Here is a 54,412-nt window from a genome sequence, read left to right as displayed (position 1 = left end):
CACGGCGGTCGGCGTCTGCGTCGACATGACGGAGGGGATCGTCAACCGGTTCCGCACGATGGCGATATCGCGGTCCGCCTTCCTCGCCGGGCACGTGGTCGGAAGCGTGATCCAGACTGTGATCGCGCTGGTGCTGGTGACCGGCGCGGCCTTCGCCATGGGGTTCCGGACGAACGCCGGGCCGCTGGAGTGGCTGGCCGCCGCCGGGCTGCTGATGTTCGTCACCCTCGCCCTGACCTGGATATCGGCAGGCATCGGGCTGGTGTCCAAGACGCCGGAGAGCGCCAGCAACACGCCGCTGCCGCTGACCTTCCTGCCCTTCATCGGCAGCGCGATCGTCCCGCCCGACTCCATGCCGACGGTCCTGCGCTGGTTCGCGGAGTACCAGCCCTTCACGCCCGTCATCGAGACGCTGCGCGGTCTGCTGATGGGCACCGAGATCGGCACCAGCGCCTGGAGCGCCCTCGCCTGGTGCACCGGCCTGACGCTGCTCGGCTACTTCTGGTCGCGGAGCGTCTTCCACCGGCGGTGACGGGGGTACGGCCGCAGGGCCCATGAGCGCGCCCGTAGTAAAGTCCGGGCAAAGGTTCACCCAGGGGGAGTACATGGCAGCGGCCGCGCGGCACAGACGAATCGAATGGTGGTTCAGGGGTGCGGCGCTGGTGGCCGCCCTGGTGTATCTGATCGGCCATCAGGCGGCGGGCTCGGGCGGTCTGGTGGAGGTCGAACGCTGGCTGAACCACCCGGTGCTGCTGCTCGGGGCCGCAGCGGTGATGCTCATGGTCTCGATGCTGGTGCAGTTCGAGTTCCGTGAGCGGTGGGCGCAGCTCGGCTGCGCCGCCATCGCGTCGCCGCTGATCGTGGTCGCGGTGGCGATCGGGGCCGTCACGTACTTCCTCGGCAGCGAGGGTCGGCTGATGGAGCGCAAGCCCGACCCGGGCAACCCCGAGCACGTCCTGACCGTCACCGACCTCGCCTGGTCCATCGACCCGATCTGCCGCGTGGAGCTGCTGACCGGCAGCGGCTGGACGGCCCGCCACTGGTACCTGGGCACCTGGGACGAGGGCGACGGATTCCTGAGGGCGGAGTGGTCCGGGGTGAACCGGATCACGGTGATCACGGAGCGCGAGGTCCGGGAGTACACCGTGGAACGGGACGGCAAGCCGGGCGAGCCGGAGGTCACGCCCCGGTAGGCGCCGGACTGCGGGGTGGGCCCCCGCGCGGCGCAGCCGCCACGCGGGGGACGGTGCACGTCAGGTGGTCACCAGCGGTCGATGCCCATGACCTTCGCCGCGTTGTGGATGGCGCTGTAGTGGGGGATCGACATGTCGGACTTCTTCTGGCCTGCGGGCAGGTTCTTGTCCGCCGTTCGGAATTCGTCCCGGGCGGAGGCGAGCAGGCTGGTGCCGTAGGAGACCGGGACGTCGTTCTTGCCGTGGATCGGGTGCGATTTGGCGGCGGTCTGGCTGCCCGCGTTGGCGAGGATGCTGCGGGCCTGGTTGTAGGCGTCGGCCTTGACCGTCTTCGGGTTGCGGACCTGTGCCTGCACCCCGGCCACCGGCTGCGCCTGCTCGGCGGCCATGGCGGCGGGGGCGGCGGCGATACCCAGGGCGCCGGCGGCAGCGGCGGCGACGAGGACGTTCCGGAGGATCCTGTCCATGGTGAATCCCTTCGCTAAGGAAATGTCAAAGATTCGCCACCGCAGCGGACTTGTGGTCGGTGCGGGTGCGAACGCCTTGGCCACTACCCCGGCCTTCCGCAGCGGAAAACCGCCTTCCGGTCGGGGCGGTTCGGAAGCGCTGCGATCCAGCCGTTTCTCGATCCGCGATGGTCGTATCGCCATACTGGCGCGATGGATTCTGAGCTTTACCCCGACGTCGCCGCCGCCGGGAGCCTGGGCGCCGTCCTGGAGCGGACGGCCGGGTGAGCCGGGACGAGGCCGGCCGCTGGGCCGGACTCCGGCTCCTTGACGACGAAGTGCGGTGGGACGACGTGTCCCTGTGGGCACTGGACCTGCTGCACGGCATCGACCTGCGGGCCGCGCCAGACGCCCCGTACCTGCACGACGAGGCGCAGGTGCGGGAATGGCCGGCGGAGTTGAGGCGCCGCCGGGGCCGATGAGCGACGGGTTCAGGCCGTCGCGGCGGCGGCGCCGCGCAGGCGGGCGGCGGAGCGGGACAGCAGCATCGCCGCGGACAGGACCGGGCTGAAGCCCACGGCGCAGGCGACGAGCACGTTGACCGGGGTCAGCCCGGCGGGGGAGGCGGCGAACGCGGCGAGGGCCAGGGGGGTGGTCAGGACGGGGGCGAGGAGGAGCAGGGTCGCCTGCTTCTTCTGCCGACGGGTCCACACCTGCGACTTGGTGACGCGGACGGCGACGGTGACGGCGGAGGCCAGCGCGAGCACGGGCCCGACGACCGGGACCAGGAGCAGCGGGAACGGGAGCACCGCGAGGAGCAGCGTCACGTTCGTCCGGCGGCTGCTCTCCGGCTCGGGGCGGGTCAGGCCGTCCTCGGCGAGTGCGGCATCGGCGATCTGCCGGGGGCTGCCCAGCTGGTCCAGCACCTGGCGGACGGCGGCCTCGTCGGCCACATCGTGGTCGGCCAGGGAGATCTCGATGTGTTCGCGCAGGTCGGCGAGGAGTTCGCGGCGGCGGTCCTCGGGCAGCGGGGCGGTGTAGCGGGTGACCGCGTCGAGGTGGGCGCGGACCAGGGGGTGCTCGATGGGGCTGTTCACGGGTTCTCTCCCGGGTCGAGGACGTGGTCGACGGTTTCGCGGAAGGCGGGCCACAGCGTGGTGAACTCGCGCAGCGCTTCCCGGCCGGTGTCGGTGAGGGTGTAGTAGCGGCGGGACGGCCCGCTGGCCGAGTCCCGCAGGAAGGTGTCGGCGAGCCCGGCGCGGCGCAGCCGGGACAGCAGGGGGTAGATCGTGCCCTGGCTGGTGGCCAGCATCGGGAAGCGGCCGAGTTCCTGCAGCAGCTCGACCCCGTAGCGCGGGCCGTCCTTCAGGAGGGCGAGGACGCAGTACTCCAGCACGCCCTTGCGCAGCTGGGTCGCCACCGGCCCGTCCGGGTTTGTGATGCCAGGTACCATGCATCACAAGGTAGCAGGCGAAGCAAGGTAGCGCAGCGTCTGGGAGCAGACAGAAGCACCGGCCGGACAGGCCGGCCGGTGCAGTAGAGGGGGATCAGGCGTCGTACTCGCCGTTGCGGATGGCGGAGACGAGGCTGCGCCATTCGTCGGGGGTGAGTTGGGCGATGGCGTCGGGCAGGAGACTGCTGCGGACGTAGACGGCGTCGGGGGCCATGGCCACCTCGGGGCAGTTATTGCCATCGCCGCATGCGCTGGGCTTTCGCCAAGCGAGTTCTTCCACAGGGGCCTCACAGGCTATTCATGATGCTGGAGATCGCGTCACGGGAGGCCGAAGGATCGAGCGCGCGATCACGCATCGCCCCGAGGATGCTCCGGTAGTTCTCCAGCTGGTTCATCTCGGTCAGGAACGCTGGCGATCCTACGGAGTCCAGCTGGACTGTATCGAGGCGGGGCACGGGCCCACTCGCGTACAGCACTGCCTGACCTGCGCCCTTGAATCCCCCGGCCTTGAACTCCAGCACGCGCAGGGTCACATTGGGTGCTTCTGAGAGTACGAGCAACTGCTTCAGCTGTTCTCTGGCAACAGCTGCTCCTCCGAACTCCATGCGAAGCGCGGCCTCGTGCACAATCGCTTCGTAGTTGAGTGGATTGCTTCGCGTCAGCAGCTCGGCTCGCCGCATTCGGTTCTCGACTCGCGCTTCGATGTTCAGGGGCCGTAGAGGCGGATAGACCTCGCGGAAGATTGCTCGTGCTGTCTCCTCGGTCTGCATGAGCCCTGGTGCATGACAGATCTGGTACGTCACCAACGCACTGGCGTAGTGCTCGACCTCGGAGATCTCAAGAATTCCGGCAGGGACGAGGCCTCTGTGCTCCTCCCACCACCCCTTGGTCCGGTCGGCGGACATCTCGGCAACTGCGTCGACGTACTCGGAGTCGGCCTCCTCGTACTCGGCGGCGAGTGCGAGGACCCGCTCGGCACTGATCGGGTAGGTGCCCTGCTCGATCAGTGTGACCTTGCTCCGGTCCAGCCCGAGAACGGCAGCAGCATCTCCGGCCGTGCGCCCGGCGGCCTCTCGCATCTTTCGCAGCTCGATGCCGACGCGCTTGCGGCGTGCGGTTGGGGTAGGTGGCATTCCCCCAGCATCCACCGCTCTGGCGTGGCGAGTCCAGCGAGCAGATAGGCACATCTTCTTGAGTGTTCTGGCAAATTTGCCATCACATGCCCTACAGTCTGTGATGCACCGATCACCGAACGGATCGTCAGTAACGCCGCTCGGGCACCGAAGAACACCCATGCCCAGTGGGCTTGTTCACGGCGACGCATCCGCCGGTCTCACCCTTTCCCCTTCGGGAGATCCCTGTGCGCAACCTCGACTCCCCCTCCCTTACCCTCTCCCGCGATGCCCTCCGGGACGGGATGACCCTCGCCGGGTGGCCGCCCTCCTCCATCGCCGACGCCGAGCTCGCCATGGTCGAACTCATCGTCAACGCCTGGCGCCACGGCGGGACGACCTCCCCGGTCGTCCTCATCTTCTTCTCGCCAACACCCTCCGGGTCACCGTCTCGGACCGCAGTCCGAGCCTCCCGGAGCAGCAGCCCCTCTCCGTCCTCGCCGAGTCCGGCCGGGGTCTGCAGCTCGTCGCCGGCCTCACTCACCGTTGGGGCGTCGACCCCCAGAAGCTCGGCAAAAGCGTCTGGTTCGAGCTGCAGCTGGACGGTGCCGCGTGAGCGCCCACCACCCCATCCACCCCGCCGACCCGGCTCTCCTCCACCTCACGCCCCGCCAGCTCACCGACTTGATCATCGAACTCCGCACCGAAGGGCGCGAGTTCGGCCTCCTTTGGCCCTCCGCGATCCCGGGTGAGATCAACCTCCACGGCCGCCGTCTGATCTCCGTCGGCAACATCCCGGCCAGCACCCTCATCAACCTCCTCGCGCTCCTCCGCGAGTACAGGCGCAACCGTGATGCCCACCCCTGATGCTCGGGTCCCTGGCCTTCAGCCTCCTCGCCGCTCTCCCCGGCGCCGTCTGTGAAGCCCGCGCCCGATGCGATCCGCGTCGACCTCCCTGCTGGGTGGCGTCGAGGCTCCAATCACGAGGGCAGGAAGTCGGCTTGGCCGACTTCCTGCGCACCACCGTGTCGACCGTCCGTCAGCCCCCGGCCCCGGGGCCTGGGCTACCGGAAGGCGGGCAGGTTGCGCGCGACCCAGTCGCGGAACGGCGCGGCCGGGCGTCGCAGGACCGCCGCCACGTCGGGGCTGATCGCCAGTTCGGCCGGGAGCGGGACCCCGAGGATGTCCAGGGTGCCGGGGATGACCTGCTCCGGCATGAACCGCGCCAGGTGGGCGTGGGCCTCCTCGCGGGACAGTTCGACGAAGGTCACCTCCTCGCCCAGGGCCTCGGCGAGGGCCGTGGCCTGCCGGTGCGGGCTGATGGGCTCGGGGCCGGTCAGCTCGTACGTGCGGCCTGCGTGCCCGTCCTCGCGCAGCACGGCCGCCGCCACCGCCGCGATGTCCGCCGGGTCGACGACGGGCAGCGCCACGTCGCCGAACGGGGCGAAGACCGTGCGCTTGGTGCGGACCGTCTCGGCCCAGGCGAAGGCGTTGGAGGCGAAACCGCTGGGGCGCAGGATGGTGAAGTCCCGCCCGGAAGCGCTCACGGCGGCCTCGAACTCCCGCAGGCGGGTGTGCGACGGCGCGTCCGGCCGGGTGGCGCTGACCTGCGAGGACACCAGGACGATCCGCTCGACCCCGGCGTCCGCGGCCGCGTCCAGCAGGGCGTTCGGGCTCTCGCCCCGGCTGTTGAGCTCGCCGCCCAGCAGGAGGAACAGCGCCCGGGATCCTTCGAGGGTGGGCCGCAGGCTCGCGGCGTCGCCGACGTCGCCCTGTGCCCAGCGGACACCGGCCGCAGGGTGGCCGGGCTGCGGTTGAGGCTGCGGCTGCCGCGACACGGCCACCACCTCCTCACCCGCCCCGGCCAGCAGCTCCACCAGCGTCCGCCCGATGTTGCCGGTGGCACCCGTCACTGTGATCATCGCGATCCCCTCCTGTTGCGCGTTGCGTGTCATGAGTTGCGTGTCGCCAGTTGTGAGTTAGTTGGCTGACTGAGAACGAACGTAGCATGCGCCCACCGGTGGCTGTCTATAGTGAGTTGGGTGACTGACTCAGTGAATCGGCGCGTACAGGCGTCGCAGAAGCGTCGGCGGCTCGCGGCGGCCGCCGCCCGGGTCCTCCACGAGCAGGGGGTCGAACGCACCACCCTCGCCGACATCGCGCGCGAAGCGGACGTCCCCGTCGGAAACGTCTACTACTACTTCAAGACCAAGGACGAGCTGGTCCGCGCCGCACTGTCCGAACACAGCGCACACCTCGACGAACTCGCCGCCGCGCTCGACAACGTGGGAGACCCGCGCGACCGCCTCAAGGCGCTCGTCCAAGGCTGGGTCGACCGGCGCGACGTCGCCGCCCGGTTCGGTTGCCCGACCGGCACCCTGGCCACCGAACTCGACAAGCGGGCCGACGGAGTCCTCGACACGGAGGCCGGCGCCGTGATCCGGCGCCTGCTGGACTGGACCGCAGGCCAGTTCCGCGAGCTGGGCCTGCCCGACCCGGACGACCTGGCGCTCACCCTGGTCTCCGGCTACCAGGGCATGTCACTGATGGCCAACGCCCTGCGCGACCCGGACGTCATGACCCGCGAGGGCGCCCGCCTGCTGCGCTGGCTCGACTCGCTGGAGGCGCCGGAGGGGGCGCGCTGACCCGGCGCGCGCGCCGGAGCGGCCGGGGAACGGCCGGGGAGCGTGCCGTGGCCCCCGGCCGCAGGGCCGGGTGCTACCGGAAGTCCGCCGCGTGGTCCCGCACCCACGAACGGAAGTCGCGCGGTGGCCGCCCCAGCACCCGCTCCACGGTGTCCGTCACCCGCTCCGGCTCGCGCGTGAACGACTCCCACGCCCGCAGCCGGGACTCCACGAACGCCGCGTTCCCCCAGGCCGCCGTCAGCCGCTCGCGGGCCGTCTCCGGCGGCAGTTCCTCCCACCGCACCGCGATGCCCAGCTCCTCGCCGATGATCGCCGCCAGCTCGGCGTGCGCGAGCGACTCCGGCCCGGTGACCACGTACCTGCCGCCGTCGTGCCCGTCCTCGGTGAGAGCCCGCACCGCGACGTCCGCGATGTCCCGCTCGTGCACCAGCGAACGGCGCGCCTGCCCGTACGGCCAGCGGACCACGCCCTCCCGTACCTGGTCGGCCCAGGCGAGCAGGTTGCCCGCGAAGTCGATCGCCCGCACGAAGGTCCAGCCGAGGCCGGACCGTCGGATCAACCGCTCGATCTCCTGGTGGAAGATCACGGCCGGCTCGTCGTCCGCGAGGTCGGCCACGTCCGCCGACAGGTACACGACGCGCTTGGCGTGCCGGGCGATCAGCTCCACGGCCCGGGGCTCCACGGGCAGCCCGGGCCACATCAGGTAGACCGCCTCCACCCCGCCCGCCAGCGCGGGCTCCAGACTCTCCGGCACGGCCAGATCGCCCTGTACGGCCTCAGCCCCCCTGGGCAGCACGGCCTTCGCCGTATCCCGCACCAACGCCCGCACCTCGTGGCGGTCTTCGGCCAGCGTGGCCACAACGTGCCTGCCCACACTGCCGTTTGCACCGATCACCAGAATCTTGGTCATGCCCGGCCCAACGCCGCCAGGGTGGGGGCTATGCCCGGGCGACGACCAGCCGCACTCCTGCCGACCTGCTCACCGCGTACTACGGCGCCCTCTACGCGGACATCCGGCTCGCCGAGCCGGTCCTGCTCTACGGCCCGCCCGGCACCGCCGACGCGGACCCGGGCGCGACCTTCACGGTCTGGCGGGCGGCCGGTGGTCAACCGCGCGGCTGCGTCGCGTACGTGATCGCCGCGTACGTGATCGTCGCGTACGTGATCGGCTGCCCGGGAAGGCCCTCCGCCTGCCCGGGCGTCCCTCTTTGGGTCGGTCGGGCTCAACCGCCCACGCGCACCACGTACTTCCCCGTCGCCCGCCGCTCCTCCATCGCGTCGTGGGCGGCCGGGACGGCGGCGAGGTCGGGCAGTTCGGTGACGGGCAGCTTCAGGCCGCCGTCGGCGAGGAGCTCGACGACCCGGCGGATGGCGCGGGCCAGGCGGTCGGGGGCGGTGGCGGCCAGGCCGCGGTGGCTGAAGCCGGTGATGGTCAGGTTGCCCGCCATCAGGCGGCCGAGCGGGGGCAGGTCGGCGACGGTGCCGCCGCCCGCGTTGCCGAACAGGACGATCCGGGCGCCGGGTGCCGCGACGGCGAGGTCGAGTTCCAGGGCCTCGGTGCCCAGCGCGTCGAGGACGAGGTCGACGCCCCGGCCGTCGGTGGCGGCCCGGATCGCCTCGGGCAGTGCCTCGTCGCGGGCGAAGGCGTGGTCGTAGCCGGAGGCGATGGCGGCGGCGGCCTTCTCCGGGCGGCCGACGGTGCCGATCAGCCGGCCGCCGCCGAGCAGCGGGACGAGCTGGGCGATGGCCTGGCCGATGCCGCCGCCCGCCGAGTGCACCAGGACGGTGTCGCCGGCGTCGAAGCGGCCGGCGTCGGTCAGCAGCAGCATCGAGGTGGCCAGGCCCAGCGGCACGGCGGCGGCCTCGCTCAGCGCCACGCCGTCCGGGAGGGGCACGGTGAGCGCGGCCTCCGCGACCACCACCTCCGCGAGGCCCGCGCCGACCGGTGCGGCCACGACCCGGTCGCCCACGGTCAGGCCGGTGACTCCCTCGCCGATCTCCCGGACCGTTCCGGCGACCTCCTTGCCGGGCCGGTACGGCCACTCGGCGGCGTACGCGGCGTCGCCGCGGCGGGTCATCACGTCCACGAAGTTCAGTCCGGCGTAGGCGACGTCGATCGCCACCTGGCCGGGCCCGGGGCGCGGCGCCTCGACCTCCCGGATCTGCGAGTTCTCGGCTCCACCGGGTGCGGTCATCACCAGTGCGCGCATGTCGATTCCCCCTCGACTACGATGTTCGACGAACTACGAAATTGACGCGGACAGTGGTACCACGTCGTTTCCATGGATGTCGAACATCGCAGATCAGGGAGGTCTGACCGTGCCCCGCAGCACCCGCCGCCGACCGGCGCTCGCGCACCCCGCGACCGAGGAGATCGACCTCCTCGACGTCCTGCACGCACTCTCCGACCCCACCCGGATGACCATCGTCCGGGTTCTGCGCGCCGAACCCGAACGGGCCTGCGGCACCTTTCCGGTGGACGTCGCGCCCTCCACCCTCAGCCACCACTTCAAGGTGCTGCGCGAGTCCGGCCTGATCAGCCAGCGCGAGGAGGCCAACCGCCGCTTCTCCGCGCTGCGCACGGTCGACCTGGAGCAGCGCTTCCCCGGCCTCCTCGACACCGTCCTCGCCGCCTACCTCCGTACGGTGCCCGAGCTCGCGGGCGGACCCGGGGGTGGACCCGGGGGCGGCGAGGCGGCCGAGGTGGCCGGGGGAGCCTAGCCGGGCTCAACGCCGCCGCCAGACCGCCCAGTTCTGCCGCGCGTCGGCCCGCTCGACGTACCAGTCGGTGGGGTGGCCGGGCCAATAGGCCTCCGGCTGCTGCCCCGCCGCCGGCAGTGGGGTGACCAGGACGTTCGCCTCCGCCGGGACGGGCTGCCAGCGCGGGTCCCGGTACCAGACCCGGCCGCGGTAGACCTCGAAGGCCTGGGCGCCGCGCAGCGACCCGTCGATGTCCCAGGCGAAGACCACGTTGTCGTCCGCCCGGATCCCGGAGTCGCGGGTGAAGCCGGTGGCCAGGCCCTTGCGCCACTTCGCGTGCGGCTCGGAGACCTGCGCGGTGATCGTCGCGGTCGCGAAGGCGGCGAACAGTGCCAGGGAGAGGCCTATCGCGGGGAGCACCCGCCTGCCCCCGGAGGTGCGCACCAGGACCACCGCGACGAGGACGACCAGTGCGGCGGCGGTGGCCCGGAGCATGTTGAGCCGGCCCCAGTCGGAGGCCAGGAACGAGACGTCCGGCATGCCCCAGAGTACGAAGACCTCGTGGCGCAGCTTCGGACCGGCCGACTGGATCACCGTCTCGGCGAGCAGCAGCGTGAGCCCCGCCGTCGCCGCCGCCGTCCGGACCAGGGTGCGGCGTCCGCACCTGGCGAGCACCGCGGCGCCCACGAGGAAGGCCGCCGGGACGAGGTAGGAGGTGTAGCGGGCGTACACCCAGTCGTCGATCCGGCCGTCGGCCGGCAGTGCGGCGGCGGAGGCCAGGGCGGTCCCGAACAGCAGCGCCACCAGAAGGCCGCCGGTGATCCGGAGCGCCTGGGGTCGGCGGCGGTCGACCACCGCGCACAGGCAGGCGACGACGGCCAGTCCGCCGACACCCCAGGTGGAGACGGTGAAGCACCAGATCTGCCCGGCGGTCCGGGTGAGCGTGCGCTGGGCGGCCTCCGGGTCGGTCAGGCCCCGCCAGAGGAACCCGCCGACATCGCTGTTCTGGACGGCGAACTGCGCGTGCAGCCAGGCCGACAACAGCTGCGCGCCGAGCACACCGAGGCCGAGCGTCGCGAACCCGGCGGCCGTGGCGCGCCACGGCGCGCGGCGCAGCAGCAGGACACCGAGGAACACCGCGGCGGTCAACGCCACCACCACGCCGCCGCGATCGTGCACGGCCATGGCGTAACCGGCGGACGCGCCCGCCCCGACGGCGTGCCAGGTGCGGCGCCGCAGCGGGCCGTCGGCGAGCCAGCCGTGCAGGCAGAGCAGCCAGGCGAGCACCAGGACGGGCAGCACGGCGTCGGTCAGCACGAACTGCGAGTAGAAGACCACCGGCGGCAGCAGGCCGGTCACGCCGCCGAAGGCGAACGCGAGTCGGCGGCCCAGGCCGAGCCGGCGCAGGGCGACGTAGGCGAGCGGCAGGATCAGCGCGTTGACCACGGCGTTGATGACCATGATCGCCTGGTAGGCGGTCACCGGGTCGTCGGCCAGGCGCAGCACGGGGGAGATCAGCAGGGGGTAGCCGCCGGGTATGACCACGCCGACCGGGATCTCGGTCGTCGGGCGGCCCGCGAGGACGCGCGCCAGGACGAGGTAGGAGTCCTCGTCGGGGTGGACGGACGGGAAGCTCATGTGCCGGACGAGGACGAGCCGGAAGAGCAGCTCGGCGGCGTACCCGACGAGCAGGGCGACGCCGGGCCGGGCGGCGGTCCACCGGACGGTGGCGAGCAGGGCGGCGGTCGCGGCGGCGGTGAGCCGGGTGGTCGTGGGTCGGGTGGTGGTGGGCCCGGCGGTTGTGGACTGGGCGGTCGCGGGCTGGGCGCTGGTGCGTCGGGTGGTGGTGAGTGGCGGCATGGGCCACACCCCTTCTGTCGGACAACTGTATATGTCGTTGGACAGAATATGTAGTCCGATTGGTTCCGAAGAAGGGGTGCGGCGTTTCGGGATCAGGCCCGGATCACGGGGCCGCCGGTGGCGGAGTGGTCGGGAGCAGGCTGGCCAGCGGATTGACGAAGACCCGGGACTCCAGGCACGAGGGGCCCGGGGACTGCATCAGCCCGGCCTCCAACTCGCGGAAGCTGTTGGCCGGATCGGTCTTGGCCAGCGGCAGGTAGATGAAGATCTCCGTGCCTTTCGGGAGCTGACGGGGGTGGACGGTCAGCACCATCGGGGCGTTGGCGGCCGGAAATCGATGTCCCACCCGGCGTTGAGGTCCACGTTCTTCGGCTGCTTCGGCCGCTTGGTCCTGCAGCCCGGCTCGCCCGCGTAGACCCGGGCGCGGATCCCGAACCGGTCCAGGTCGTGCTGCAGCTGGACCGTGTCCACCGGCTTGTTCTGCTCCAGGATGCTGAGCCGGACGACGTCCTCGGCGCTCTCCAGGGTGTACGCGACCGTGCTGGCGTTGCCCAGGGACCGGCCGGTGTCGTCGTTCGTGGCCCCCGGGTCGCCGGTCGCGAAGGTGAGGAGGGCCCCGGCCGCCGCGGCGGCCAGCCCCAGCGGGAGGGCCGCACGCAAGAGCAGGGTGCGCCGGCGGGAGGCGCGCCGGGGGGCGGGGGTCTCGGTGATGCTGTCCATCAGGTGGTCCTTCATCAGGAGGAAGCGGCCCTGGTCGAGTTCCGGGGCGGCCGCGGCCGGCAGCAGCCGGGCCATCTCCTCCCGACCGGCCCGGTCGGACCGGTCCCGGGGGGCGGCGCTCATCGGATCGTCTCCTTGGGCGGCCGAACCGCGGACGTGCGGTCACCTGGTACCTGTCCGGTGCTGCCCGGGCATTGCGCCGCTCGCGCGGAACGCGTTGCGGCCGCCGAGGCCGGCTCCCGCGCCGTCAGCTCCCGCAACCGGGCCGGGGCGCGCGACAGCCGGGAACGGATCGTCCCCATCGGCCTGCCGAGCGCCTCCGCGACCGCCGCGTGATCCAGCTCCTCCCACACGCAGAGCGCGAAGACCTCCCGCTCGGCCGGCCGCAACTGCTCCAGCGTGGCCTTCGCGGCGGCGCCCTGCGCCGGACCCCGCGGCGGGCACGTGCGGGTCGTGCCTCAGGCCGTGCGGGGGAGTGTCGCTGTCGTCGCCGTCCGGTGGCGGCGGTGGTACGACACGGCCACGGCGACCAGCAGCGGCGCCCAGGCGACGGTGGGCAGGTAGAGGAAGCCCACCAGGAAGTGGCCCAGCGGGGTCATGCCCGTGCCCGGCACGGCCCACCACCCGGCGAAGGGCGTCCAGAGCACGGCCAGCCCGGCGGCGCCGAGCAGGGCCGCGCGGACCACCGCGCGGGGACTGACCGGGCGCCCGCCGACGAACGGGACCCAGCGCGGCGGCACCGTGCCCCAGGGGCGGACCAGCCCGAGGGTGAGCAGGGCCAGGGCCTCGGTGAACAGGCTCAGGAAGACCGGCCACACCGCGCCCCACCCGGTGAAGCCCATCGCCTGGTAGCCCGCGTCGGTGTACCCGCCGTGCCAGCCAGCGACCAGCCCGAGCCGCCACAGCCCGGACGGCAGCGCGGCGACGGCCGCGACGTGCGCGGCCCGCACGGCCCACCGGGGCGGGGCCGGCACGGCGGCGGTGCCGGTAGCGGGGGTGCCGGTACCGGGGGTGACGTGGGTGGTGGCGGCGGGCTGGGTCATCGTCATGCCCCTACCGTCCCGCCCGGCACCGGCCCCCCGCGTCCACCCGGGGACGGGCTTCGCCGGCGTTCCTCCCCCGGGCGGGGGAGGAACGCCTCACCCGCCCCGCCCGGGAGGCCGGCTCCACTCGGGGCTTGGCGCGCTCAGCGCAGGCGCGAGGACGACAGGATCGACGCCAGGTGCGCGACCACCATGCCCCAGGTGATCACCGTGATCCCCGCGAGCGTCGCCCGCGTCGCGTCCAGGTTGCCGAGCCCGGCGTCCACCGCGGCCGCCGCCAGCAGCACCAGCGAGGCCTCGATGCCGTTGGTCACCCGGTGGATCTTGAACAGCGAGGCCAGCCGACGGGCCGTCGCGATGCCCTGGGAGCGCGGCTGAGTCGACTCCTCGTCCGCCGGGGCCTGCCCGCTGCGGGCGCGGGCCACGTCCACCAGGTCCGTCGAGGCCTTGAGCAGCACCACGCCCAACGCGGCCGCCAGGCCCGCCGACACCCACAGCTCCGAGCCGCCGCGCGCCGCCCGGACGCCCGCGCCGATCATCAGCGCGGCGTCCGCCAGGTACGCGCCCAGCCGGTCCACGTACACCCCGGCCATGCTGAACTGGCGCTTCCAGCGAGCCACTTCGCCGTCCACGCAGTCGAACAGCAGGAACAGCTGGAACAGCACGGCCGCCAGCACCGCGCCGGTCAGGCCCGGGATCAGCAGGGCCGCGCCGCCGCCGACCCCGCACACCACCATCACCCAGGTGAGGGTGTTCGGCGACACCGAGGTGCGGACCAGCTGCCGGGTGGTCCGCAACGAGATCCGCCGCATGTACAGCCGGCCCGCCCAGTGCTCACCGTTGCGGCTCTGCAGCTTGGCCTGCGGCTGGCACACCTCGCGCAGCTCGGCGAGCGCCGGAGCAGCCACCATGACGACATCCCTCCACCTGTCCCGAAACGATCACCACAGGCTACGGCCTCCGGGGAACGCCCCGACCAGCCGGTACGGCCCCGGCGGCCCGGCCGGACCGGCCACCACGGCGCGGCCGGCACGTCGTCCACGTCCCGGTCGACACTCCCGCCCCGGCGCGGCCGGCACTCCCGCCCCGGCGCCGGCCGTACCGACGGTGCAGCCGGGCGAAAACCGGTGGGCCGCCCGACGGCCCCCGGGCTAGGCTGCGCGGGTTCGCCGGAACCGGAAGGCCCGGGCCCGACCGCCCTTTCCCCGCAAGCCCGTTGACACCGCCGAAGCGGTCCGCGGCAGCCCGGGGGAACGTCCCGGATCGGTCCCGGAGCGGAACGAGGAGTACAGATCCATGGTGACCACAGACGGCCCGTCGCACAGCCCCGACCTGGCCCGACTGCTGGACGACCACCGCCCGCAGGGTCCGGTGGAGACCGCCGACCACGAGCGGGCCCGCCACCTCCTCGGCGCCGCCGACCCCTGGAACCGCGGCACCTTCCCGCTCCACTTCACCGCCTCCGCGCTGATCGTCCACCCGCCGACCCGCCGCGTCCTGCTGCGCTGGCACGTCCGCCAGCAGGCCTGGCTGCAGGTCGGCGGCCACGGCGACCCGGGCGAGACCCGGCCGCTGGACATCGCCCTGCGCGAGGGCCTGGAGGAGACCGGCCTCGCCGACCTCACCCCGTGGCCCGACGCCGCGCTGGTCCACCTCGCCGTCGTCCCCGTCCCCGCCTCGCCCGTCGAACCCGCTCACGAGCACGCCGACCTGCGCTTCCTCCTGGCCACCGACAGCCCGGACCTGGCCCGACCGGAGAACCCGGCCTCCCCACTGGAGTGGCTCACCGTCGAGGAGGCCCAGCAGCGCACCACCGAGGACAACCTCCGCGAGACCCTCACCCGCGCCGCCCGCCTGCTCCCGCCCGCCTGACGCACCTTCCCCCTGGAGACCACCGGATGCACACCGACCAGATCCTCATATTCGACGCCGACGACACCCTCTGGGAGAACAACGTCCTCTTCGAGCGGGCCATCGACGGCTTCCTGGACTGGGTCGCCACCCCGGCCGAGCGGGACCGCACCCGCTCCCTCCTGGACGACATCGAAGCCGCCAACTCCGCCGCCCTCGGCTACGGCGCCGCCGTCTTCCGGCAGAGCCTCGTCGACTGCCTCCAGCAGCTCAACGACGGCCGCACCGCCACCCCGGCCGACCAGGCCCGGATCGACGAACTCCTCGCCCCGCTGGGCAACCGGCAGGTCGAACTGATCCCCGGCGTCGCCGACACCCTCACCGCCCTCGCCGACCGCCACCACCTGCTGCTGCTCACCAAGGGCGACCAGGACGAGCAGCAGCGCAAGGTGACCGCGTCCACCGTCGACCACCACTTCCGGGGCATCCACATCGTGGCCGAGAAGTCGGTCGACACCTACCGGCAGCTGACCGCCGACCTCGGCCTCGACCCGGACCGGACCTGGATGATCGGCAACTCGCCCAAGTCCGACATCGCCCCCGCCCACCGGGCCGGCCTGCGCACCGTCTACATCCCGCACCAGCACACCTGGGTGCTGGAGCACGAGGACCTCGGCCCGGACGAGGCGACGCTGCAGCTCGGGGCCTTCCCCGAACTGCTGCGCCACTTCTGAGCAGGGGCTCAGCCGACGAGCGCGGCCGCCGGCACCGGTGACCCGCCCCGGTACAGCCAGGCCCGCTCGGCCGCCGACCACGCGCTCGTCGTCAGCAGGTACAGCGCGGCGGCCACCGGCACCAGCAGCGCGAACAGCACCGACCCGAACGACAGGAACGGCAGCAGCCCCGCCCCCGGCTGAGGGGTGGGCTGCGCTGCCGCCGCCCGCCGCGCCCGGCGGAAGTTGACGTACCCCACCGCCGCCATCCCCGCGTACAGCACCCCGAACACCACGACCTGCCCGGCCCCGTGCGCCCCCGTCACGTGCAGGCCCAGCGGCACACCGAACAGCGTGTGGTCGAGCAGGTCGTTCGGCGTGGTGAACAGCCGGTACATCACCGAGAAGAACGGGATCTGCACCAACAGCGGCAGACACCCCGCGAACGGCGACACCTGCTCCTTCCGGTACATCTCGGCCAGCGCCTCCCGCAGCTTCTCCGGCCGGTCCTTGAACTTCTTGTTCAACGCGGCGACCTTCGGCGCGAGCACGGACCGCGCCTTCTCCCCACGCGCCGCCGCCCGCGCCAGCGGATGCAGCGCGAGCCGCACGGCGACGGTGAACAGCACGATCGCCAACGCGGTCGGCAGGACGTGGGCGAAAGCGGCGACGACGGCGTGCGCAACGGCGACGGCCGGATCGAGAACGGCGAGAACGGACATGGTGAAGCGAGCCCTCCGGGGTCTCAGAACATGAGTGGTCGGCGGAGGACGGCCGCGAAGAAGTACGGAACTACAAGGGCTTACGCGGCCGCCAGGGCCGCCCCCGGCGCCCTGGGGCGTCGCCGGCCCCGGGCATCCGGATCACGCTGCGGAAGGAACGCCGTACGGAACGCCCGACGCCGCAGCACCCCGCTGCGCACCACCGCCGGCGCCCGCGCCCCCAGGAGCCGAGCCCCGGCCAACGCCCCGGCGACCGCCCCGGCCACCAACACCACGGCCGCAACGGCGGCAACGGACGCCAATGTCCCGTTGCTGCTCACCAGGTCCCCGGTCAACACCCGGAGCAGCCCGAGCAACATCGCGACAACAGCCATGGCCCCGCTCCTCCCTCGGTGTCTCGACGGCTCCGGACGTACAAGCAGGACGATCCTACGGCCAATCGGGTTCCCGCCCGCCTCCGGATTCCGTCACGGCGAATCCCCGGCGTACACCCACACCCGCGTCCCCCCGTCCCCCTCCGCGGCCAACCAGACGGTAGCCGCGAGCCGCTTGCTGTGCCCGGGCAGCGGCTCGGCGATGAAGGAGCCGTGCCGCAGGGGTCCTGCGGTCAACGGATCCGGCGCCCCGGCCTGACGGAATCCCTCCAGCGAATAGGTGCCGAAGGCGTGGCCGGTGTCCGGTTCCGTCGCCATCCCCAGGCCAGCCAGGAACCCCTGCGCCTCACCTGGCGGCAGCCGGAACGAGAGGAACGCCAGATCGTCCTGGAAGCCCCTCAGGTATGCCCACCGCACCTCGCTCGCCGACGCGGGCGGCCGTACCCGAGAGAACTCCGCGACCTGTTCCGAGGTGACTGTCATCCACGAGCCCGGCCGCCCGCTGTTCGCGGGTGGGTTCCGCTCCAGCTCCAGCACCCAGTGCCTGGCTCCCACCACACAGACGATCAGCACCAGCGGCAGCAAAACCGCCAGTAGTACCCGTCGATACTTCATCGGGTTTCTCTCCCAGGGTCCGTGACGGTGCCCTCGCGGTCGGCGTTCCGCTCACCGGAACCGGCCGGCTGCATCGGGGCGCCACCATTTCCGCTCCAGGTCATCGGTGTGCTTCGCCCGCTGATGTCGTACTCCTGCGCCAGACCGGCCTGGTGCAGCTTCGCCATGTCTGCATCCGTGATGTTCGTACCCGCGATGGTGGTCGACTTGCCCTTGTCCCAGTTGTAGCGGTCCCACACATTGACCTGGTATTGCGTGGACACCACGGGCTTTCCGTCGAGTCCGGGATTCACCGTGACGACACCGGAGACGACGCATCCTTGGCTGCCGATGGCGTGGAACCAGTTCGGCTGCTGATTCTCGTCGAACGTGAAGTCGTTAGGCCTATTGCGCACTGTTTCCACAGGTATGGCGACCGGGGCGCCGCCTGCCTTCTGGTAGGCGTCGAGGGCGGTTTGTCGCCATTCCGTCTCCCGATCGGCCAACAGGCCTTCGACGTGTGCGCGAAACGCCGGATCATCGCGCAGCATCCGGTCCACGTCCACCGTGAGCGGCTCCCCGGTGTTGTCCAGGTAGTGCAGCATGTGGCGTGCCGCGTCCTCGTTCTGGAAGAGGGTGCCGCCCGCGACCAAGCCGTACGTCTCCGTTTGGATCGCATACTCTTCTGCGCCGGGCTCACGGACGTGGTAGGGCCCGGCGCCATCGTTTGGTGCTTTCCACTCGTAGTCGGTCGGCCCCAGGACCCCGGCCTTGATCAGCTTGTCCGCATCAGCCGTGAGCAGCCCGGCCCGCACCGCGGGGTCGAGCCCGGCCCACCAGTCCTTCAGGGCCTTGGGGTCGGTCGGCATGCCGGTGGCCGCCTCCAGGTCGCTCGCGGCGTTCCGCACGGCGTCGGGATGCGTCGCCGGGTCGGCCTCCGTCGGGTCGAGCGCGCGCAGGGCTGCTGCCAGCGCGTTGTCGGCTTCGGTGGCCGCAGTCAGGGCTGCGGTCATGACCTGGACGTGCTGCTGCAGTTCGTCCCACTTCCGTTTCTGGTACGCGATCGCCTCGGGGTCGTTGCGTTCCTCGGGTGGCAGGTCGGGGAGGGTGACCGTGCCGTCCTCGGCCACGGTGGCGCCGAGGGCCTCGGCGTCGCCGATGGCCCGGAGCAGCTTCTGCTGGGCCTCGGTGAAGCCCTTCTTGGCGCGGTGCAGAGCGGCGGAGACGGCCAGTGCCTCGTAGTGGAACGCGTGCAGTTCGTCGGTGAGGAGCCCGATCTCGCGGACTGCCTCGTCGGCGGCCGCGCCGCTCCAGGGCCGGTTCCCGGTGCCCGGGGGTGCGTAAGGGACGCCGCCGCCCGTCAGGGGCTGGAGGACGCCGGAGCGCATCTGGCCGGCGACGTGTTCCAGGTGGCCGGAGAGGCCGGTCCAGGTGTCGCCCGCGTGGTCGAGCGGATCGAGGGATGCGTGGCGGAGCAGGGCAAAGGTCACCATGGTTCACGGCCCCTTGAAGCCGGCGGCGGCGGAGTTGTCGGTCGCGTGGTAGCTACGGGCGGTGGCGTCCAGGCGGTCGGCGGTGAGGCCGAGCCGGTTGTCGAGGCTGGTCCAGCGGCCTTTCCACCAGGTGAGTGCCTGCGACAGCGCGGGGCCGCCGGCCCACCCGCCCGCCAGCGCTTGGACGGCTGCGGCGGTGTCGGGTTCGACGCGGCTGACGGAGGACTGCACCTCGCCGCGCAGCCGTCGCGCTTCGCCGGCGGCCTGGTGGAGCACGGCGGGCTGCACGAGTACGGGGGCGCCTGAGGCGGTGGCGCTCGCCCACGGGCCGGTCGTGCGGGGTGGGGTGAGCGGTCCCGTTGTCGGTGGACCGTCCTGGCCGTAGAGCCACGGATTCTGGTCCTTCTCGCTGGTGTCGGCCATGACAGAAGCCCCCCTCTGTGTGAACGATCAGTGGTCGAACCTAGCGGACGGGGCGCGGGGAGGAGGGGTTTTCGCAGGGATGCGCGAGGTGTAGCCATCGGTGCTACGCGGGGCTACCTTGGAAGGCATGAAGACGATTACCCAGCGGGAGTTCCGGAACAACTCCGCCGCGGTGATGGATGCGGTGGAGGCGGGGGAGATCTTCCACATCACCAGGAACGGGGTCGAGGTCGCCGAGTTGCGGCCGGTGTCCGGGCGGCGGCGGCTCACGGCGGAGGAACTGGTGGCGCGGCACGTGAAGCTGCCGCGGGTGGACTACCAGCAGATGCGCAAGGAGGCCGAGGAGGACTTCGGGCCCGAGGAGCTGGTGGGGGACGAGGGCGACGACCCGTTCGAGCGGCGGCGTGGCTGAGCGCCGGAGGGCGTCCCGGCGGCGGCCCGCCGGGGTGCTGGACACCTGTGTCTACATCGACCTGGCGCTGCTCAGTCCGGCGGACCTGCCGGTTGTGCCGGAGCTGACCGCTATCACGTTCGCGGAGTTGCAGCAGGGCGTGTCGATGGCCCGGGATCCGGCCAGCCGGGCGGCCCGGCTGGAGGTGCTGGGCGCGGCGATGGCCGATTTCGACCCGCTGCCCTTCGACGCGGCCGCCGCCGCCCGCTACGGGACGCTGGTCACCCTGACCATCGCCGCCGGGCGGCAGCCGCGGCCGCGGCGGATCGACCTGATGATCGCCGCCGTGGCCTCCGCCCACGGGCTGCCGCTGTACACCCGCAATGTGGCGGACTTCCGGGGGCTGGGTTCGGCGGTGGAGGTCATCGGGGTGTGAGGGCGGCGGGTGTGAGGGCGGCGGTTCCGTCCTGTTCGACCCGGTCGGCGAGGGCGCGGCCGCGGACCGCAGGGCCCTGCGCCGGCTGCGGCTGCGCAGCAGGACGACGTTGTTCGGGCCGCCCTTGCCCCGGTCGGGGCCCGTGGCGGCGGCGACGGCCCAGCGCGGGCGGTCGGCCAGTCGGAGGACCAGCCGGCGCAGGCCGGAGTTCAGGCCGATGAGGACGGTGTGGAGGACGAGCAGGATGAGCCCGTCACCGCCGCCGCCGGTGCCGTCGACGTGTCGGAACGGGTCGTAGTCGTTCAGCGGTTGCGGGTGTTCGACGAGCCAGGCCTGTTCGCGCTCGTGGCGTTCCTCGACGCTGATCTGCCGCCCCCGCTGACTGCTCGTCCGCTCATCGTAGGAGTCGCGTTCGGGCGCCGGAGGGTTCCGACGGGGCGTTCGCCGGCCCAGGCGGGAGCGTTCGTCAGCCCCGGCGGAAGCGTTCGCCGGGGCTGACGGGAGCGCTCGTCAGCCCAGCCGGACCGTCGTCCCGGTCGCGGCGGAGGCGCGGGCGGCCTCCAGGACGGTGAGGGTGGCCACCGCGTCGCGGGGGTCGACCGGGGGCGGGGTGCCCGGGTCGGCCAGGGCGGCGGCGATGCCCGCGTAGTAGGCGGGGTAGTCGCCCGGGTCGGTCGGGAGGGAGATCGTGGACTCGTCGGTGCCGAGGGTGCCGTAGTGCGAGGGCTCGTCCGCTCCCCACGGGTGCGTGCCGTCGGGGCGCAGGCCCGCCCGCAGGTCGGCCTCCTGCGGATCCATGCCGGACTTGACGTACCCGGCGGTGTCGCCGAGCACCCGCAGCCGGGGACCGATCAGCGGGGTGATGGCGCTGGTCCACAGGTGCGAGCGGGTGCCGGAGGCGTGGGTGAGGGCGAGGAAGGCGTCGTCGTCCACGACCGCGCCGTCGCGCCGCACGTCGATCTCCGCGTACACCGTCTCGACCGGCCCGAACAGCGTGAGCGCCTGGTCGACCAGGTGGCTGCCCAGGTCGTACAGCGTGCCGCCGACCTCGGCCGGGTCGGCCAGCTCGCGCCAGCCCGGCTTGGGCTTCGGGCGGAAGCGCTCGAAGCGGGACTCGAAGCGGTGCACCCGGCCGAGCGCGCCGCCGCGCACCAGGCGGTCGACGGTGAGGAAGTCGCCGTCCCAGCGCCGGTTCTGGAAGACAGACAGCAGGACGCCACGCTCCTCGGCGAGCAGGCACAGCTCCTGCGCCTCGGCGGCGGTGCCGGCCAGCGGCTTGTCCACCACGGTGGCCAGCCCGGCCCGCAGGGCGGCGCGGGCGAGCGGGGCGTGGGTGCGGTTGGGCGAGGCGATGACGACCAGGTCGAGCGCGTCCGGGTCGGCGAGCAGCTGCTCGGGGGTGTCCACGGCGCGGGCGTCGGGGTGTTCGCGCGCCAGCTGCTCGCGGCGCTCGGGGTTGGCGGTGACCACGGCGTCCAGCCGCAGCCCCGGTGTGGTGGCGATCAGCGGCGCGTGGAAGGCGGAGCCGGCCAGGCCGTAGCCGATCAGGCCGACGCGCAACGGCCGGTCGGGCAGGGGCCGGTCGGGCGACGGCCGGTCGGACAGGGGGCGGGAGGTCTGCGGGCTCATGCGGCCCACTCAATCACGAGGCGCCCGGTTGCTCCCGGTTTGGTGTACGGCCACGGGGGAGCGCTCCCGACTCCCGACCGACTCCCGACCGACTCCTGGCCGGCACGGTCCGGTGGGCGGGACGTGGTGCCGTCGGCCAGGTGTGCGGATTAGGCTGTGCCGCGTCAGGGCCCTCGCACGACCCAAGACGTTGCAACACTTCGGGAGACACGCACGTGGCAGACCGCAAGCCCATTGAGTCCTGGCTGACCGACATGGACGGGGTCCTCATCCACGAGGGCACACCGATCCCCGGGGCGGAGGAGTTCCTGCGCCGGCTGCGGGAGTCCGGCAAGCCCTTCCTGGTCCTCACCAACAACTCGATCTACACCCCGCGCGACCTCAGCGCCCGCCTGGCCGGGATGGGCCTCGAGGTGCCGGAGGAGTGCATCTGGACCTCGGCCCTGGCCACCGCGAAGTTCCTCAAGAGCCAGCGCCCGAACGGCACCGCCTACGTGATCGGCGAGGCCGGGCTCACCACCGCGCTGTACCAGGCCGGCTACGTCCTGACGGACAACAACCCCGACTACGTGGTCCTCGGCGAGACCCGCACCTACTCCTTCGAGGCGCTCACCAAGGCGATCCGCCTGATCAACCAGGGCGCCCGGTTCATCTGCACCAACCCGGACGAGACCGGCCCCTCCCCCGAGGGCGTGCTGCCGGCCACCGGCTCGGTCGCCGCGCTGATCACCAAGGCGACCGGCGTCGACCCGTACTTCGTCGGCAAGCCCAACCCGCTGATGATGCGGGAGGCCCTGAACACCGCCGGCGCCCACTCCGAGACCGCCGTGATGATCGGCGACCGGATGGACACCGACATCGTCGCGGGCATGGAGGCCGGCATGGAGACCATCCTGGTGCTCACCGGCCTGACCTCCGCCACCGACGTGGAGCGCTTCCCGTACCGGCCGACCCGCGTGGTCAACTCGATCGCGGACCTGGTCGAGCTGGTCTAGCCTCTGCGGTGCTGTCGTGGGCCCCGTTCCGGCCGTTCGCCGGGGCGGGGCCCGCTTCGTACGTTTCGGCTCGCGGGGAGGCAGGGCGCGGATGAGTGCGACGGGGGAATCACCGGACCCGAAGCTACGGGACCCGGAGCTACGGGACCTGGAGCTGCAGGACCCGGAGCTAGGGGGCCCCGAACCGGCGGGCCCGGAAGCGGTGGGCCCGGAGTCGGCGGGGCCGGAGGAGAAGCGGGTCACCTGGGCGGAGCTCTACTTCGACCTGGTCTTCGTCTTCGCGATCACCCAGGTCTCCGGCCTGCTGCACCACCACCACGACGCGGCCGGCCTGGTCCGGGCGCTGGTGGTGTTCGTGCCGGTGTACTGGTGCTGGGTGGGCACCACCGTGCAGGCCAACATCCGGGACGTGGACAACGTGCGGGACCGCCTGGGCATCCTGCTGGTCGGTCTGGCAGGCCTGTTCATGGCGCTCGCGATCCCGGGCGCGTACGGCCGGCGGGGCGCGCTGCTCGGCGCCGCGTACTGGCTGGCCCGGGTGGTGCTGCTGCTCCTGCTGGCCCGCATCCCGGGCGTCTGGCGCGGCCCGTACGGGGTGGGTGTGCTGGTCAGCGGGCCGCTGCTGGTGGCGGGCGGACTGCTGCCGGACGGGCCGCGCCTGGTGCTGTGGGCGACGGCCGCGCTCTGTGACCTGGGCGCGCCGGTGCTGTTCCGGCGGCGGCTCGCGAGGGTCGCCTACCACCCGGCGCACATGCCGGAGCGGTTCGCGCTGTTCCTGCTGGTGGCACTCGGCGAGTCGATCGTCGGGATCGGTGGCACGGCGGCCTCCGCCCGGCTGGACGGGGCCGAACTCGCGGCCGTCGCGGTCGCGTTCACCATCTCGGCGGGCCTGTGGTGGCAGTACTTCGTGTACGCGGCCGACGCCATGCGGCACGCGGTGGTGATCGCCGACTCGCGCCGGGACGTGGTCCGGCGGATCTTCCAGTACGGGCACTTGGCGCTGGTCGCCGGGGTGATCGGGGTGGCGGTCGGCTTCGGGGAGACGGTCGCGGACCCGTGGCGGGCGCTCGGCCCGGGGTCGGTGACGCTGCTGTACGGCGGATGCGGACTGTACCTGCTGACCTTCGGGTACACGCGCTGGATGATGTTCCGTCAGGTCGCGACGACCCGGATCATCGCGGCGGTGGTGGTGCTGGTGCTGCTGCCCGCGATGGTGCGGCTGCCGGCCCTGGTGGTGCTGGCGACGCTGGCGGTGCTGCTGGTGACGCTCAACGTGCTGGAGCACCTCCGGGTGGAGCGCGCCTCGCGTTCCGCCGCCCGGGTTCCCGCAGCCGCCCCTGCTCCTGCGGCCACTGTTGCCCCTGCTCCCGTACCCACTCCCACTCCCGCCGCTGCTCCGGCGCCCGCGTCCGCTCCTGTGGAGTGAGTTGTCGGTGGGCCTGTGTAGCGTTCGGGGTGAAAGAGGGCGTGCGGCGCAGCAGCCGCGGTGTGGGAGGTAGATGTCGTGACGGACACGGTCGAGGCGGGCGTGGTCGAGGCCGGCGGGGGCGGCGGGCTGGAGCTGCCCGAGTCCTGGCGCGGGGTGCTGGGTGCCGAGGCGGAGAAGCCGTACTTCGCCGAGCTGGCGGCCTTCGTGGCCGCCCAGCGCGCGGAGCACGAGGTGTTCCCGCCGAGCGGCCAGGAGTTCGCCGCGCTGGAGGCCACTCCGTACGACAAGGTCCGGGTGCTGGTGCTCGGCCAGGACCCGTACCACGACAACGGCCAGGCGCACGGCATGAGCTTCTCGGTGCTGCCCGGCACCAAGACGCCGCCGTCGCTGCGCAACATCTTCAAGGAGCTGGACGCAGACCTGGGCGTCCCGGCCCCGGACAACGGCTACCTGATGCACTGGGCCGAGCAGGGTGTGCTGCTGCTCAACGCGGTGCTCACGGTCCGCGCGCACGAGGCGAACTCGCACAAGGCGAAGGGCTGGGAGAAGTTCACCGACGCGGTGATCAAGGCGGTGAGCGAGCGCGAGGAGCCGGTGGTCTTCGTGCTGTGGGGCAACTACGCGAAGAAGAAGCTCCCGCTGATCGACACCGAGCGGCACGTGGTGGTGCAGGGCGCGCACCCGTCGCCGCTGTCCGCCAAGCTGTTCTTCGGCAGCCGTCCGTTCTCGCAGATCAATGCCGCGCTGGACAGCCTCGGCGGCGAGCCGATCGACTGGCAGGTGCCCAACCTGAAGCAGGCCTGAGTTCGGGGCCGGGGCCCGTCGGGGGCGGGTCCTGATGTCGGGTGGCCGTGGGCCGGGCGGGTCCGATCTCCCGTTCACCCACGGCCACTTGGCGTTCACCGCTGGTGGCCGTTGGCCGGTCCCCGGTGTGCTTAGCTGGTGCCGTCCGGTCGTCGGACCGGTCCTGGGAGGGGCGGTACGTGCACGGGCTGAGGCGGGCGACGACGTTTCGGTGGGCGAGGGCGGGGGCCTCGCGGTGGGCCGTGGGGGCGGCGCTGGCCGGGGTGCTGGTGGCGGTGTCCGGCTGTAGCGGTACGGGCGGCGGCAGCGGTACGGGCGCCGGGCCCTCCTCCTCCAGCGTTTCAGCCTCCGGCGGAGCCGGCTCTGCCGACGGGCCCGGGAGCCTCGCCCAGCTGCCCGGACAGGCCTTCTACGTCTCCGACCGGACCAACGCCGCCCGGCAGGTGGCCGCGCTGCGCGGTCAGGGCCGGACGGCGGAGGCGGACACGCTGCTGCGGATCGCCTCCCAGCCCTCCTCGCAGTGGCTCGGTGAGCAGGGCGCCAAGGAGATCGCCGAGCAGGTGAGCCGCCGGGCCGCCGAGGCAGGCCGGACGGCGGTCTTCGTCGCGTACGACATCCCGCACCGGGACTGCGGCCAGTACTCGGCCGGCGGCGCCCCCGACGCCGCCGCCTACCGGGCCTGGATCACCGATGTCGGGCAGGCCCTCGGCGACCGCGGGGCCTGGGTGGTGCTGGAGCCGGACGCCGTCGCGCACACCCTGGACAACTGCAGCATCAAGGGCGACCTGGCCGCCGAACGGTACGGCCTGCTGGCCTTCGCCGTGCAGGAGTTGAAGAAGCGCCCGAACGTCCGGGTCTACCTGGACGCGGGCAACCCCGGCTGGGCGCAGGACCCGGACGAGCTGGCCGCCGCCCTGCGCAAGGCGGGCATCGCCGCCGCGGACGGCTTCGCCGTGAACGTCGCCAACTTCTACGACACCGACCGGAACGCGGCGTACGGCGCCCGGCTCTCGGCCGCGCTGGGCGGCAAGCACTTCGTCATCGACACCAGCCGCAGCGGCAACGGCGCGCTGGGCGGCGATTCCTGGTGCAACCCGCCGGGGCGCGCCCTCGGCGAGCGGCCGACCGCCGACACCGGCCGGGCCGGGGTGGACGCCTACCTGTGGATCAAGAACCCGGGGGAGTCGGACGGCGACTGCGGCCGCGGCGAGCCCCGGGCGGGCGAGTTCTGGCTGCCGTACGCGCTCGGGCTGGCGCAGGCGGCGCGCTGAGGCCGGGGATCCCGGCGCGCCGGGACACGGTCACCGGCTCACCGGCTCGGCGATGCACCGGACAGGGTCGCCGGCTCGGCGACGCAGCCGGCTCACCGACACGCCGGCTCGCCGACTCACGCGGTGACCTGGATCCAGCGGGCGACCGACGGGGTGCCGGCGGTGTCCGTCAGGAACAGCATGTACCAGCCCGGCGGCAGCAGGTTGGGGTTGCCGGGGAGGGTGAGCGAGACGCCGTCCGCCGTCCGTGCGGTGATGTCCAGGGCGACCGAGCGCTGCTCGACGTCCGTTACGTGGGTGACCGAACTCGGCCGGATCAGCTTGGCCGTGGCGACGGCGTCCGGCCGGGAGGTGCCGACGCTGACGGTGCCGCCGAGTTTCGCCGCCTGCGGCGCGGTGCCCACCTGCGGGCGGTCGCCGCCGCGGTACAGGTAGGGCGGGGTGTAGATCTCGATGCGCTGCTCGAAGCCGCCGGGCTGGGTCTCGGCCTTGTCGGCGAAGAGCGGGTTGGAGCCGAGCACGGCGACCCGACCGTCGGGCAGCAGCAGTGCCTCCGAGTGGTAGTCGCGGCCGACGGCCGGCTCGGCGGCGGTGGTGAAGCTGCCGGAATCCGGGTGGTACACCTGCGCCTTGAGCAGGTCGCTGTCGCCCCGGCCGCGGTAGCCGCTGGAGCCGCCGGTGGTGAAGACGGTGTCGTCCGGGAGGATCACGCTGTTGAGGTAGCGGGTGCCGCCGGCCGGCAGGTCCGGGCCCGGGGTGAAGGAGGGCCTGGCGGCGGAGAGGTCGGCGATGTCGGTGCGCGCCGTGGACAGCGGGGACTCGCCGACGCCACCGCCGCCGAGGACCATCACCTTCTGGGCCTGCGCGGGCGGCAGCAGCACCGAGGAGGAGGTCTCGGTCAGGCTCGGGTCGCGCAGGCCGGGGACGGGCTGGAAGCTGTTGTCCGACAGGTCCCACACGCCGGGCTCGCGGCCCTTGTCGGCGGGGCCGTAGCCGCCGTTGGAGCCGGAGTAGAAGAGCTTGCCGGAGGCGGTGAGGAAGATCGCCGGGTAGGTCGGGAAGTAGTGGTCGGGTGCCTTGGCCCAGGTCTTGTTCTTCGGGTCGTAGACCTCGTTGGTGTTGCCGTTGAGGATCTCGCCGGTGTCGTCCAGCCCGGAGACGGTGACCACCCGGCCGTCGCCGAGCCCGGTCAGCGTCGGGTACCAGCGGGCGTAGGCCATGTCGGTGACCGGCTCGTACAGCTCGGTGTCCGGGTTGAACTCGAAGGCGGAGCGGATGCCCTGGTACTCCTGCTTGTCCAGGGTCAGCTTGTCGCTCTGCCCGTAGAGGTTGTGGGCGTCGGCGCCGCTCAGGCCCTTGACCCGGTACTGGGCGGGGGAGCCGGCGACGTAGTCGGGTCCGGTGCCGACCGCTTCCACGAACACGTGCTGCTCGCCGGCGGTGACGACGGTCTGCGGGCCGGAGCCGCTCTTGGTCGCGGCCGGGACGGTCACCGGGACGGTGCTGGCGTACTCGCGGCCGTTCGGGGCGACGAACACGGTGCCCTTCGGGAGGGCCCGGTCGCGCTCCGGGCTCTCGTTGCGCACCCGCATGACGCCGGCCGCCTTCTTCACCACGCCCGTCAGCTTCTCGTACCGCTGGGTGCCGCCGGCCACCAGGACCCGGCCGTCCGGCAGCGAGGTGTGCCCGCCGCAGAACATGTCGGCCGGGGTGGGTATCAGCTTGTAGGTGTTCTTGGCCGGGTCCCAGAGCAGGCTCTTGAAGGTGCCCGCGTTGAACTGCTTCTCGTCGTTGCCGGAGCCGGCCACGATCAGGACCTTGCCGGTGCGCAGCAGGGTGGCGTGGACGGCGTTGACCCGGAACTCGGCGGGCAGCGTCAGGGTCTGCCAGTGGCCGTACTGCGCCTTGTACTCGGGGCGGTTGATCACGTAGTGGTGGTACTGCTGGTTCGCGAAGCCGAGGACGGCCGGCGCGTTCATCCCGGCCACCGCCAGCGCGACGGTGCTGCCGAGGGCGAGGCGCTTGGTGCGGCCGGTCTGGTGGATCCTCACGGTGGTTGCTCCCTCAGTGGATGGGGGTGCCGCTCCCGGCCCGGTCGGGTGCGGGGAGGGTGAACGGCGGCTGCTCCGGTGCCGTCCGTGCGTGCGGTCCGGTTCCGGCGGCCGGCACCGCCCGGGGGTCGCGGGCGTGGCGCGGACGGCGCTTCTCCAGGAGGACGTTCGGGGTCGCCGCGGGGCCGCCGGTGACGGTGAGGGTGGCGGACGGCCGGGTGCGGCGGCGGCGTACGGCGTCACCGGCCAGGATCAGGATCGGCAGGAGGGTCAGCGCCAGGGCGATCCAGGCCCAGGTGCGCATCGCGACGTGGTCGTAGCCGGTGAAGTGGGAGGCGGTGAGCGCGCCGCCGAACACCAGCGTCCAGAACAGGTGGAAGCGGAAGGTGCCGAGACGGTCGGTGCTGGCCGAGCGGCCCTTCGGTGTCACCTCGAAACGGCTGCGGCGGCGCACCAGCGCCTGCAGCAACGAGGCCGCGTAGATCGGGCCGCAGAGTGCCGACATCACCATTCCGGCGACCCCGGAGGAGCCGGCCGGCTCGTGCGGGCTCACGTTGTGCTTGCGGTTCCAGGTGTAGAGCAGGAGTTGGAGCGCGGCGGCGTCGCTGTAGAGCATCATCCAGATCTCGGAGGAGACGTGGACGCCCGAGGCGCCGAAGCCCAGGTAGAGCACGCTGGACAGACCGCCGAGCAGCCAGGTGAGCGCGGCCATCGGGTAGAAGCCCACCATCAGCGAGTAGTTGAGCAGCCGGCCCGGCGAGAGCCGCCAGAACACCCGCCAGTACTGGGTGAGCAGGGTCTCGTAGGTGCCCCGGCTCCAGCGCAGTTGCTGGGAGAAGAAGTCGGTCCAGGAGGACGGGCCTTCGCCGACCGCGAGCACGTCCGGGGTGTACACGGACTTCCAGCGTTCTCCGCTCTCCGGGTTCCGGCTCCGGTGGAACTCCAGGCCGGTCGCCATGTCCTCCGTGATGGAGTCGTACAACCCGCCGATCGACTGGAGCGCGCGGATTCTGACGGCGTTGTTGGTGCCGACGAACATGGGCGCGCCGTAACGGTTTCCGGCGCGCTGGATGAGCGCGTGGAAGAGGTACTGCTGGCTCTCGGAGAATGTGGTGACGGCCGAGCCGGAGCTGCGGTAGTTCCCGTACACCTGGGGCCCGACCACGAATGCCACGTCGGGGTCGCGGAAGTAGCCGAGCATGCGCTCGCAGAAGTCCGGCAGCGGAACGTGGTCGGTGTCGACGGACACCCAGAAGTCGTAGTCGTCGCCGTGCGCCTGGAGCCAGGCGTTGTAGTTGCCGTGCTTGCTCCTGGCCCGGAACCGGCCCTTGGGGCGGTTCCAGTGCGGCCGCCCGGCGCGGGTGAAGTGGCGGACGCCGAGCTCGGCGCAGAGCGCCCGCATTGCAGGATCGTTTCCCTCGTCCAACAGCCAGATCTCGTACGGTCCGTCGTGCCGCACGGCGCGGGCCGCGGCCAGCGTGGTCCGGACCATCTCCGGCGGCTCCTTGCCCGGCACACAGGTGGTGAGGAACGCGACCCGGGTGCCCGGCTCCGGCGTCACGGGGATCGGATCGCGGGCGACCAGGGTCGCGTGGGTGTTGGAGACCACGTTGACCAGCCGGAACACCTCGACCACGGCGATGATCCCGATCATCACCTTGTCGCCGAGCAGCACCAGGGGGTTCGTCTCGTCCAGCCGCTCCGGCCAGTGCTCCGGCAGCAGCAGCCAGATCAGCAGCACCGCCTCCACCACGGGGGCGGCCGTCAGCAGCAGGACGGCCCGGATCCGGTGCGGCTCGCGGCGCAGCAGGCTGCGGTACCGGACGCGGTAGGGGGCGGCGGGGGGTTCGGGTTCGGTGAGGGGCTCGGGCTGGGCCCCGGGCCCGTGGTGGTGGCCGGAAGGCTCGGGGTAGTAGACCCCGCCGCCGAGGTCGTCGTCGTCCTCGTCCGGGTCGTGCGCCGGGCCGGCGAGACGGCTGAAGTGGCCGTAGTCGTACGGGGCTTCGGGTATCGGTAACTCGCTCAGGGCGGCGGCCTCGTCGAGCCTCCCGGTACCTCGCCCGCGGGCCGTTCCGGCGTTCTTTCGCCGTGTGAACGGCGTGGTCATGGCTGCTCCCCCCGGAGTTCCGCGCCTTGCTTCGCTGCTCGGCTCTGCTGGGCATTGCTCGGCTTTGCGTTGTCCCGACCTGGGCGCCGTCCGGGTGGAAAACCCCTGTTGAACTGCGGTTTCCAGGCAGTTTCCGGGGCTGTCGTCCTACGCATCCAGTGTGTGCGACCTGTGCGCCCGGTTCGGTCGCGCGCCCGTACGGCGGTCTCGAATGCCGGATCCCGATGCGCTTTCCGGTTTCCCCTCCGGGCGCGTGGGACCTTGACTTCCTCAACTCTCCCCGAGCGTCACGGTGATCGCAACCAATCCGAGCGATGCTCACCGCACAAGCATGAAGATGCCACGGTTCCCGGCCAATGTGGCGGGCATTGATGCTATTGCGGCGAATTCGGCATGAGAACGGCCGGACCAACCCCGAAGGGCGATCCGGCCGTTGGCCCGGGTGCGAGGGTCCTGGCACCAACCACTACTCGATCCTCTCGGGCGAGGCCGGTGCCGACCGCATCGTCCGCAGCCTGCTCGCGGACGCCCCCGCCGCGGGGTAGCCGGCCAGGCCCGTCCGGCCCGGCCCGGCCCGGGAACGGCGAAGGCCGGCGGGGGTTCGAACACCCGCCGGCCGTACCGCCTCTGGCTCTACCGCCCCCGGCCCTACCGCTCCCGGCCGTACCCTTCCCGGCCGGGAGCGGGCCTCCGCCCCTCGGTGCGTCAGCCGGCCGTGCCGAGGAAGCTCTCCCAGCCGCCCGCCGGCGCCTGCCCGACGTTGAGCGAGCGCAGCTTGCGCAGCGTGGACTGGTCCTGCACCTCCAGCCACTCGACGAGCTGCTTGAAGGAGACCAGCCGGACGTCCGGCTTGCCCGCGATCTCCTTGAGCGCCTGCTCGACGGCGTCCATGTAGATGCCGCCGTTCCACTGCTCGAAGTGGTTGCCGACGAAGAACGGCGCGCGGTTGCTGTTGTACGCGCGCTCGAAGCCCGCGAGGTAGGAGTTCGCGGCCTGGGTGCGCCAGTCGTTGTACTTGGCCGGGTCGCCCTTGGTGCTGCCGCTGGACTGGTTTGCCAGGATGTTGTAGTCCATCGACAGGACCTGGAAGGTGTGCCCGGGGAACGGGATGGACTGCAGCGGGAAGTCCCACACCTTGCCGTCCTGCACCTTCTGCGGCCATATCTGAAGACCGCCCGAGGAGCTGGCGTCGTACTTCCAGCCGAGCTTGGCGATGGTCGGCAGCAGCGCCTTCTGCCCCTCCAGGCACGGGGTGCGGCCGCCGATGAGCTCCTTCTTGTAGTCGAAGGGGAGCGGGTCGACGTCGGTGAACCCGGTGTTGGTCCGCCACTGGGTGACGAAGCCGATGGCCTGGTCGATCTCGCTCTGCCAGTCCTCCGGGGTCCACATGTTGACCCCGTTCTTGTCCGGGCGGCTGGAGCAGAAGTGCCCGTTGAAGTGGGTGCCGATCTCGTGTCCGGCGAGCCAGGCCTGGCTGATGAGCTTGAGCGTGCTCTTGACCGCGCCGTCCGACAGGTACGGGATGTCGGAGGCTCCGACCGAGTGCTTCGGCGGGTGGTACAGCTCGGCCTTGCCCTTGGGCAGGGCGTAGATCCCGGAGAGGAAGAAGGTCATCGTGGCCTTGTACTGCTCCGCCAGCTTCAGGAAGCGGGGGAACTGGCCGTCGTCGGTGCCGCCCGCGCCGTCCCAGGAGAACACCACGAACTGCGGCGGCCGCTCGCCCGGCTTGAGCTTCTCGGGCTTGGGTTGGTTCGGCTGGGGGCCGGTGTCGGCGTTGGAGCCGTCGCCGATCGGGGTGCCCTTGGGCACCACGGGGGCCGGGCCGCCGGTGCTGCCGCCCTGGGTGGCACCCGTGCCGCCGGAGCCGGGAGAGGTGGAGCCTTGGCCCGAACCGGATCCGCTGCTGGAGCAGGCCGAGACCGCGCCGAGGGCTGCGGTCGCAGCGGTTGCACTGAGCACCGTCCTGCGCGAGATGCTGGTCATGGTCTCCCCTGGGTGCCGATGCCGGTGGTGAGGGCGGTCCGCGGCCGCACCGGTCAAATCGGGCAATTTGATGAGTATTCCGCCGTTAGCATGCCATGTTGCTGCGACGGCCTCCAAGGTCGCCGAGCTCCGACGACTCTCAACACGTCGGGCGCGTGCGGCTGGGCTGCACGGATTCGGCGTCTGTTGCCGTCCTGTGACGCTTCGCACTCCTCGCGGCCCGCGCAGTACGCTACCGCCGGTCTGCCCGGGTTCAGTGGGGGTTCGTCAGCGTTCGGCCCGGTTGATCGCCCTTTTGGGAAAACTTTTGCCCCTTGATGGGCGGAGTGGCCCGAAGGCAGGGGTCCGGCGAAGGCGGCCGTCCGGGGTGCGCCGGTCAGAGCGCGGCAAGCCGCCGGTTGCGGCGCACCATCCGCGCGATCGCGGTGCTGATCGCGGTGGCCGCCGCGCAGGAGACCACGAGGCTCAGCCAGGCGGTGTTGAACCAGTGGCTGTTCAGCCAGCCCAGCGTCACGATGTAGGCGGCCCAGATCAGTGCCGCCAGCGCCGACCAGTGCAGGAAGCGGTGCGGATGGGCGGGGGAGTGGCCGATGGCCACGTCGAGGACGGTCCGTCCGGCCGGGACGAACCGCGCGATCACCACCATCGCGGCGGCGGCGCCGTGCGGACGTTCGATCAGGGCCTCCTGGACCCGGGTCACGCTGGCCGCGAGTTTGGGGCGCCGGGCCAGCCGGCGGTGCAGCATGGGGGCGCCGCGCCGCGCCAGGTGGAGCAGGAGGACGTCGCCCAGGAAGGAGGCCACTGCCACGCCCAGGCCGAGCAGCAGCGGGGCCCCGTTGATCTGCGCCGTCTTGAGTACGGCCAGGATGACCAGCGTCCCGCTGGGAATGAAGGGGAGGAGGGCGTCGCCGAGCACGGCGAACAGAGCCAGGGCGCAGATCCACGAGGATCCGATCGCCGCCACGAAGTTCAAGGCCCTTACTCCCTCCACGCCGCCCGAGCGAGCAGGTGGCTGTAGGGGTCAACGCTAGCGCCTCGATTTTTCATGCCATGAAGCACCCCGGTATGCCGCAGATCACGACCGCGGGTTCCGGCCGCCGGTCGCGCTGCCGGGCCGCACGCGCGGGCCAGTGGCACAGGGGGGCGTCCCCTGTGGAGGAAGGCTGCCGCACATCGAACGAGCCCCCGGGGCGGGGTGCCGCGCCGGGGGCTCGCAGTGATCGTTCGGAGCTGGTCCAGCCCGACGATCTTGCTGGTGGAGTGCGGACCCCGCTCGGCGATCCGCTCCTGATCACCAGACTGCCGGACGCCGGCCGCCGTCGCGAGCCCCGGCGCTGGCGACTTCCGGCGCTGGCGTGAAGTCGCCAGCCGTGTCCGTCCGATGGCTTTCCGTCAGCCGAACGGTCGGTCGGTAGCCCCGAACGGAATGGCCGAAACGCGCCCGGACCGGAACCGAACGACACCCGGCCCCCGGGAACAGCGAGCCCCCGGCCGTGGTTGACCCGGGTCGGCAGCAGCGACCGCCGGGCCCACCCGGACCCGTGCGATCGCCACACGAAGGCCGGCTCAAGGACAGCCAGGAGGGCGGACGGCATGACCACCGAGGACCAGCAGGAGCACGGGACCGAGCCGGCGGCCGGCGCGGCGATCCGGGGCACCGCCCGCGGCGCGGCGCCCGCTCCGCTCTCGATCCTCGACCTGGCCACCGTCGGCGTCGGCTACACGCCGGCCGAGGCCCTGACGGCCACCACCGCTCTGGCCCGTAAGGCCGAGCAGTGGGGCTACCACCGCTTCTGGGTGGCCGAGCACCACGGCATGCCCGGGGTGGCCAGCTCGACCCCGGCCGTCCTGATCGCCCACCTCGGGGCCAACACCACGACGCTCCGGCTCGGTTCGGGCGGCGTGATGCTCCCCAACCACGCCCCGCTGGCCATCGCCGAGCAGTTCGGCCTGCTGGAAGCCCTGCACCCCGGACGCATCGACCTCGGGCTCGGCCGCGCCCCCGGCACCGACCCGGCCACCGCCCGCGCGCTGCGCCGCGGCAACGCCGAAGGCGCGGACGACTTTCCGCAGCAGCTCGCCGAGCTGACCCACTTCCTCGACGGCGACTTCCCCGCCGGGCACCCGTACGCCCGGCTGACCGCGGTGCCCAAGGGCGAGGGCCGCCCGCCGGTCTGGCTGCTCGGCTCCTCCGGCTTCAGCGCCCAACTCGCGGGCCGCCTCGGCCTCCCGTTCGCCTTCGCCCACCACTTCAGCAGCGCCAACACCCTCCCGGCCCTGGACCTCTACCGCTCGTCCTTCCGCCCCTCCGCCGTGCTCGCCGAGCCGTACTCGCTGATCGGTGTGAGCGCCGTCGCCGCCGACGACGAGCCCTCGGCCCGCCGCCTCGCCCGCTCCGCCGCGCTCGGCATGCTCCGGCTGCGGCGCGGCAATCCGGGCCCGATCCCCACCCCGGAGGAGGCCGAGCAGTACCCGTACAGCCCGGCCGAGGCGGACTTCATCGACAGCTGGCTCGACAACGTCGTGCTCGGCGACCCGGGCCGGGTCGCCGACGGACTGGAGGCCCTGCGCAAGCGGACCGGGGTGGACGAGCTGATGGTCACCTCGCACATCCACGGCCACGAGGCCCGCCTCCGCTCCTACGGCCTGATCGCCGAGGCGTACGGCCTGACGGCCACTGCCTGACAGCCACTGCCACGGCCACGGCCTGATCGCGGAGGCGTACGGCCCGACCGAGGCCCGGCGCCCGACGGCGGCCGCTACCGCCCGTCCAGGGCGGGGCGGCCCTCGCGGAGTATGGCCGCGACCAGCGCGGCCTCGCCCGGTCGGGCGAAGTACCAGCCCTGGGCGGTGTCGCAGCCGGTCAGCCGCAGCCGCTCGGCCTGGGCGGCGCTCTCGATGCCCTCGGCGGTGACGGTCAGGCCGAGGGCGTGGGCCAGCTGCACCATCGCGCCGACGATCTGCTCGTCGGCGTCGCTGCGGCGGGTACCGAGCTCGGGGAGGCCGGGGCGGTCCGCGGGGGCGGGGTCGCGGAAGCCCTCGATGAAGGTGCCGTCCAGTTTCAGCACGTGCACCGGCAGTCGGGAGAGGTAGGCCAGGTTGGAGTAGCCCGTGCCGAAGTCGTCGATCGCGATCCGCACCCCCATGTCCGCGAGCGCCTGCAGGGCCTGCAGCGGGCGCCCGCCGGGGCCGAGCAGGGCGCTCTCGGTGATCTCCAGCTGGAGCAGCCGGGCCGGCAGGCCGGTGTGTTCGAGGGCCCGGGCGACGTCGGCGACGACGTCGGAGTCCCAGATCTGACGGGCGGCCAGGTTGACGCTCACGAAGGTCTCGGTGTCCGGGAATTCGGTGAGCCACTGCCGGGCCTGGCGGCAGGACTCCTCCAGCACCCACTTCCCGAGCGGCACGATCGCGCCGGACTCCTCGGCGAGCGGGATGAACCGGTCGGGCGAGAGCGTCCCGTAGCGGGGGTGGCGCCAGCGGACCAGGGCCTCGGCCCCGTGCACGGCGCCGTCGGCCAGGCCGACCAGCGGCTGGTACTCGATGGTGAACTCGCCGCGCTCCAGGGCCGGCCGCAGCGCGGTGGCGAGCAGCTGGCGGGTGAGCTGGTGGGCGCCGCGGTCCGGGTCGTAGAGGGTCCAGCGGGCGCGGCCGTCGGCCTTGGACCAGTAGAGGGTGGCGTCGGCGTCCTTGACCAGGTCGGTCGGGGTGGTCTCGTGCACGGAGCGCTCGACCACGCCGACGCTGGCGGTGATCACCAGCCGGTGCCCGGCGATGTCGAAGGGACGTTCCAGCACCTCCAGGATCCGGGCGGCCAGCTCGGTCAGCTGCTCGCTGCCCAGGCTGTCGGTGACCAGGACGGCGAACTCGTCGCCGCCCATCCGGGCCACCAGGTGGGTGTCGTGCCCGTCGAGCCCGCGCCGCAGCCGGGCGGCGACGGCGATCAGCAGCTGGTCTCCGATGTGGTGGCCGAGGGCCTCGTTGATCGCCGCGAAGCCGTCGAGGTCCAGGTAGCAGACACCGACCCGGCGGCTCCCGTCGGCGGCTGCGCCACGCGTGGGCTCCTCGGTCACCGTGAGGCAGGCGGCGTCGAGCCGTTCGAAGAAGTAGGCCCGGTTGGGCAGCCGGGTCAGCGGGTCGTGCTGGGCCTGGTACTCCAGACGGTCGCCGAGCCGGCGCTGCTCGGTGATGTCCTCCACCAGTGCGAGGGTGTAGAGCGGCTGCCCGGCGCCGTCCCGGATCAGCGAGACGGTGACCTTGCTCCAGACCTCGTGGCCCTCACGGTGCTTGAGCTGCTTCTCCACGCGGAACCGTTCCCGCTCACCGTGGACGAGCTCGGGGAACAGCCGGGCCGGCATGCCCTCCGGGTCGATGATCTCGTGCAGGTGGGTGCGGACCAGTTCGCCGACGCTCCGTCCGATCAGGGCGGCGAAGGCGGGGTTGACCTCGATGATCCGGTCTTCGGGATCGATCAGGGCCATCCCGATGACCGCGTCGCAGAAGGCGGCCCGGAACCGGGACTCGCTGGCCCGTAGCGCGGCCAGCAGCCGGTCGGGGCCGCCGTCCGCCCGGTCGGTCCCGTCGGTGGCGCCCCGGTGCGTGCCGTCGGTGAGTGGCGCCGAGCAGGTGGGGCAGAGCAGCACCTCGGGCTCCTCCAGCGTCCCGCAGGCGCCGCGGGCGGTAGTGGAACCGGCGACCAGCCCAGCGGCGGAACCGGAGACCGGTCCGGCGGCCGGGTCGAGGACCGGCGCGGCGAGGTGGTGGTGTGGTGATCCCTCGTGCCGCACGCCCGGGTGGTGCGCGTCGGCCCCCTCGTTCTGGCCCGGCACGGCATGCTCCCGTCCGCTGCTGACGCTTGACGATGGTTCGGCCGGTCAGTCGGGACTCCGGCGGCCGGCTCCGCGCTCTGTCGTGGTCCTCGGAGTCGGTCCGCTGCGGTGCGCCCGCCGTGGGGCGCTGTCGCGTGGGGACCCGCGTGAAGGACAGGGCGCTTCGGCCGATCATAGGCCGCGACGGCAACGCGCCGTGACCGCCGCCAGGGTGATTCGCCCGCTTTGTGATCATGGGTGTCGGTACGTGCGGACGCCCCCGGTGCACATCATGAGATGTGCGCCAGGGGCGCGTGCGCCGAAGCCGCGCCCCTGGGCGCCGGTTGCGCGCCGGGGTGGGACAGGCGCAGACGAAGCGGAGGCGGTGGAGGAAGATGCCGGGGCGTCAGGCCAGCTTCGCCGTGAGGGTGATGGTGGTGCCGGTCAGGGCCTGGCTGACCGGGCAGTTGGCCTTGGCGTCCTCGGCGGCCTTGACGAAGCCCGCCTCGTCCAGGCCGGGCACGTCGCCGGTGACGGTCAGGTGGATGCCGGTGATGCCCTCGCCCGGCTGGAAGGTGACATCGGCCTGGGTGTCCAGCGTGGTGGGCGGGGTGCCGGCGCCGGACAGGCCGGCCGAGAGGGCCATCGAGAAGCAGGCCGAGTGGGCGGCGGCGATGAGCTCCTCAGGGCTGGTCTTCCCGTTGGCCTGCTCGGCGCGGGCCGGCCAGGACACCGGATACGTGCCGATCCCGGACGAGACGAAGGTCGTCTGGCCCTTTCCCTGGAGGAGGTTGCCCTCCCAGGCCGTACGAGCGGTGCGGGTGGTTGCCACGATCGGTACCTCCATTACTGGGGGACTGCTCAACGGTCACTTCCGGTCATGCACGCACCAGCCTACGGGCAACCCGCTGCCCGGTCCGGCGTGTCACGCCGCGCCGGACGACGCCCGACGGCCCTGGTGGCGCCGGGTGCCGGCGGGGTGCCCGAGGGCACCGCCGGCTGTCCGGATCGTGGACGGATCAGCTCAACGGTGCGGGGCCCGAGCGGGGCCCTGTTAGATTTGCCCGGGCCCGAGCCCGGCCGGCGTACGGTCGGGCGCCCACCCAGCAGACACCGGGAGCCGCCCCGATGACGGACCACTCCACGACCCCCGACGCCGGCCTGTCCGAGGGGATCGACGACGCCGTACGGGCTGAGCTGACCAGCCTGCGCGAGAGCATCGACAACATCGACGCCGCGGTGGTCCACATGCTGGCCGAGCGGTTCAAGGCGACCCAGCGGGTCGGCCGGCTCAAGGCCGAGCACAAGCTGCCGCCGGCCGACCCGGCGCGCGAGCGGGACCAGATCAAGCGGCTCCGCGAACTGGCCGCCGGGGCGAAGCTCGACCCGGTCTTCGCTGAGAAGTTCCTGAATTTCATCATCGCCGAGGTCATCCGGCACCACGAGGCCATCGCCCGCGCCTGAAGGGGGAGCCGCGGCGCCCGAGGGGAGCCGGAGGGAAGGGGAGCCCAGTCCGGAGGGCCCCTGGATACGGTTCCGGAGCGATCTCGGAGCCTTCCCGGTCGCACTCCTGGGGCACTTTCGGAGCGCGGCGCAGGCACCCGCCGATGTCGGTGACGGCTAAATGCCCGATTTCGCCAGGCTCCACGGTTGGCGTAGCGTGCAGGTTTCCCCAGCCGGAGAGGTGGAGCAGCGACGATGGCGGTGAACCTGCCCGCAACGCCCAGCGGAGCTCCCGACGATTCCGCCACCCAGGACGCCCCGCATGCCCAGGACTCCCCGTACGCCCCGCACGCTCACCAGGCACCCGGCGGTCGCGCCGAGGCCCGCCGTCGGGCCCGCGGTTCGGGCGGGCGCCGGGCCACCCGCCCGAACGGGACGGGCCGTACAGGCCGTACAGGCCGGTCGGGTCGCCGTCCCCGGCCGTGGTGGATCGAGCTGCCGGCGATGGTCGTGGTCGGCCTGGCGGTCGCGCTGCTGATCAAGACCTGCCTGTTCCAGGTGTTCTCCATCCCGTCCGGCTCGATGGAGAACACCCTGCGGATCGGTGACCGGGTCGGCGTGAACAAGCTGGCGCCGCTGACCGGCTGGGAGCCGGAGCCGGGGCAGCCGGTGGTCTTCAAGGACCCGGGTGGCTGGCTGCCGCCGCAGCCCACCGACCCGAACCCGTTCACCAAGACCGTGAGCTCGGCGCTCAGCTTCGTCGGGCTGGTGCCGCCGAAGGACGACAACTACCTGGTCAAGCGGGTCATCGCGACCGGCGGCCAGACCGTGCAGTGCGAGGGCACCACCCTGAGCGTCGACGGGCGGAAGGTGGACGAGCCGTACCTGCACGCGGGCGACGACTCCTGCGCGGGCCTGGACTTCGGTCCGGTGAAGGTGCCCGCGGGCTACGTCTGGGTCGAGGGCGACCACCGCAGCGACTCGGCCGACTCCCGCTACCACCAGCGCGGCACCGGTGGCGGCGCCGTGCCGGTGAGCAACGTGGTCGGCCCGGTGGCGGGCGTCGTGTGGCCGATCAATCACCTCGACTGGTTCGGCTGGACCGGCCGCTGACCGCGCGCTCGGCGGCCACCCGCTCCCGGGCGCCGTGGCCGTCGCGGGCCCCGTCGGACCCGTCGCGAAGCCCGTCGGAGCCGTCGCGGGCCCCGTCGGAGGCGGCACGGACGGGATCCGCGTCCACCGCGACCCCGGCCTTCTCCTCCGCTCCCGACGTGCTCGCCTGAGCCGCGAAAGCCCCGGCCAGCACCAGCAGACCGCCCGCGATCTGCGGCAGCCCCAGGTGTTCGCCGAGCAGCACCCAGGCCAGCACGGTGGCGACCACGGCCTCCAGGTTGGCCACCACTCCGGCGACCGGCGGCGAGAGGTACCCGACGGAGATCACGCCGGTCAGGTAGGCGAGCACGGTCGCGATCAGGACCATCCACACGGCGGGGACGAACGCGGGCAGGGTGTGCCCGTTCATCACCACGTCGCCGCCGAGCGGGCCCCAGTCGGCCTGCCAGGGCCGGGTGACGGCGGTGAGCAGGACGGCGCCGATGAGCAGCCCGTACGCGCTGACGGCCAGCGGGTCGACCGGGCGCTCGCCGTGGCGGCCGGCGTCGGCGAGCACGAAGTAGCCGACCTGGCAGCAGGCCGCGCCGAGGGCGAACAGCACGCCCAGGGCGTCGAAGCTCAGGCCGTTCCAGACCTCGACCACGCAGGCCAGGCCGGCCACCGCGACGCCGGCGCCGATGGCCGCGCCCCGGCTGATCGGCTTGCGCTGGACGAACTTGACGTAGCCGATCAGCAGCGGCGGCCCGAGGTACTCGATGAGCAGGGCGACGCCGACCGGGATGCGGGAGATCGCCGCGAAGTAGCAGGCCTGGACGCCCGCCACGGCGAGCAGGCCGAAGCCGAGCAGCAGGCCGGGGCGGCGCAGTACGGCGTCCCGGTGCCGGTAGGCGATCGGGAGGAGGGCCACGGCGGCGCCGGTGACCCGCAGCCACACCACGTGCAGCGGGGAGAGACCGGCCTCGATCAGCGGCTTGGCCGCCGTACCGGAGCCGCCGAAGGCGAAGGCGGAGACCAGCGCGAGGCTGAGGCCGAGGGTTCTGCCCGAGGGGAGGGTGGACGGGGCCGTTGATCTGTGCACCGCCGCATTGTGACAGTCATACCGATACTTCGGTAAGGCGCCATTTCGGCATTTGGTCCTGCACTGAACTGTGCGCAGTGGCGCAATCACCGGGCCGACCAACCGGGCCGACCAACCGGGCCGACCAACCCGGCCGACCAACCCGGCCGATCAACCGCGCCGATCAACCGCGCCGATCGGCCGGTCAACGGCCTCCCCGCAGGTCAGCCCCCGGACTGCGACGAGGTCCCCGCCCCGGCCCCCGTGAGAGCGCCCGCCGCGCCCGTGGGCTGGGTGGTCGGCTGCGAGGTCGGGTCCGTGGTCGGCTGGGTGGTCGGAGTCGGCCGCGTGGTGGGTCGCCCGGTCGGCCGGGAGGTGGGTTGGGTGGTCGGCTGGGTGGTCGCGGGAGCCGTCGGTGCCGTGGTGGCCCCGCCGCCGGTGCCGTCCGACGGCGACGTCGGGCCGGAGCCCGACCCGTCGCCGGGCGGGGTGGTGGCGCCGCTGCTCGGACCGCCGGTGGGGGCGCCCGTCGACGGGGTGCCGCTCGGCGTGCTCGGGCTGGTCGGCAGGTCGGTGGCGCCCGAGGAGTCGCCGCCGTCGGCGGGGGTCGGGAAGTCGCTGACCGGCTGGCCCTTGAGCGCGGCCTTCATGTAGCCGGTCCAGATCTGCGCCGGGTACTGGCCGCCCGCCGCGCCGTCGATCCCGCCGACGCCGCTCAGACTGACCTGGGCGCCGGTGCCCGGGTCCTGGCCGAACAGCGCGACCGAGGTGACCAGCTCGGGGGTGTAGCCGACGAACCAGACGGACTTCTGGTCGTCGGTGGTGCCGGTCTTGCCCGCCACCGGGCGGCCGAGCGACTTGGCCCGCCAGCCGGTGCCGCCCGGGTCGTTCACCACGCCCTGGAGCATCGAGGTGACCTGGTTGGCGGTGTCCGCGCTGACCGCCTGGGTGGTCTTGTGCGCGGGCAGCGACACGGCCTCGCCGTCGCGGTCCACCGACTGCACCAGCCACGGGGTGATCTGCTTGCCGCCGTTGTCCAGCGTGGCGTACACGCCGGCCATGTCGAGCACGCTCGGGGTGGCCGCGCCCAGCGGGATGGAGGGGACCGGGTCGAGGCCCGGGGTGGTGCCGGGCAGGCCCAGCGCGATGCCGGTGTCCCGGACCTTCTGCAGCCCGGTGTCCTGCGCGAGCTGCGCGAACGCCGAGTTGACCGACCAGTCGGTGGCCTGCTGCAGGGTGATCTGGCCGTAGCTCTTGTCACCCTCGTTCGGCGGCGCGTACGGGGTGCCCTTGCCGCCGCGGACCTTCCGGCCGCTGGTGCCGTCGTAGACCGTGCGCGGGGTGACGGTGCGGCCGTCCTGGGTCTTGGCGTCGTTCTCGAAGGCGGCGGCCAGGGCGATCGCCTTGAAGGTCGAACCGGCCTGGTAGTCGCGCCGGGTCGCGTTGTCCACGTAGTGCTTCACGTAGTCGACGCCGCCGTACAGGGCGACGATGGCACCGGTCTTCGGGTCCACCGAGACGGCGCCGGCCTGGGCGGCCGCGTCCTTCTTCCGCTTGTCCGGGTTCAGGGTGTCGCGCAGCTGCGCCTGGACGGAGTCCTGCATGGCCTGCTGGCGGCCGGGGTCGATGCTCAGCTTGATCGTGTAGCCGCCCTTGGCCAGCTCGGTCTCGCTGATGGCCCCGTTCGAGGTCAGGTACTGGGTGGCCGCGTTCACCAGGTAGCCGGCCTGGCCGGACAGGCCCGGGTTCGGCTGCGGGTCCCGGACGTCCGGGAAGGTGGTCTTGGCCCGCTCCTCGCCGGGGAGCCAGCCCTCCTTGACCATGCCGTCCAGCACGTAGTTCCAGCGGTTGACGGCGTTCTGCTTGCCCGCCTCGGTGGCGGTGGCCACGTCGTAGGCGCTCGGCGCGTTCAGCAGGGTGGCCAGGTAGGCGCCCTGCGCAGGGGAGAGCGCGGAGGCGTCGACGCCGAAGTAGGCCTGGGCGGCGGCCTGGATGCCGTAGGCGCCGCGGCCGTAGTAGGAGGTGTTCAGGTAACCGGAGAGGATGTCGTCCTTGCTCTCGGTGGCGTCCACCTTGATGGCGATGAAGAGTTCCTTCACCTTGCGGGTGACCGACTGCTTCTGGCTCAGGTACGTGTTCTTCACGTACTGCTGGGTGATGGTGGAACCGCCCTGGGTGCCCTGGCCCTGGGCGGTGTTGACCGCGGCCCGGACCAGGCCCTGGATGTTGACCGCGCCCTCGTTGTAGAAGTTGCGGTCCTCGGCGGCCAGCGCGGCGTGCTGGGCGGCGGGGGAGACCTTGTCCAGGGTGACGTTCTGCCGGTTGGTCTGGCCGGTGCGGGTGATCACCGAACCGTCCGAGTAGAGCCAGGTGTTGCTCTGCGCGGTCGCGGCGGCGTGCGCGTCCGGGACCTTCACCAGCGTGATCCCCAGCACGAACAGGCCGATGCCGAGCAGCAGCGCCGAGGCGAAGCCGAGCAGGGTCATCCGCCAGGTCGGTATCAGCCGACGCCAGCCGGTGCGCTTCGGACGGCGCGGCTTCCTGCCGCCGGACCCGCCGGAGCCGCCGGACCCGCCGGCGACACCGGACACACCGGCGAGACCGGCCGCGCCGGTGGGGCGCTTGAACCGCTTGACCGGCCGGAGACTGATCGACGGCGTGCGACGGCCGCTCTGGGCGTTTCGGGACAAAGCGCGGCCTTTCCTGCGGGCGGACCGAAGCAGCCTGCACGGGCGTGGGGCATCGGCGGGTGGGGGCATCGGCGGTGGGGACCTTTGTCCCGATTCCGGTTCTACTGCCCTGGACGAGCGGGACGGGCCCGATGGCTCCGTCGGATCGGCGATCGAGACCGACATCACACGCAAATCGGACGTCGAAGGCCAAAAAATCGGGGAGCCCCTCGCAGTGCGAGAGGCTCCCCAATGTCTGTGCGCCGCCAGGGACTCGAACCCCGGACCCGCTGATTAAGAGTCAGCTGCTCTAACCAACTGAGCTAGCGGCGCCTGCTGACCTGGAAAACAATACACGGTCCCGAGGGGTGCCTCGAACCGCCCCGGTCGACCGGCGCCCGATCCGTCCCTTTCCTTCCGGTTGGGCTGCAGTTCGCCGCTGGTTAGGGTGGAACCGTGCCCAGCCCCCAGCCAGGACAGCGCACCGCGCGGACCACGGTCGCCGCCCTGCTGCTGCTCAGCGCCGTGGCGTACACCGCCTGGGTGCTGGAGGTCGTGCTGAGCACCGGCCTCGACCCGGTGCAGGCGTACGTCAGCGAACTCGCCGCCGAGGACCAGCCGCTGGGCGGCCTGTTCCGGGCCACCGACCTGGCCGCCGGGCTCTGCCTGCTCGCCGCCGCCGGCACCGCCCTCGCGAGCGGCCTCACCGGCGGCCCCGCCACCGGACGCGCCGGGGATTCCCGGCGCGGCCGCTGGGCGCTCGCCGGCTGGTCCGCCCTGGCCCTGTTCGGCGCCGCGACCGCCGCCGACTCCCGGCTGCCGCTCAGCTGCACCCCCACCAGCGACGAGATGTGCGCGGCCCGCGAGACCGCCGGGCTCGTCCCCGCGACCCACACCACGCACGCCGTCACCAGCAGCCTCGCGATGCTCGGGGCGCTCACCGCGCTGGTCGCGCTCACCGTCGCCGCCCGCCGTTACGGCTGGTGGCCGCCGGTGCGCCGGGTCGGGCCCTGGCTGCTGGGCGCCGAACTGCTCGCCACCGCCTGGAGCCTCGCCGCGATCGCCGCCTTCCAGGCCGGGCGCGGCACCTGGGCGCTCGGGGCCGGCCAGCGGCTGCAGGTGTTGCTGGTCGCGCTCTGGCTGGCCGTCCTGGCGGTGGGCGTCGCCCGGTCCACCACGTCCGCCCGGTCCACCAGGTCCGCCCGGCCGGACGGGCCGGAGCAGCGCCACCAGGCCGGGCCGCTCCCGGAACGGAGGCCGACATGACCGCACCCGGCGACCCCGGCACCCCCGGAGGCCCGCACACCCCCGGCGACCCCCGCCGGCCCGACGACCCCGGCACCCGGGCGTGCTTCCTGCGCATCGACGGCGTCCCGCTGCACGTCCGCATTGAGGGCAGCGGCCCGGTCTGCCTGCTCAGCGGCGGCCTCGGCAGCAGCTGGTTCGACTGGGACCTCGTCGTCCCTTTCCTCACCCCGTACCGCACCGTGGTCCGCTTCGACCGGCCCGGTTACGGGCTGAGCGCCGCCGAGCCCGCCACCGGGCGGCCCGCCCCGACGGCGGCCGGCGAGGCCGGGCGGATCCGGGTGGTGCTGGACGGCCTCGGGCTGCGCGAGCCCTGCACCGTCGTCGGCCACTCGCTCGCCGGTTTCCACGTCGAGGCCTTCGCCCGGCTGCACCCGGAGCGGACCGCCGGGCTGGTCCTGGTCGACGGCAGCGTCGAGCCGGCGGCCCGGCCGTACCCGGCGCCCGGCGCGCGCGACCTGGCGGCCCGGGCGGCGGCCGGCGCCGCCACCGCCCTCGCCGTGCCGTACCTGCTGGGCCCGACAGCCCGCCGGATGGCGGCCCGGCTGTCCACCGTCCGCCGCGAGGACCTCGCCCCGGCACCGCTGGTCCGGCACTGCTACCGCACCGGCCGGGCCCTGCGCGCGCTGCTGCGGGAGAACGCGCGCTACCTCGACGTGGCGGCCGAGCTGGACGGGCTGCGGCGCACCCGGCCGCTGCCCGAGGAGCTGCCGGTCACCGTGCTGGCCGCCGACGACGGCTGCCGGACCCGCCGCACCGAGGCCTGGCTGGCCGAGCAGCGGGAACTCGCGGCGCTGCTCGGCGCCGACTTCCGCACCACGGCTCCGGCCGGGCATCTGGTGATGTTCGACCGCCCGGACGCCGTGGCCTCGGCCGTACTCGACACGAGCTGAGGTCCTGGGCGGATCGGCTCGCCCTCCGTTCCCTGCTGCAGTCGGCGTTCCAACCGGGCCGTCCCGGTCACGGTGGGAAGGTCCACCCGCTCCGGAAACGCCTCAGGCCGCCCACCGGAGTGGACGGCCTGAGACCTTGCCATGTGCGCCGCCAGGGACTCGAACCCCGGACCCGCTGATTAAGAGTCAGCTGCTCTAACCAACTGAGCTAGCGGCGCCTGCTGACGTCGAAGACATTACACGGCGCCGGGCCGATCCGCCGAATCGTATTCGGGTGATCACTCTTTGTGATGATCCGCAGGTGGCGGCTCCGGGTGGTGGCAGGCCGCCTGGTGGTCCGCCCCCGGCGCGCTGCCGGTCAGCGCCGGCCGTTCCTGCTCGCAGCGGGCCCGGTCCGCCGGGGCCGTGAGCCCGGCGTAGCGCGGGCAGCGGGTGCGGAAGGGGCAGCCGGTGCGGCGCTCGGTGGGGGAGGGCGGGTCGCCGGCGAGCAGGATGCGGTCGCGGGCGCGCTCGGCGGCGGGGTCGGGGAGCGGGACGGCGGAGAGCAGGGCGCGGGTGTACGGGTGACGGGGGCGGTCGAAGACGGCGGAGACCTCGCCCTGCTCGACCGTCCGGCCGAGGTACATCACGCTGACCCGGTCGGCGAGGTGCCGGATCACCGAGAGGTCGTGCGAGACGAACAGGTAGGAGAGCCCGAGCTCCGCCTTGAGCGCCTGCAGCAGGTTGAGCACCCCGGCCTGGATGGAGACGTCCAGTGCGGAGACCGGTTCGTCCAACACCAGCAGTTTGGGGCGGACGGCGAGCGCCCGGGCGATCGAGACGCGCTGGCGCTGCCCGCCGGAGAACTGGTGCGGGTAGCGGACGGCGTGGTCGGGGTCGAGGCCGACCTGGCGGAGCAGCTCGGGCACCCGGCGGGCGATCTCCGCGCGGGGGGTGCGCTGGGCGAGCAGGGGTTCCGCGACGATGTCGCCGATCGGCATCCGGGGGTCGAGGCTGGCCATCGGGTCCTGGAAGACGATCTGCAGTTCGGCGCGGAGCCGGTGGACTTCGGCCCGGGTCAGCTTCGCGGTGTCGTGGCCGAGCAGTTCGATCCGGCCGGTCTCCGGGGCGCCGAGCCGCAGCAGTTCGAACAGGGTGGTGGACTTGCCGGAGCCGGACTCCCCGACCAGGCCGAGGGTCTCGCCCTCGCGCAGGTCGAGGTCGACGCCGTCCACCGCGTACACCTCGCCGACCTTGCGCTTGAACACCGTGCCCTTGCGTAGCGGAAACGTTTTGCCGAGGCCGCTCACCGCCAGCACCGGCGCCAGGTCGGCGCGGTCGCCGGGAGCGGAGGCGGCGGGCAGCTCCGGCACGGGGTAGACCTCGGACGGCGCGGGCCGCCGCTCGGCGAGCTCCGCCGACCGCACGCACGCCGACAGGTGTTCGTCCGCACCCTCCGAAGCCGGCCCGGGGACGGCCTCCAGGACGGGCTCCGCTGTCGAGCAGCGCTCCTCCGCCAGCGGGCAGCGCGCCGTGAACGGGCAGCCCGGCGGCAGCTCGGCCATCGGCGCCGGGGCGCCGGGGATCGGCACCAGCGGACCGCCGCGCCCGTCCAGCCGGGGCAGCGCGCCGATCAGCCCGAGCGAGTACGGGTGGTGCGGGGCCGCGAACAGCTCGTCCACGGCGGCCGTCTCGACCACCCGCCCCGCGTACATCACCGCGACCCGGTCGGCCGTTCCGGCGATCACCCCGAGGTCGTGGCTGACCAGGACGAGCGCGGCGCCGGTCTCCCGGCGGGCGGTGCGCAGCACGTCCAGCACCTGGGCCTGGATGGTGACGTCGAGTGCGGTGGTGGGCTCGTCGGCGAGCAGGATGTCGGGCTTGTTGGCGACGGCCATGGCGATCATCGCGCGCTGGCGCATGCCGCCGGAGAACTCGTGCGGGAAGCTGTCCAGGGCCCGGTCGGGTGCCGGGATGCCGACCAGGTCGAGGAGTTCGGCGGCCCGGCGCCGCGCGGTGGCCTTGTCCACCCGCTGGTGGATGCGGACCGCCTCGGCGATCTGGTCGCCGATCCGGTAGACCGGGGTGAAGGCGGAGAGCGGGTCCTGGAAGACCATGGCGACCCGGCGGCCGCGGATCGCCGCGAGCTCCCTGCCCGGCAGCCCGACCAGCTCCCGTCCGTCCAGCCGCACCGATCCGCTGACCTGGGCCGTCCCGGGCAGCAGCCCGAGCACGGAGAGGGCGGTGACGGACTTGCCCGAGCCGGACTCGCCGACGATGCCGAGGGTCTCGCCGCGCCGCAGGGTGAGGTCCACCCCGCGGACGGCGGGGACCGGGCCGTGCGGCCCGGCGAAGTCGACCCGCAGGTCCCGGACGGCGAGCAGCGGGGTTTCGACGGTGGTGGTCACGGGTGCTTCCTACGGGAACGAAGGCTGCTGACGGAACGACGGCTGTCGGCGGAACGGCCGGAACGGGCGGAACGGCGGGAACGGGGAGAGCGGCGGGGCGCGGTGCCGGAGGTGGGGTCGAGGGCGTCACGCAGCCCGTCCCCGATCAGGTTGACGGCGAGGACGAACAGCACCAGCAGCCCGGCGGCGAAGTAGAACAGCCAGGGGAACACCGGGGCCTCGCTGGTCCCGGCGGCGAGCAGGGTGCCGAGCGAGACGTCCGGCGCCTTGACCCCGAAGCCGAAGTAGGAGAGCGCAGTCTCGCTCATCACGGCGCCGCCGACCGCGATGGTGGCGTCGATGATGAGGAAGGAGGCGACGTTCGGCAGGATGTGCCGGCTGATGATCCGCAGCGGTCGTACGCCCATGAACCGTGCGGCGCGGACGAATTCGCGCTCGCGCAGGGAGATGGTCATCGAGCGGACCACCCGGGCGGTGATCATCCAGTTGAACAGTGCGAGCAGCAGGACGAAGGCGATCCAGCCGGCGCTCTTCAGCCGGGACGAGACGACGGTGATGACCAGGAAGGCGGGGAAGACCAGCAGCAGGTCCACCACGAACATCAGCGCCCGGTCCGCCCAGCCGCCGAAGTAGCCGGCGCAGGCGCCGACCACGGACGCCAGCACGGTGGAGAAGAGCGCCACCAGCAGGCCGATGATCAGCGACTTCTGCAACCCGCGGACGGTCTGCGCGAACACGTCCTGACCGACCCCGTTGGTGCCGAACCAGTGGTCGGCGGAGGGGGGTTGGTGCAGCGCGGAGAAGTCGGGGGTGGCGTAGTGCCAGGGCGTGAGGTACGGCCCGCCGAAGGCGAGCGCGAACAGCAGCAGCACGATGACGGCCCCGGCGAGGGCCCCGCGGGCGGCGAGCAGCCGGGCCAGGACGAGCCGTCCGCGGCCGCTCGCCCGGGGCGCGCCGACCGAAGCCGGGGGTGCCGTGAGTGCCGTGGGCCCTGTGGGTTCGGTGGGCTCGGCCGGTTCGACGGAGAGGGTGGTCATCTCGGGTCTCCTCCGGTCAGGACCGCACGCGCGGATCGAGGGCGGCGTGCAGGGTGTCGGCGAGGAAGCCGGAGGCGAGGACGACGACCGCGGTGAACAGGTTGATCGCCACCACCGAGTTGACGTCCTGTTCGTTGATCGACTGGATCAGCCACTCGCCCATGCCGTGCCAGCCGAAGATCGTCTCGGTGAAGATCGCGCCGGTGAAGATGCCCAGGAAGCTGTAGGCGAACATGGTCGACATCGGGATCACGGCGGTGCGCAGCCCGTGCTTCAGCAGCGCCCGGCCGCGGGTGAGGCCCTTGGCCTCGGCGGTGCGCAGGTAGTCGGAGCCGAGCACGTCGAGCATGGTGCCGCGCTGGTAGCGGCTGTAGGTGGCGAGGCCGCCGAGGGCCAGCGAGATGGTGGGCAGCAGCAGGTGCAGCGCCCAGTCGGCGAGGTGGGTGCCGAGGCCGCCGGCCAGTCCGGGGGTCTCGTAGCCGGTGAACGGGATCACCTCGTGGCCGGCCGCGTCCTTGGCGGCGATGGCGCCGTTCTTGAGGAACAGCGCGACCAGGAAGACCGGCGTGGAGAGCAGCACGAAGGACAGCACGGTCAGCAGCCGGTCGGAGATCCGGTACTGGCGGACGGCGCTCCACGCCCCGACGGCGATGCCGAGGACGATGCCGAGCAGGCTGCCGATCAGCAGTAGCCGCAGGGAGACCCACACCCGCCGGCCGAAGTCGTCGGTGACCGGGGTGTCGTGGATGGTCCGGCCGAGATCGCCGTGGAGCAGCCCGCCGGCCCAGTGGCCGAAGCGCTCGACCACCGGGGTGTGGTCGTTCAGGTTGAGCGCGGTGAGCTGGCGTTCGACCGATTCGGCGGACGGGCGGGGCAGCTTGGCGTCGAAGTAGGTGCGGGGCTGCAGGGCTGTCGCGGAGATCGCGTACGCCAGGAAGACGGCGGCGATCAGCAGCACCGCGTAGTAGCTCAGCCGCTTCGCCAGGTAGCTGAGCATCAACGGCCGCCCGGGGTGGGGGCGGGGCCGACGCGTCTGGTGGGCATCGGGTGGTGGCCTTCGGTCGGGGCCCGGTCCGGGCGTCAGGTGGCAGGGGTGGCAGGTGAGTTGGGAACGTGCAGGTCAGAGTGAAACACCTGGGGACGGCGGTGGTGTTGCGGCGGTATTGCCGCCTGTGACGTTTGGATCAGGCGTTCGCTCCTCCCCCTGGTGGCGGATCTGATCCGCTGTTACGTTCCTCTGGCTCGGTGCCGGTTTGAGTGCCCATGCTCAAGCCTTGTCACACCTCGCGCGGCACAACTCCCGCATCGCAGAACTCACCCAGGGGGACCTCATGGACGCTTCCACTACGGCCCGCCGTCTCGGCAGGACGGCCGCGCTTGCCGTCGCCGTCGCGCTGGCGGTCACCGCGTGCACCTCGGGCGGGAGCGGTTCGGGCGACGGCGTGGCCAAGAGCGAGCCGCCGAGACAGGACTCCCAGGACATCAACGCCAAGCCGCTGGACCAGGTCAAGGACGGCGGCGAGGTGCGGCTCCCGCTCTACCAGTGGATCACCCAGTGGAACCCGTTCCAGGTGGACGGCACCTACGGCGACGCGATCTCGATCATGCGCACGCTGGAGCCGTCGCTCTTCAACACGGACGCCTCGGGCACCTTCCAGCCCAACCTCGACTACCTGGTGGAGGCGAAGGTCACCTCGACCTCGCCGCAGGTGATCACCTACAAGCTCAACCCCAAGGCCAAGTGGTCCGACGGCAAGCCGCTCGGTTACCAGGACTTCAAGGCGGACTGGCAGGCCAGCAACGGGAAGGACGCCGCGTACAACATCTCCGACCCGTCCGGGTACGAGCGGATCTCGGCCGTCGAGCAGGGCGCCGACCCGAGCGAGGTGAAGGTGACCTTCTCCGAGCCGTACGCGGACTGGCAGAACCTGTTCCGCCCGCTGATCCCGGCCGCCGGGATCTCCACCCCGGACGACTTCAACAAGGGCTGGGTGGAGAAGATCCCGATCACCGCGGGCTCCTTCAAGGTCGGCGTCGCGGACAAGACCGCGCAGACCCTCACCCTCGTCCCGGACCCGGCCTGGTGGGGCACCAAGCCCAAGCTGGACCGGCTCACCTTCCGGGTGATGTCCCAGTCCGCGACCACCCAGGCCTACCTCAACAACGAGATCGACCTGGCCACCGCCGGCACCGCCACCGCGTACGGGCAGCTCAAGGACGCCAAGGACACCGTGATCCGCGCGGCCAGCCCGTGGGACGAGGTGCACATCTCCTTCGGCGGGGGCGGCGCGCTGGCGGACCAGCGGGTCCGCCAGGCGCTCGGCAAGGCGCTCGACCGTTCGGCGCTGATCAAGATCGCCAACAACGGGGTGCCGGTCGAGTTCAAGCCGCTCGGCAACCACGTCTTCATGCCCAACCAGAGCGGCTACCAGGACAACTCCGGCGAGTGGGCCAAGTTCGACCAGGCCGCCGCCAAGAAGCTGCTGGACGACGCCGGTTGGAAGGAGGCCGGCAGCGGCCAGCCGCGCACCAAGGACGGGCAGCCGCTGGAGCTGCACTGGGTGATCAACGACGCCACCCCGCAGGCCCAGCTCGACCTGGCCACCGCGGCGGCCGCGATGTGGCAGGCGGCCGGGGTCAAGGTCGCCCTGGACAAGGTGCCGTCCAACGACTTCTTCACCAAGTACGTGAACCCGGGCAAGTTCGAGATCGCGAGCTGGCGCAACACCGACTCGTTCCCGCTGTCCAAGAGCCTGACGAACTTCCGCCTGCCGGTGGGCGACAACAGCTTCGAGAACCCCTCACGCCTGGGCACCCCGGAGATCGACGACCTACTGAAGAAGGCGGCCGGGACGGTCGACCCGACGGAGGCCGCGAAGCTCTACAACCAGGCGGACGCGAAGATCTGGGAGCTCGGCCACACCGTCGAGCTCTACCAGCGGCCGGTCGTGCTGGCGGTGCGCAAGGGCCTCGCCAACTACGGTGCCTTCGGGCTGGCGGGGGAGGACTACAGCAAGGTCGGCTGGGAGAAGTAGCCGTCGCGGACACGGCGAGGCGGGCCGCACGGCAGGCGCTGGCGAGCAGCGCGGTGATCACGAGGCCGGTGGTGCGACACGGGAAGGTCGGCTCTGCCGCCCCCGCTGTCCCGCCACCGGCCTTGACCTTCCGCGTTGCCCGCAGGCCGCCCGTGTCATGGAGCCCCGCAGGGCCCGCGCTTTTCCGACCGGGGATGAATCTAGCGGCGCTCCGGTCCCGCACGGCGCAGCGCGCGGGGCGCGCCCGGAAACCCGCCGCGCTGTCACCCGGTTCGCGCACCGGAGCGTCAACTGGGGCTGACGGAAAGGAAAAAAGGGACCTTCGGGGTCACCGCGCCCGGGGGCGCCCGAGGCTGCCGTACCGGCGCGCCGCCCTTCCCGCTGCCCTTCGCGCCGCCCGGCGTACTGCCCGGCGTACGGTCCGCGCCGGTGCGTGCGCCGGGCCCGGGGCGCTGCCAGGATGCGCGGGACGACCCGCCCCTCCCGATCCCGGAGCAGCTCCGATGGCCAGTGAACCCGCCGCCGCGGCGCCCCGCGCGCACCACGTCGACCCGCCGCCGGTGCGCCGGATGATCCCGCGCGACCGCGACGAGCCGCACCGGGTCGCCACCCCGCTGGAACTCTTCTTCGACCTCTGCTTCGTGGTCGCGGTCGGCCAGGCCGGGCGCGAACTGGCCCACTCCCTCGCGGCCGGGCACTACGAAGAGGGGCTGCGCGGCTACGCGCTGGCTTTTTTTGCGATCTGGTGGGCCTGGATGAACTTCACCTGGTTCGCCTCCGCGTACGACTGCGACGACGTGCCGTACCGGGTCACCACGCTGGTGCAGATCGCCGGGGTCCTGATCCTCGCGGCCGGGGTGCCGCGGCTGTTCGCCACCCAGGACCTGGTGCTGGCGATCACCGGCTACGTGGTGATGCGCCTCGCGATGGTGACCCAGTGGCTGCGCGCCGCGGCCGGCGAGCAGGGCGAGGCGCGCCGGGTCGCGGTGCGGTACGCGGTGGGGATCACGATCTGCCAGGTCGGCTGGATGGTGCTGCTGTTCCTGCCGCACGGTGCGCGCCCGTACGTCATCCCGATCGGCGTGCTGTGCGAGCTGGCCGTGCCGGTGATCGCGGAGCTGCGGATGCAGACCTCCTGGCACCCGCACCACATCTCCGAGCGGTACGGGCTGTTCACCCTCATCGTGCTCGGCGAGACGGTGGCGGCGGCGACCGTCGCGGTGCAGTCGGCGGTGGACGAGCACGAGGAGCTGGGCCGGCTGGTGCCGGTGGCGATCGGCGGTCTGCTGATCTGCTTCGCCGCCTGGTGGATCTACTTCGCCCGGCCGGTCCACGAGCACCTGCGCTCCAACCGGCAGGCCTTCGCCTGGGGGTACGGGCACTACCTGGTGTTCGGTTCGGCGGCGGCGATCGGCGCCGGGCTGGAGGTGGCGGTGGAGTCGGCCGTGCACAAGGCGGAGATCTCCGAGACCGCCGCCACCGCGACGGTCACCGTGCCGACCGCGGTCTACCTGGTCACGGTCTGGTTCCTGCACTCCCGGCACACCAAGCGCGGCATCGTCGCCCAGGCGGTGGCGCCGGGCGGGGCCGCGCTGGTGCTGGCCTGCACCGCGCTCGGCGGCTCCGGGGTCCTGGCGGCGGGCCTGGTCTGCGCGCTGATGGTGACGGTGGGCGTGCTGATCCACAGCCGGGAGGGGCGGGTCCGGGGCGCTGCCTAGGGCCGCCCCAGGGGCCCGGTGCGTTGCCCAGGACCGCCCCAGAGGTCCGGGGCGCTGCTTAGGACCGCCCCAGCAGCACCGGTTCGTGTCGTGCCAGCCAGGCGAGGTAGGCCGGGTTGACCTTGGCCAGATCCAGGTAGGCGGCGCGCAGTTCGCCGTACAGCGCGTCCAGTGCGGGCGGGCTGAGCGCGCGCGGGCGCCAGGTGAACAGCAGCCGGACGGCCAGCGGGTCCCCGTGCACCGGGCGGACGACCGTGCCGGGCCCGGGCGGGGCGGTCGGCTGGCAGGGGCGGACGGCCTCGCCCGAGGCGACCAGCTCGGCGGCGGTGGCGTTGTCCCGCACCTGCAGCACCCGGGGGTTGAGCCCGGCTTCGCTGAACACCCGGCGCATCGCCGCGTACTCGTGGTCGGCGGTCGGGTCGACCATCCAGGTGTCCTCGGCGAGTTCGGCGAGGCGGACGACCGGGCGGGCGGCGGCCGGGTGCCCGGCGGCCAGCTCGACGTACTGCGGC

55 protein-coding genes and 2 tRNA genes (2 of these 57 running past the window's edge) are annotated in these 54,412 nt (G+C 72.6%); 22 read left to right on the top strand and 35 right to left on the bottom strand.

The window, feature by feature from the left end; translation table 11 throughout:
• Both ACZ52R_RS18185 and ACZ52R_RS18180 read left to right on the top strand, forming a co-directional pair.
• Positions 1 to 532, top strand: the 3' portion of a protein-coding gene (locus tag ACZ52R_RS18185) for an ABC transporter permease (RefSeq protein WP_465620456.1). The gene continues 275 nt to the left of window position 1, outside the view; the window shows 532 of its 807 coding nt (coding positions 276-807); its start codon lies off the left edge, out of view; it ends in the stop codon at positions 530 to 532.
• Between the two features lie 73 nt (positions 533 to 605).
• A complete protein-coding gene (locus tag ACZ52R_RS18180; RefSeq protein WP_465620458.1) occupies positions 606 to 1,193 on the top strand; it encodes a hypothetical protein in 588 nt (195 codons plus the stop codon).
• Between the two features lie 68 nt (positions 1,194 to 1,261).
• Here the strand turns inward: ACZ52R_RS18180 and ACZ52R_RS18175 are convergent, their stop codons facing one another.
• The gene (locus ACZ52R_RS18175; RefSeq protein ID WP_465663509.1) at positions 1,262 to 1,660 is read right to left on the bottom strand and encodes a hypothetical protein; all 399 of its coding nucleotides are present in this window, start codon (positions 1,658 to 1,660) and stop codon (positions 1,262 to 1,264) included.
• A gap of 263 nt (positions 1,661 to 1,923) precedes the next feature.
• Between ACZ52R_RS18175 and ACZ52R_RS18170 the strand changes: the two genes are divergently transcribed.
• Positions 1,924 to 2,121: a hypothetical protein gene (locus ACZ52R_RS18170; protein WP_465620460.1), complete on the top strand. Its 198-nt coding sequence runs from the start codon at positions 1,924 to 1,926 to the stop codon at positions 2,119 to 2,121.
• 9 nt (positions 2,122 to 2,130) lie between these two features.
• On the opposite strand, the gene ACZ52R_RS18165 is transcribed toward ACZ52R_RS18170, so the two are convergent.
• From ACZ52R_RS18165 to ACZ52R_RS18145, 5 genes are all read right to left on the bottom strand, one after another.
• Complete coding sequence (locus ACZ52R_RS18165) at positions 2,131 to 2,736, bottom strand: DUF1700 domain-containing protein (RefSeq protein WP_465663508.1); 606 nt, start codon at positions 2,734 to 2,736, stop codon at positions 2,131 to 2,133.
• Positions 2,733 to 3,092 (bottom strand): PadR family transcriptional regulator, encoded by a 360-nt coding sequence (locus ACZ52R_RS18160; protein WP_360496979.1) that lies wholly within the window; start codon positions 3,090 to 3,092, stop codon positions 2,733 to 2,735. The genes ACZ52R_RS18165 and ACZ52R_RS18160 overlap by 4 nt, the downstream gene beginning before the upstream one ends.
• A gap of 94 nt (positions 3,093 to 3,186) precedes the next feature.
• Complete coding sequence (locus ACZ52R_RS18155; RefSeq protein WP_465663507.1) at positions 3,187 to 3,372, bottom strand: DUF397 domain-containing protein; 186 nt, start codon at positions 3,370 to 3,372, stop codon at positions 3,187 to 3,189.
• Between the two features lie 7 nt (positions 3,373 to 3,379).
• On the bottom strand, positions 3,380 to 4,225 hold the full coding sequence (locus ACZ52R_RS18150; protein ID WP_465620466.1) for a helix-turn-helix domain-containing protein: 846 nt from the start codon (positions 4,223 to 4,225) through the stop codon (positions 3,380 to 3,382).
• Positions 4,226 to 4,352: 127 nt separating this feature from the next.
• On the bottom strand, positions 4,353 to 4,748 hold the full coding sequence (locus ACZ52R_RS18145) for a hypothetical protein (protein WP_465663506.1): 396 nt from the start codon (positions 4,746 to 4,748) through the stop codon (positions 4,353 to 4,355).
• 68 nt (positions 4,749 to 4,816) lie between these two features.
• On the opposite strand from ACZ52R_RS18145, the gene ACZ52R_RS18140 reads away from it, so the two are divergent.
• The gene (locus ACZ52R_RS18140; protein WP_465663505.1) at positions 4,817 to 5,071 is read left to right on the top strand and encodes a hypothetical protein; all 255 of its coding nucleotides are present in this window, start codon (positions 4,817 to 4,819) and stop codon (positions 5,069 to 5,071) included.
• A 197-nt stretch (positions 5,072 to 5,268) separates the two neighbouring features.
• On the opposite strand, the gene ACZ52R_RS18135 is transcribed toward ACZ52R_RS18140, so the two are convergent.
• On the bottom strand, positions 5,269 to 6,126 hold the full coding sequence (locus ACZ52R_RS18135) for an SDR family oxidoreductase (protein ID WP_465753721.1): 858 nt from the start codon (positions 6,124 to 6,126) through the stop codon (positions 5,269 to 5,271).
• Positions 6,127 to 6,246: 120 nt separating this feature from the next.
• Between ACZ52R_RS18135 and ACZ52R_RS18130 the strand changes: the two genes are divergently transcribed.
• Positions 6,247 to 6,849, top strand: coding sequence for a TetR/AcrR family transcriptional regulator (locus ACZ52R_RS18130; protein WP_465753720.1), 603 nt, complete (start codon positions 6,247 to 6,249; stop codon positions 6,847 to 6,849).
• Between the two features lie 73 nt (positions 6,850 to 6,922).
• On the opposite strand, the gene ACZ52R_RS18125 is transcribed toward ACZ52R_RS18130, so the two are convergent.
• Positions 6,923 to 7,759, bottom strand: coding sequence for an NmrA family NAD(P)-binding protein (locus ACZ52R_RS18125; RefSeq protein WP_465663503.1), 837 nt, complete (start codon positions 7,757 to 7,759; stop codon positions 6,923 to 6,925).
• A gap of 313 nt (positions 7,760 to 8,072) precedes the next feature.
• Positions 8,073 to 9,059 (bottom strand): quinone oxidoreductase family protein, encoded by a 987-nt coding sequence (locus ACZ52R_RS18120; RefSeq protein WP_465753719.1) that lies wholly within the window; start codon positions 9,057 to 9,059, stop codon positions 8,073 to 8,075.
• A gap of 109 nt (positions 9,060 to 9,168) precedes the next feature.
• Between ACZ52R_RS18120 and ACZ52R_RS18115 the strand changes: the two genes are divergently transcribed.
• Positions 9,169 to 9,570, top strand: a complete 402-nt coding sequence (locus ACZ52R_RS18115) for an ArsR/SmtB family transcription factor (protein ID WP_465663501.1) — start codon at positions 9,169 to 9,171, stop codon at positions 9,568 to 9,570.
• 6 nt (positions 9,571 to 9,576) lie between these two features.
• On the opposite strand, the gene ACZ52R_RS18110 is transcribed toward ACZ52R_RS18115, so the two are convergent.
• The 6 genes from ACZ52R_RS18110 to ACZ52R_RS18085 form a co-directional block, all read right to left on the bottom strand.
• Positions 9,577 to 11,409 (bottom strand): hypothetical protein, encoded by a 1,833-nt coding sequence (locus tag ACZ52R_RS18110; protein WP_465663500.1) that lies wholly within the window; start codon positions 11,407 to 11,409, stop codon positions 9,577 to 9,579.
• Between the two features lie 103 nt (positions 11,410 to 11,512).
• On the bottom strand, positions 11,513 to 11,722 hold the full coding sequence (locus ACZ52R_RS18105) for a hypothetical protein (RefSeq protein WP_465620483.1): 210 nt from the start codon (positions 11,720 to 11,722) through the stop codon (positions 11,513 to 11,515).
• A complete protein-coding gene (locus ACZ52R_RS18100) occupies positions 11,713 to 12,252 on the bottom strand; it encodes a hypothetical protein (protein ID WP_465663499.1) in 540 nt (179 codons plus the stop codon). Before ACZ52R_RS18100 ends, ACZ52R_RS18105 begins: the two co-directional genes overlap by 10 nt.
• The gene (locus ACZ52R_RS18095; RefSeq protein WP_465620608.1) at positions 12,249 to 12,527 is read right to left on the bottom strand and encodes an RNA polymerase sigma factor; all 279 of its coding nucleotides are present in this window, start codon (positions 12,525 to 12,527) and stop codon (positions 12,249 to 12,251) included. The genes ACZ52R_RS18100 and ACZ52R_RS18095 overlap by 4 nt, the downstream gene beginning before the upstream one ends.
• A gap of 60 nt (positions 12,528 to 12,587) precedes the next feature.
• Complete coding sequence (locus ACZ52R_RS18090) at positions 12,588 to 13,178, bottom strand: hypothetical protein (RefSeq protein ID WP_465663498.1); 591 nt, start codon at positions 13,176 to 13,178, stop codon at positions 12,588 to 12,590.
• A gap of 137 nt (positions 13,179 to 13,315) precedes the next feature.
• Positions 13,316 to 14,083: a CDP-alcohol phosphatidyltransferase family protein gene (locus ACZ52R_RS18085; RefSeq protein ID WP_360497014.1), complete on the bottom strand. Its 768-nt coding sequence runs from the start codon at positions 14,081 to 14,083 to the stop codon at positions 13,316 to 13,318.
• Positions 14,084 to 14,468: 385 nt separating this feature from the next.
• On the opposite strand from ACZ52R_RS18085, the gene ACZ52R_RS18080 reads away from it, so the two are divergent.
• A complete protein-coding gene (locus ACZ52R_RS18080; RefSeq protein WP_360497016.1) occupies positions 14,469 to 15,044 on the top strand; it encodes an NUDIX hydrolase in 576 nt (191 codons plus the stop codon).
• 26 nt (positions 15,045 to 15,070) lie between these two features.
• Positions 15,071 to 15,757 (top strand): HAD family hydrolase, encoded by a 687-nt coding sequence (locus tag ACZ52R_RS18075; protein WP_465620487.1) that lies wholly within the window; start codon positions 15,071 to 15,073, stop codon positions 15,755 to 15,757.
• A gap of 8 nt (positions 15,758 to 15,765) precedes the next feature.
• On the opposite strand, the gene ACZ52R_RS18070 is transcribed toward ACZ52R_RS18075, so the two are convergent.
• The 5 genes from ACZ52R_RS18070 to ACZ52R_RS18050 form a co-directional block, all read right to left on the bottom strand.
• Positions 15,766 to 16,458: a YidC/Oxa1 family membrane protein insertase gene (locus ACZ52R_RS18070; protein ID WP_465620488.1), complete on the bottom strand. Its 693-nt coding sequence runs from the start codon at positions 16,456 to 16,458 to the stop codon at positions 15,766 to 15,768.
• An 80-nt stretch (positions 16,459 to 16,538) separates the two neighbouring features.
• Positions 16,539 to 16,832: a DUF6412 domain-containing protein gene (locus tag ACZ52R_RS18065; protein ID WP_360497025.1), complete on the bottom strand. Its 294-nt coding sequence runs from the start codon at positions 16,830 to 16,832 to the stop codon at positions 16,539 to 16,541.
• 93 nt (positions 16,833 to 16,925) lie between these two features.
• Entirely contained in the window at positions 16,926 to 17,417 is a 492-nt protein-coding gene (locus ACZ52R_RS18060; RefSeq protein WP_465753718.1) for a hypothetical protein, read from the bottom strand.
• 26 nt (positions 17,418 to 17,443) lie between these two features.
• Positions 17,444 to 18,919: a hypothetical protein gene (locus tag ACZ52R_RS18055; protein ID WP_465753717.1), complete on the bottom strand. Its 1,476-nt coding sequence runs from the start codon at positions 18,917 to 18,919 to the stop codon at positions 17,444 to 17,446.
• Between the two features lie 3 nt (positions 18,920 to 18,922).
• Complete coding sequence (locus ACZ52R_RS18050; RefSeq protein ID WP_465620492.1) at positions 18,923 to 19,342, bottom strand: WXG100 family type VII secretion target; 420 nt, start codon at positions 19,340 to 19,342, stop codon at positions 18,923 to 18,925.
• A 127-nt stretch (positions 19,343 to 19,469) separates the two neighbouring features.
• Here ACZ52R_RS18050 and ACZ52R_RS18045 point away from each other — a divergent pair, with 127 nt between their 5' ends.
• The 3 genes from ACZ52R_RS18045 (at position 19,470) to ACZ52R_RS18035 (ending at position 20,667) form a co-directional block, all read left to right on the top strand.
• Positions 19,470 to 19,754 (top strand): type II toxin-antitoxin system Phd/YefM family antitoxin, encoded by a 285-nt coding sequence (locus ACZ52R_RS18045; RefSeq protein WP_360497034.1) that lies wholly within the window; start codon positions 19,470 to 19,472, stop codon positions 19,752 to 19,754.
• Entirely contained in the window at positions 19,747 to 20,169 is a 423-nt protein-coding gene (locus tag ACZ52R_RS18040; RefSeq protein ID WP_360497036.1) for a type II toxin-antitoxin system VapC family toxin, read from the top strand. Before ACZ52R_RS18045 ends, ACZ52R_RS18040 begins: the two co-directional genes overlap by 8 nt.
• A gap of 228 nt (positions 20,170 to 20,397) precedes the next feature.
• Entirely contained in the window at positions 20,398 to 20,667 is a 270-nt protein-coding gene (locus ACZ52R_RS18035) for a hypothetical protein (RefSeq protein ID WP_465620494.1), read from the top strand.
• A gap of 12 nt (positions 20,668 to 20,679) precedes the next feature.
• Here the strand turns inward: ACZ52R_RS18035 and ACZ52R_RS18030 are convergent, their stop codons facing one another.
• Positions 20,680 to 21,798, bottom strand: a complete 1,119-nt coding sequence (locus ACZ52R_RS18030; protein ID WP_465753716.1) for a Gfo/Idh/MocA family oxidoreductase — start codon at positions 21,796 to 21,798, stop codon at positions 20,680 to 20,682.
• 215 nt (positions 21,799 to 22,013) lie between these two features.
• On the opposite strand from ACZ52R_RS18030, the gene ACZ52R_RS18025 reads away from it, so the two are divergent.
• The 4 genes from ACZ52R_RS18025 to ACZ52R_RS18010 all read left to right on the top strand — a co-directional run bounded on the left by ACZ52R_RS18025 (position 22,014) and on the right by ACZ52R_RS18010 (position 26,297).
• Complete coding sequence (locus ACZ52R_RS18025) at positions 22,014 to 22,793, top strand: HAD-IIA family hydrolase (protein WP_360497044.1); 780 nt, start codon at positions 22,014 to 22,016, stop codon at positions 22,791 to 22,793.
• A 91-nt stretch (positions 22,794 to 22,884) separates the two neighbouring features.
• Positions 22,885 to 24,219, top strand: a complete 1,335-nt coding sequence (locus ACZ52R_RS18020) for a low temperature requirement protein A (RefSeq protein WP_465663494.1) — start codon at positions 22,885 to 22,887, stop codon at positions 24,217 to 24,219.
• Between the two features lie 78 nt (positions 24,220 to 24,297).
• Positions 24,298 to 25,026, top strand: a complete 729-nt coding sequence (locus tag ACZ52R_RS18015; RefSeq protein ID WP_465663493.1) for a uracil-DNA glycosylase — start codon at positions 24,298 to 24,300, stop codon at positions 25,024 to 25,026.
• A 242-nt stretch (positions 25,027 to 25,268) separates the two neighbouring features.
• Positions 25,269 to 26,297: a glycoside hydrolase family 6 protein gene (locus ACZ52R_RS18010; RefSeq protein ID WP_465663492.1), complete on the top strand. Its 1,029-nt coding sequence runs from the start codon at positions 25,269 to 25,271 to the stop codon at positions 26,295 to 26,297.
• Between the two features lie 116 nt (positions 26,298 to 26,413).
• On the opposite strand, the gene glxA is transcribed toward ACZ52R_RS18010, so the two are convergent.
• From glxA to ACZ52R_RS17990, 4 genes are all read right to left on the bottom strand, one after another.
• Entirely contained in the window at positions 26,414 to 28,348 is a 1,935-nt protein-coding gene (gene glxA / locus ACZ52R_RS18005) for a radical copper oxidase GlxA (RefSeq protein WP_465663491.1), read from the bottom strand.
• A gap of 13 nt (positions 28,349 to 28,361) precedes the next feature.
• On the bottom strand, positions 28,362 to 30,455 hold the full coding sequence (locus ACZ52R_RS18000) for a glycosyltransferase family 2 protein (protein WP_465753715.1): 2,094 nt from the start codon (positions 30,453 to 30,455) through the stop codon (positions 28,362 to 28,364).
• 705 nt (positions 30,456 to 31,160) lie between these two features.
• Complete coding sequence (locus ACZ52R_RS17995; protein ID WP_360497058.1) at positions 31,161 to 32,438, bottom strand: polysaccharide deacetylase family protein; 1,278 nt, start codon at positions 32,436 to 32,438, stop codon at positions 31,161 to 31,163.
• A 376-nt stretch (positions 32,439 to 32,814) separates the two neighbouring features.
• The gene (locus ACZ52R_RS17990) at positions 32,815 to 33,402 is read right to left on the bottom strand and encodes a DedA family protein (protein ID WP_465620609.1); all 588 of its coding nucleotides are present in this window, start codon (positions 33,400 to 33,402) and stop codon (positions 32,815 to 32,817) included.
• 629 nt (positions 33,403 to 34,031) lie between these two features.
• Here ACZ52R_RS17990 and ACZ52R_RS17985 point away from each other — a divergent pair.
• Positions 34,032 to 35,123, top strand: a complete 1,092-nt coding sequence (locus ACZ52R_RS17985) for an LLM class flavin-dependent oxidoreductase (protein WP_465620508.1) — start codon at positions 34,032 to 34,034, stop codon at positions 35,121 to 35,123.
• A gap of 74 nt (positions 35,124 to 35,197) precedes the next feature.
• Here ACZ52R_RS17985 and ACZ52R_RS17980 read toward each other — a convergent pair whose 3' ends face one another.
• Both ACZ52R_RS17980 and ACZ52R_RS17975 read right to left on the bottom strand, forming a co-directional pair.
• The gene (locus ACZ52R_RS17980) at positions 35,198 to 37,078 is read right to left on the bottom strand and encodes a putative bifunctional diguanylate cyclase/phosphodiesterase (RefSeq protein WP_465620611.1); all 1,881 of its coding nucleotides are present in this window, start codon (positions 37,076 to 37,078) and stop codon (positions 35,198 to 35,200) included.
• Between the two features lie 571 nt (positions 37,079 to 37,649).
• Positions 37,650 to 38,075 (bottom strand): OsmC family protein, encoded by a 426-nt coding sequence (locus ACZ52R_RS17975; protein ID WP_465620510.1) that lies wholly within the window; start codon positions 38,073 to 38,075, stop codon positions 37,650 to 37,652.
• Positions 38,076 to 38,371: 296 nt separating this feature from the next.
• On the opposite strand from ACZ52R_RS17975, the gene ACZ52R_RS17970 reads away from it, so the two are divergent.
• On the top strand, positions 38,372 to 38,707 hold the full coding sequence (locus tag ACZ52R_RS17970) for a chorismate mutase (RefSeq protein ID WP_030060240.1): 336 nt from the start codon (positions 38,372 to 38,374) through the stop codon (positions 38,705 to 38,707).
• 483 nt (positions 38,708 to 39,190) lie between these two features.
• Positions 39,191 to 39,799: a signal peptidase I gene (gene lepB / locus ACZ52R_RS17965; protein ID WP_465753714.1), complete on the top strand. Its 609-nt coding sequence runs from the start codon at positions 39,191 to 39,193 to the stop codon at positions 39,797 to 39,799.
• Here lepB and ACZ52R_RS17960 read toward each other — a convergent pair.
• From ACZ52R_RS17960 to ACZ52R_RS17950, 3 genes are all read right to left on the bottom strand, one after another.
• Complete coding sequence (locus ACZ52R_RS17960; protein WP_465620514.1) at positions 39,762 to 40,877, bottom strand: EamA family transporter; 1,116 nt, start codon at positions 40,875 to 40,877, stop codon at positions 39,762 to 39,764. The genes lepB and ACZ52R_RS17960 overlap by 38 nt on opposite strands.
• 203 nt (positions 40,878 to 41,080) lie before the next feature.
• A complete protein-coding gene (locus ACZ52R_RS17955; RefSeq protein WP_465620516.1) occupies positions 41,081 to 43,546 on the bottom strand; it encodes a transglycosylase domain-containing protein in 2,466 nt (821 codons plus the stop codon).
• A gap of 238 nt (positions 43,547 to 43,784) precedes the next feature.
• Positions 43,785 to 43,858, bottom strand: a tRNA-Lys gene (locus tag ACZ52R_RS17950).
• Between the two features lie 123 nt (positions 43,859 to 43,981).
• Here ACZ52R_RS17950 and ACZ52R_RS17945 point away from each other — a divergent pair.
• A complete protein-coding gene (locus ACZ52R_RS17945) occupies positions 43,982 to 44,791 on the top strand; it encodes a DUF998 domain-containing protein (RefSeq protein WP_465753713.1) in 810 nt (269 codons plus the stop codon).
• The gene (locus ACZ52R_RS17940) at positions 44,788 to 45,723 is read left to right on the top strand and encodes an alpha/beta fold hydrolase (RefSeq protein ID WP_465620520.1); all 936 of its coding nucleotides are present in this window, start codon (positions 44,788 to 44,790) and stop codon (positions 45,721 to 45,723) included. Before ACZ52R_RS17945 ends, ACZ52R_RS17940 begins: the two co-directional genes overlap by 4 nt.
• 144 nt (positions 45,724 to 45,867) lie before the next feature.
• Here the strand turns inward: ACZ52R_RS17940 and ACZ52R_RS17935 are convergent.
• The 4 genes from ACZ52R_RS17935 to ACZ52R_RS17920 form a co-directional block, all read right to left on the bottom strand.
• Positions 45,868 to 45,941: transfer RNA gene (locus ACZ52R_RS17935), tRNA-Lys, on the bottom strand.
• 60 nt (positions 45,942 to 46,001) lie between these two features.
• A complete protein-coding gene (locus ACZ52R_RS17930; protein ID WP_465753712.1) occupies positions 46,002 to 48,110 on the bottom strand; it encodes an ABC transporter ATP-binding protein in 2,109 nt (702 codons plus the stop codon).
• Complete coding sequence (locus tag ACZ52R_RS17925; RefSeq protein ID WP_465753711.1) at positions 48,107 to 49,147, bottom strand: ABC transporter permease; 1,041 nt, start codon at positions 49,145 to 49,147, stop codon at positions 48,107 to 48,109. The genes ACZ52R_RS17930 and ACZ52R_RS17925 overlap by 4 nt, the downstream gene beginning before the upstream one ends.
• Before the next feature lie 16 nt (positions 49,148 to 49,163).
• A complete protein-coding gene (locus ACZ52R_RS17920; protein ID WP_465620526.1) occupies positions 49,164 to 50,144 on the bottom strand; it encodes an ABC transporter permease in 981 nt (326 codons plus the stop codon).
• 334 nt (positions 50,145 to 50,478) lie between these two features.
• Between ACZ52R_RS17920 and ACZ52R_RS17915 the strand changes: the two genes are divergently transcribed.
• Together ACZ52R_RS17915 and ACZ52R_RS17910 are read left to right on the top strand one after the other, a co-directional pair.
• Positions 50,479 to 52,182: an ABC transporter family substrate-binding protein gene (locus tag ACZ52R_RS17915; protein WP_465620527.1), complete on the top strand. Its 1,704-nt coding sequence runs from the start codon at positions 50,479 to 50,481 to the stop codon at positions 52,180 to 52,182.
• A gap of 503 nt (positions 52,183 to 52,685) precedes the next feature.
• Positions 52,686 to 53,900, top strand: coding sequence for a low temperature requirement protein A (locus tag ACZ52R_RS17910; RefSeq protein ID WP_465620529.1), 1,215 nt, complete (start codon positions 52,686 to 52,688; stop codon positions 53,898 to 53,900).
• A 58-nt stretch (positions 53,901 to 53,958) separates the two neighbouring features.
• Here the strand turns inward: ACZ52R_RS17910 and ACZ52R_RS17905 are convergent, their stop codons facing one another.
• On the bottom strand, positions 53,959 to 54,412 hold the 3' portion of the coding sequence (locus tag ACZ52R_RS17905; RefSeq protein WP_360497099.1) for a LysR family transcriptional regulator. It continues 521 nt past the right edge of the window; the window shows 454 of its 975 coding nt (coding positions 522-975); the start codon falls outside the window, past its right edge; its stop codon occupies positions 53,959 to 53,961.

The organism is Kitasatospora sp. NPDC034023, assembly GCF_055575795.1.
The sequence above is the reverse complement of the archived record's forward strand: the minus strand, read 5'-3'. Positions and strand labels throughout refer to the sequence as shown.

What these genes read in the sequence shown, in the direction of transcription:
- ACZ52R_RS18180 (WP_465620458.1), top strand. Translation starts at nt 606, where the DNA reads ATGGCAGCGGCCGCGCGGCACAGACGAATCGAATGGTGGTTCAGGGGT.
- ACZ52R_RS18175 (WP_465663509.1), bottom strand. Translation starts at nt 1,660, where the DNA reads ATGGACAGGATCCTCCGGAACGTCCTCGTCGCCGCCGCTGCCGCCGGC.
- ACZ52R_RS18160 (WP_360496979.1), bottom strand. Translation starts at nt 3,092, where the DNA reads ATGGTACCTGGCATCACAAACCCGGACGGGCCGGTGGCGACCCAGCTG.
- ACZ52R_RS18150 (WP_465620466.1), bottom strand. Translation starts at nt 4,225, where the DNA reads ATGCCACCTACCCCAACCGCACGCCGCAAGCGCGTCGGCATCGAGCTG.
- ACZ52R_RS18135 (WP_465753721.1), bottom strand. Translation starts at nt 6,126, where the DNA reads ATGATCACAGTGACGGGTGCCACCGGCAACATCGGGCGGACGCTGGTG.
- ACZ52R_RS18125 (WP_465663503.1), bottom strand. Translation starts at nt 7,759, where the DNA reads ATGACCAAGATTCTGGTGATCGGTGCAAACGGCAGTGTGGGCAGGCAC.
- ACZ52R_RS18120 (WP_465753719.1), bottom strand. Translation starts at nt 9,059, where the DNA reads ATGCGCGCACTGGTGATGACCGCACCCGGTGGAGCCGAGAACTCGCAG.
- ACZ52R_RS18110 (WP_465663500.1), bottom strand. Translation starts at nt 11,409, where the DNA reads ATGCCGCCACTCACCACCACCCGACGCACCAGCGCCCAGCCCGCGACC.
- ACZ52R_RS18105 (WP_465620483.1), bottom strand. Translation starts at nt 11,722, where the DNA reads ATGGTGCTGACCGTCCACCCCCGTCAGCTCCCGAAAGGCACGGAGATC.
- ACZ52R_RS18100 (WP_465663499.1), bottom strand. Translation starts at nt 12,252, where the DNA reads ATGAGCGCCGCCCCCCGGGACCGGTCCGACCGGGCCGGTCGGGAGGAG.
- ACZ52R_RS18090 (WP_465663498.1), bottom strand. Translation starts at nt 13,178, where the DNA reads ATGACGATGACCCAGCCCGCCGCCACCACCCACGTCACCCCCGGTACC.
- ACZ52R_RS18085 (WP_360497014.1), bottom strand. Translation starts at nt 14,083, where the DNA reads ATGGTGGCTGCTCCGGCGCTCGCCGAGCTGCGCGAGGTGTGCCAGCCG.
- ACZ52R_RS18080 (WP_360497016.1), top strand. Translation starts at nt 14,469, where the DNA reads ATGGTGACCACAGACGGCCCGTCGCACAGCCCCGACCTGGCCCGACTG.
- ACZ52R_RS18075 (WP_465620487.1), top strand. Translation starts at nt 15,071, where the DNA reads ATGCACACCGACCAGATCCTCATATTCGACGCCGACGACACCCTCTGG.
- ACZ52R_RS18070 (WP_465620488.1), bottom strand. Translation starts at nt 16,458, where the DNA reads ATGTCCGTTCTCGCCGTTCTCGATCCGGCCGTCGCCGTTGCGCACGCC.
- ACZ52R_RS18065 (WP_360497025.1), bottom strand. Translation starts at nt 16,832, where the DNA reads ATGGCTGTTGTCGCGATGTTGCTCGGGCTGCTCCGGGTGTTGACCGGG.
- ACZ52R_RS18055 (WP_465753717.1), bottom strand. Translation starts at nt 18,919, where the DNA reads ATGGTGACCTTTGCCCTGCTCCGCCACGCATCCCTCGATCCGCTCGAC.
- ACZ52R_RS18050 (WP_465620492.1), bottom strand. Translation starts at nt 19,342, where the DNA reads ATGGCCGACACCAGCGAGAAGGACCAGAATCCGTGGCTCTACGGCCAG.
- ACZ52R_RS18045 (WP_360497034.1), top strand. Translation starts at nt 19,470, where the DNA reads ATGAAGACGATTACCCAGCGGGAGTTCCGGAACAACTCCGCCGCGGTG.
- ACZ52R_RS18030 (WP_465753716.1), bottom strand. Translation starts at nt 21,798, where the DNA reads ATGAGCCCGCAGACCTCCCGCCCCCTGTCCGACCGGCCGTCGCCCGAC.
- ACZ52R_RS18020 (WP_465663494.1), top strand. Translation starts at nt 22,885, where the DNA reads ATGAGTGCGACGGGGGAATCACCGGACCCGAAGCTACGGGACCCGGAG.
- ACZ52R_RS18000 (WP_465753715.1), bottom strand. Translation starts at nt 30,455, where the DNA reads ATGACCACGCCGTTCACACGGCGAAAGAACGCCGGAACGGCCCGCGGG.
- ACZ52R_RS17995 (WP_360497058.1), bottom strand. Translation starts at nt 32,438, where the DNA reads ATGACCAGCATCTCGCGCAGGACGGTGCTCAGTGCAACCGCTGCGACC.
- ACZ52R_RS17985 (WP_465620508.1), top strand. Translation starts at nt 34,032, where the DNA reads ATGACCACCGAGGACCAGCAGGAGCACGGGACCGAGCCGGCGGCCGGC.
- ACZ52R_RS17970 (WP_030060240.1), top strand. Translation starts at nt 38,372, where the DNA reads ATGACGGACCACTCCACGACCCCCGACGCCGGCCTGTCCGAGGGGATC.
- lepB (WP_465753714.1), top strand. Translation starts at nt 39,191, where the DNA reads ATGGTCGTGGTCGGCCTGGCGGTCGCGCTGCTGATCAAGACCTGCCTG.
- ACZ52R_RS17940 (WP_465620520.1), top strand. Translation starts at nt 44,788, where the DNA reads ATGACCGCACCCGGCGACCCCGGCACCCCCGGAGGCCCGCACACCCCC.
- ACZ52R_RS17925 (WP_465753711.1), bottom strand. Translation starts at nt 49,147, where the DNA reads ATGACCACCCTCTCCGTCGAACCGGCCGAGCCCACCGAACCCACAGGG.
- ACZ52R_RS17920 (WP_465620526.1), bottom strand. Translation starts at nt 50,144, where the DNA reads ATGCTCAGCTACCTGGCGAAGCGGCTGAGCTACTACGCGGTGCTGCTG.
- ACZ52R_RS17915 (WP_465620527.1), top strand. Translation starts at nt 50,479, where the DNA reads ATGGACGCTTCCACTACGGCCCGCCGTCTCGGCAGGACGGCCGCGCTT.
- ACZ52R_RS17910 (WP_465620529.1), top strand. Translation starts at nt 52,686, where the DNA reads ATGGCCAGTGAACCCGCCGCCGCGGCGCCCCGCGCGCACCACGTCGAC.